Below are 43,970 nucleotides of genomic sequence, written 5' to 3' on the forward strand. Positions count from 1 at the left end.
TATTATTTATATAAAATAATAAGAAAAACGTATAAATTAGTGGTTATCGGTCGAGGGGCGTTGAAGCGATGCGGGAGCGCTTTGCGGGAGAGGTCAGGGCGGTGCGGAAGGATTCATTTGTTCCGGGAGGAACGCGCTTTTCAATCTGTATATAGTCCGACCAAAAATGACGCCGGCTGAATGAAAAAGGCTCTGCCGATCAAAACCGGACAGAGCCTTTTCATGCTTCTAAGCTTCCGATGAAGCTCAGGCCGCTGAAGATGAGAGCGGGCAGATGCTTAGTCGACCTGCGCCTCAACGCCCCCGAAGGCGGCTTCGAGCACATGGGTGCCGAAGGTCGGGAACTTTTCGCGCACGGCTGCCGTGAATTGAAGCGCCGTGTCGGCGTTCTTCGTCATGGCGATGAGGGTCGAGCCCGAGCCGCTGATGAAGAAGCACGCGGCCCCCGACCTGAGGGCGAGTTCGCGCACAGCGTCGTAGTCGGGAATGAGCTTTCTGCGGCAGGGTTCGTGAAGCCGGTCCTCGCAGGCGATGCGGATGAGGGACTCATCGCCGGACGCGAGCGCGGAAACAAGCGCCACGCAGTGCGAGGTCGTGAAGACGCTGTCCTTTACCGAAATTTCCTTCGGCATGGCCTTCCGGGCCTCAGACGTCTTCACCTCGTAGTCGGGGACCACGACGGCAAACTTCCAGTCGGGGTGAATCGCGAGGGGCACCGTATGAAAGCGCCCGTCGGCCGCAAAGGACGCCGTGAGACCTCCCAATACGCAGGGGGCGGCGTTGTCGGGGTGGCCCTCGAACTCCGCGCAGATTTCGAAAAGCTCATCCTTCGAGAAGCGCCCGCCGAGAAATGCGTTTGCGGCGGCGGCGCCCGCAGCGATGCAGGTGCTCGAGCTTCCGAGCCCGCGTGCTACGGGTACGTTCGCATTAATCGTGAGCCTAACGGTCGGGGCGGGTTCGCCGGCGGCCTTATAGACCGCGCGGAAGCCCTGCAGCACGAGATTGTCCTCGTTCTGAAATTCCTCGGGGCACCCCTCAACGATGAGTTCGCCCGAGGGTTCGAACGTGAAGACCGAATAAAGAGAAAGGGCGAGTCCGAGGCAGTCGAAGCCCGGGCCGAGGTTTGAAGTGGACGCAGGCGCGCGTACGGTGACGAACATGGAAATTGAACTCCCGGAAAAACGTGAACGATCAGAAGATGCGCCTGGCGGCATTGACGACGTACTGCGGGACGTCGGCAATTTCCGTGCAGTCGTCCCAGAGCACGGGCTTCGTGCGGAGTTCCGCAAGGGCCTTCGGGGGCTCGACTCCCGTGTTGTCGCAAAGGGCATCCATGTAGGCGAAGGCGTCCGCCCCCGGGATTTCGCCCCAGATGGCTTCATAGACGTCGCGGCAGAATTTGTAGGGACTTGCGGTCGAGAGCACCACCATCGGCACCTTCGGGTCATAGTGACTTTCCGCAGCCCGCCAGGCCACCGCCGTATGCGGGTCGATGAGCCGGCCTTCCTCTTCCCACGCGCGGCGGATCGCATCCTTCGTTTCCTGGTCGTTCGAGAAGCCCGCGAGGAACGTTTCCTGAAGCTTCGCGAGGAGTTCCGCATCGACGCGGTAGACGCCTTCGGTCTGAAGGGCCTTCATGCGCTCGAGGGTCCTTTCTGCATTCCCGCCGTCGATCCAGTAAAGCGCGCGCTCGAGGTTGCTCGAAACGAGAATGTCCATCGAGGGAGAAATCGTCTTCACGAGGTCGCGCCGGCGGTCGTAGACGCCCGTCGTGAGGAACTCCGTGAGGACGTTGTTCGCGTTGCTTGCGACAACGAGGTGCCTTACGGGGAGCCCCATGCGCTTTGCGCAGTAGCCGGCGAGCACGTCGCCGAAGTTGCCCGTCGGCACGGTAAAGTCGATGGGGTCGCCGGCCTTGAGAACTCCCGCTTCCATCAGCTGCTTATACGCATCGAAGTAGTAGACGATCTGGGGAACGAGGCGCCCGACGTTGATCGAATTGGCGCTCGAGAGCGAAACGCCAAGTTCCGCAAGCTCCGCCACTGCATCGGAAGAGAAGAGCTTCTTGACGGCGGTCTGCGCGTCGTCGAAATTCCCCTCCACGGCGCAGACGGCGACGTTCTTTCCTTCCTGGGTCGACATCTGGAGCTCCTGAATGGCCGAGACCCCGCCTTCGGGATAGAAGACCGAGATGCCGATTCCGGGAACGTCCTTAAAGCCCGCGAGCGCGGCTTTCCCGGTGTCGCCAGAGGTTGCCGTCGCGATCATGATTTTCTTTCCCGTGCCGGCCAGGGCCTTGCTCATGAGCTGCGGGAGCATCGAGAGCGCAACGTCCTTGAAGGCGGACGTGGGGCCGTGGTAGAGCTCAAGGAGGTGCATTTCTCCGAGCTTCGTCACGGGCGTCACTTCCGGGGCCGAGAACGTGTGCCCGTAGGCGGCATGGATGGCGCTCTCGAGCTCTTCCTCCGTGTAGTCGTCAAGAAGGAGCGAAAAAACGCGCTTCGCGGTATCCATGTAGGAGCCCTTGAGCGAAGCCGGATCAATCTGCGCGCGGTCTAGGTCGTCCGTCACGAAGAGGCCGCCGTCGCGGGCAAGTCCCTGAAGCACGGCCTCCCGGCTCGACATGACTTCATTCTTGTTGCGGGTGCTGTGGTAAAGCATGAGTGCGGTCTCCGGGGAAAGGAAATAGAAAAGAAGGTACCTAAATATAGTTGTCCGTGAACGCTTCGTCGGTGAGTGCAGGCAAGTCGCGAAAACTTTTTCGCTTCATCCCCGTTTGCTCAGTTCGACTAAGCGGTTGTCCCGACGGGCATCAGACAAAATTAAGCGCCCATCTCCTGTAGGATGAAGGGTAGTTCCTCCGGAAACACTGCGCCCTAGGGGCGGCGGAGGAATCAACCGAAGCGGCGCGCAGACTTCCTGCGCGCTCGAACCCAATCATCAATCAGACATCTTGAGGGAGTCAGGCTCATGCTGAAAATCGGCCTTCTCGGCTACGGCACCGTCGGGAGAAGCCTTGCAAAGCTTCTCGCCGAGCGCGACGCCGGAATTGAGCTCGTGCACATTCTGCGCCGCCCGGGGAAAGCGGGCGGTCCCCTCATGACAGACCGCATTGAGGACATCCTCGACGACCCGGCAATCGACGTCGTCGTGGACGTGCTTTCGGGGACGGAGCCTTCGGGCGAATACATGCGCCGGGCAATGGAAGCGGGAAAGGGCGTCGTCACGGCCAACAAGGCCGCGCTTGCGCTTCACTATGAGGAACTCACCGCGCTCGCCCGCGAAAGAAACGTTCCCTTCCTTTTCGAAGCCTCCGTCGGGGGCGGCATTCCCTGGATCGAGAATCTGAAGAAAGCCGTGCGCGTCGACCGGATCGAGCGCATGTCGGGAATTCTCAACGGGACCGGAAACTACATTATCGACCGCATGGAGCGCTTCGGGATGGAGTTTGATCAGGCGCTCGCGGAAGCCCAGGCAAAGGGCTACGCCGAAGCCGATCCGACCGCCGACATCGGCGGATACGACGTCGCCAACAAGGCGATCATTTCGGCGAGCGTCGCGATGGGGGCTCCCGTTCATGCCGCGTTCCCCGTTCTCGGGATCGGCAGGATTTCAAAGGCCTTTCTCGACGACCTTCGCCGCTCCGGGAAGACGCTCCGCCACATGATGCTCTTCAGGAGAAACGCGAAGCACTACGCCTTGGGCGTCGTGCCCGTGGTTCTCCCCTTAGGCTCCATCGAAGCCAACGTGCGCGACAACTTCAACTGCGCGACGCTCGCGGGCGACATCGTGGGCGAACTCAAATTCTACGGACAGGGCGCGGGCGGCAGGCCCACTGCGGATGCCGTGCTCCAGGACCTCACCTCCATCCGAACACGGATGGTCGAAGAGGTTCGCGAGTCGCTTCCCATCAGCTACGACGCCTCGCTCTTAAGAGGCAGAGGCGTCACGCCCGAAGGGGTCTTCCGCGACATGACGCTCGCGGAGCTTGCGGACCTCGCCCGGGAGAAGAACGTCTTCCTGGCGTTTGAACCCGAGGACTGAGACCCTGAATTCCCCGGCACCAGCCAAACCCATTTCTGAACAAAACCACTCCCCAAAAGAGAGGAGCGACCAACATGCTCAAAATTACGAAATTCGGCGGCAGCAGCTGCGCCTCGGCAGAACAGTTCCGCAAGGTAAAGGCCATTATTGAGGCGGATCCCTCGCGCCGCTTCGTCGTCATATCGGCGGCGGGCAGAAAGAACCCGAAGGACAACAAGATCACCGATCTTCTCTACCTCTGCCGCGCGCACGTCGACTATCACGTCGACTACCGCCCGATCTTCGAGATCATCCGCGGCAGGTTCCTTGAAATCAAGCACGAGCTCGGGCTCAATACGCCGATCGAGGATGAACTCGACGCCTTCGCCGAAAAGGTGCCTGATCTTTCGGTGGACGAACTCGTCTCCCGCGGCGAATACTTCACCTCGAAGCTCATGGCCGACTTCCTCGGCTTCCCCTTCGTCGACGCGGTCGACGTCGTCGCGATGGAATTCGACGGCACCTTCAATTTCGAGAAGACCACCGAAAACCTCAAGAAGGTTCTCGAAAAGAACGACCGCTTCGTGATGCCGGGCTTCTACGGCCGCACGCCCGACGGCGCCGTGAAGGTGATGACCCGCGGGGGCTCCGATATTTCCGGTTCGATCCTTGCGCGCTGCCTCAAAGCCGACCTCTACGAAAACTGGACCGACGTCTCGGGCTTCCTCATGGCGGATCCCCGCATCGTGAAGGATCCGAAGAACATCGAGCGAATTACGTATGCGGAACTGCGCGAGCTCTCCTACATGGGCGCGAGCGTTCTGCACGAAGACGCGATCTTCCCGATCCGCGAATACAACATTCCGATTCACGTCCTCAACACCAACCGTCCGCAGGATCCGGGCACGCTTGTTCTCGACAAGATCGACGACGAGGTGGACGGCCCCCTCATCACCGGCATTGCCGGCAAGAAAGGCTTCCTTTCGATCGAAGTCGTGAAGCGCAACATGTCGAACATGGTGGGCATCGTCTCGGGCGCACTCGACGTTCTCAGAAAGTACGAGGTCTCGATCGAGCATCTGCCCTCGGGCATCGACAGCTTCAACATCGTGCTCTCGAAGAAGGACGTTGAGCACAACCTCTACGAAATCCTCGCCGACATCAAGGAGCGCATCGCTCCGGATTCGATCCGCGTGACCGAGCCCCTCGCGCTCATCGCCATCGTGGGCCGCAACATGAACGCCCGCGCGGGGTCTTCGGGCAAGCTCTTCACGGCGCTCGGCAACGCCGGCGTCAACATCCGCATGATCTCCCAGGGCTCGAGCGAAATCGACATCATCGTGGGCGTTGCCAATGCGGACTTCGACAAGGCCGTGCGCGCGCTCTACCAGAGCTTTGCGCGCTGAAAGAGAAACGCAATTCAACCCGTCATTTTGAAGAATCGGAGACAAATCATGAAGGCTCTTAAGGTTGGCATACTCGGCGCCACGGGCGCTGTCGGCGAACAGATGCGCATCGTCCTCGCCGAACGGAAGTTCCCCATTGCGGAGCTCCGTCTTTTCGGGAGCTCCCGTTCTGCGGGCACCGAAGTCGAATTCGACGGAAAGATGGTGAAGGTTGAGGAGGCGACTCCGGAAGCCTTCGAAGGCCTCGACCTCCTTCTCGGCGCCGCCGACAACGACGTCGCGAAGAAGTTCCTTCCCGACGCCGCAAAGAAGGGCATCGTCGTCGTCGACAACTCGAGCGCCTTCCGCCTTGATCCGGAAGTGCCCCTCGTGATTCCGGAAGTGAACCCCGAGGACGTGAAGTGGTCGAAGGGCCTCATTGCGAACCCGAACTGCGCCACGATCATTGCGCTCACGGCCGTCGCTGCGCTTCACAGGAAGGCGCGTCTGCGCCGCATGGTCGCCTCGACCTATCAGGCCGTTTCGGGCGCGGGCAGGGGCGGCATGGAGGATCTCGAGGAAGAGGTGAAGACGGGCCGTCCGGTGCTTCGCACCTTCCCCTATCCGATTGCCTACAACCTCATTCCGCAGATCGGCGGCTTCAACGACCTCGGCTACACCTCCGAGGAGATGAAGCTTCAGAACGAAGGCAGGAAGATGCTTCACGACGACAACTTCCTCGTCTCCTGCACCTGCGTGCGCGTGCCGATCATGCGCTCCCACTCCGAAGCCCTCACGCTTGAATTCGAGAAGGAAATTTCGCCCGAGGAAGCCCGCGAAATCCTTCAGAACGCTCCGGGCGTGAAGCTCTGGGATGATCCGGCCGAGAAGCACTATCCGATGCCGATGCTCACGAGCGACCAGGATCTCGTCTACGTGGGCCGCATCCGCCGCGACCTTGCGGCGACGAAGGAGGCCTACAACCGTTCGCTCTCGCTCTTCTGCTGCGCCGACCAGATCCGCAAGGGCGCCGCCACGAACGCCATTCAGATTGCTGAGATCGTGTTCGGCATCAACGCCTGACTGATGCGCTTAAGGCTCTGACTTCAGAGTCCGTCCGCCTGAGAGAAGCTTATCCGCGCGCCCGCGCGATGATTTCTCTCAGGCGTTTTTGTTTTTGGGGCTTGAGGCGCCGCTGCAGAGCGCGTAAGACGTCGCGGCGGGCTTCTCATTCGTCCGGGTCGTCGGTCCTTTAGCCGGAGTGCCTCTTAAACCGCACGCCGATCTTCCTGTCGAGCCAGGCAAGTTCTGCATTGGCATCCTCCCATTCCTGACGGAAGGCCGGGTCCTTGAGGGATTCGTCCAGCATGTCGCGCCAGGTTGTCGGACTTTTCTGAGGAAATCGACGGGTTGATGGCGGTGTGCCGGGATTTCCTGCAATGCGCTCAAGCTCCCGGTCAGGCGTTTCCCTGATTTCAATGGTCTGCACAACTTTTGGCATTCTGCATCTCTCTTAAACACCCGGCGCGACTGTCTCTCTGCCGAAGGATTCCGTTTGTTGCATTTGAGCGATCAGCCGCTTCCGGAGAGCCTCACGCATTACTGCTCCCGCTCCGGCGCGGCGATGAGCCGCCGACTGGAAGCGCCTCCTGCGCGTTTGCAGTCTTTCGGGAAGGAGGAGAGGAATACACGTTTTCCCTCTACTCTACTAGAATGCCCATTTCCCAAGTTGTTTCCCCGGTCTCCCTTCTCGGGCGGCCAGACTCTAGAGAATGCCCGAAATAAAGTCCGTGCCTCAGGAGGAAGCCGATATTCGTCTCCCGGAAGGCATTGAAAAAATAGAACGCTTTGCCGTAGAAGTTCCGCAGCTGACGCTCCCTTCGGGCACAGCCGGAAAGGCGCCGCTCCCGGAAGGACTTTTTCCGATGAGCGTCGGGTGCGCGCTCGCTTTTTCGAGCGAACGCACGGACGGCACGCTTCTTTTTTACGGACTCACCGACCGCGGTCCCACGCTTCCCGCGCCTTCCGTGCGGGACGACGCCGGGAACGTGCGCCCGGGGCGCTACTTTCTCTCGCCCATGTTCCAGCCGCGCATCGTGCGCATTGAGGTGACGCCGGGAAAGGCCCGGTCGTTTTCGCCCGTTGCGCTCGCCAACGCTGAAGCGAAGCCCTTCTCTGGACTTCCCGCGCGGGACGAGGGCGCTGGGAAGCCCTTCGTCATCCTGTCGCTCGCGAACGAAGCGCTCTCCGGAGGCCTGAGGCCCATTGATCCGGAAGGCCTCGCGATCGATCCGGACGTCGCCTTCTGGGTGGTCGACCGCTACGGGCCCGCGCTCAGACAGTTTTCCCGCCAGGGAGTGGAACGCGAGGTGCTTTTCCCCGGAGCCGGCCTTCCCGGCTTTCTCGCAGGCCGCCCGGGGTCCCTGAGGTCGCTCGCTCGGCTCGCGGACGGGCGGCTCGTCACCTTCGACCGAAACGCCCTCGGACTCACGCGCTTTCTGACCGTGATTGCCGTGGACCCGAAGACCAAAACGTCCGCTGCCTACCTCTGGCCCGTTGAGCCCGGAGTCTGGAAGCGCGGCACGCGTCCCTTCATCGGCGACGCGGCGGCGCTCGGAGACGGGCGCTTCCTCGTGATCGAGCAGGGGACGGCAAGGGACGGCTCGCGCCGCATTCAGCTCGTCTTGGCGGACCTCGCGGGCGCTGCGGATGTTTCCGGCGCTCCGGTAGAGGAATTGCGGCGTGCAAAGAGAACGCGTCCCGGTGTCGTGAAGCGCCGCACGGTTCTCAATCTCGCAGACATCGGGTGGACGGCGAAGCTTGCCAAGGGGCTGGCGCTTCTTCCCGATGAGAAAACGCTCGCTATTTTGTCGGACAACCGCTACGGCGCGGAAATCCGGGTGGAGAATCCGGATGCGCCGCTTTCCGAGCCCGAAGACTACGTGCTCGAGAAGGACGGGGAACTCACGCTTGCGGGAACCCGCACGAACGCAAAATTCATTGTGAGCCGCCGCTCGCCTCAGGAAAGTCGGACGGATCTCTTCCTGGTCACGTTCGGGAAGCCCGTGTCAGATCTGTGACCTTTTTTCTTCGCGACACCGGCCGCCTTTAAGACCTGCAGAGCCCGAGCCGGAGGCGATGACGGCCACGGTTTCAATCTATTTTTTGAGGACCGGAGCTGCGCTGGACGGGGTCATGCCGCGCCCTGCAGTATTCCGCAGGAAGCAGAAACAAGAATTTGGCCTCACCATCGTGATGTAAATCTATATAAAATTGGAGCAACAGTTCCCGAAGGCCTCTGTTCGAGCAATCGAACATGCAAAAAAAGAGGGCCGCTTCGCCGGTAATGCTTGCGTTACCGGCTTTTCCTTATCTGGGTTCCGTGAAATACGAAAGTTAATCCTTTGGCGATTGAGGCAGGGCGTAAATAAGCCTTTTCTCCCATCCCGCACGGTGCTTAGGCAAGACGGCGGTGGGGAATCCGAGGAAAAGGCTTTAATTTTCCCTGTCACGCTTATAAGATGCTTCCCGAAATTATCGGGATTGCTTCTTTTCCTTTCGTCAGGTCTCAGGCCTCAGGCGCGCTATGGAATCCGTTCTCATCAAGGTTGCCGCATTTCTCGTCATCATCTTCGGCGGCTATGCATTAAAGCGCATCGGCTTCTTCCGGGCCGACGACTTCCGGCTGATTTCGACCGTGGTCCTCAAGATCACGCTGCCCTGCGCCGTCATTTCGAATTTCGGCCGCATCGAAGTGGAGGCGGCGCTTTATTCGCTCGTTCTCCTCGGCGTGATCCTCAACCTCGTCACGATCGGCGCGGGCTTTCTCGCGAGCCGCAGAAACGGCCCAGACGAGCAGGCCTTCAGCATGATCAACTATTCGGGGTACAACATCGGCTGCTTTACGCTCCCCTACATTCAGACCTTCCTCGGGCCAGTGGGCGTGGTGGCGACCTGCCTCTTCGACGCCGGGAACTCCCTCATGTGCACGGGCGCAACCTACTCGATGGCGGCGGCCGTCAAGGGGAAGGACGAAGGGGGCGGCGTCATGCTTTTCTTAAAGCGCATGTTCTCCTCGATCGCGATGGATACCTACATCCTGATGGTGGTGCTCTCCGTCATCGGCTTCTCGATGCCCAAAGCCGTTCTCACCTTCACCGACATTGTGGGCGCGGCCAATCCCTTCCTTGCGATGCTCATGATCGGGGTGGGGTTCGAGCTTCAGCTCGAGCGGAGGACCCTCGTCACGATCGGGCGCGTGCTTCTGAGCCGCTACCTCATTGCGGCGGTGCTCGCGTATCTTCTCTACACCTTTGCGCCCTTTGACGCCGAGGTGAGAAAGGTCCTCGCCGTCATCGCCTTTGCGCCGCTCTCCGCCGTCTGCGCGATCTTTACGGCGCAGTGCTTCGACGATCCTGCGCGCGTGGCGCTCTCCTGCACCATCAATTCGCTCTCGATCGTCTGCTCGATCGTCTTCATGACGGCGCTGATGCTCGCGCTCTGAGCGAAATCTGATTCCCTTCCGCCGGGAAGAAAACCTTTGCGGAGCCCGTTTTGAGAAGCGGGCTCCCGGCGCTTGTCCGCAATTCCTTTGCCGGATATTCCCTGGGCGCCCTAAAAACGCTCGCACGGCGCTAAATCCCAATACAATCTGCGCGGTCGTTTTCTTCTTTTTTTGAGAATTCCCGGGGCTTCTGAAAACGCCTCCGGGCAATGCACGCATTAGTACCTTTCTTGAGAAAGGTGCGTCCGACTGTTCATTTCATCAAGATTCAACTATGCCGGAACCCACTCAGACTGCCGATGCGCTCGCGAATCAACCGCTTGAAGCCGATGACTTCGGGACTTCAGGGGTTGCTTCCGCCGCCGACGCCATTGCCGATACCTCGCACTGGTTCGTGGATTTTTTTGAGCGCCTTTTTGCCCATCTCACCTGGGAAAATGTTTTAGCCCAGATCTTAGTAGTTATTCTCGCGTTCGTTCTCGGCAATTTTCTCTCGAAGCGCTTCCGCATCCTCGCAGAACGCTGGCGTCCGGGTCCGGAAGAAAAGGGGATCCTCGTCAATCTGAAGCACCTCGGGATCGGGCTCCTTGAAAACGTGGCCTTCGGCTTCATCGCGGGCTCGGTGATCGCGCTCTCTGCCTACATCATGGTGGCCGCTGCCGGCTATCCGCCCAATTCGCTCGTCGTCTGCCGGATCTTCTACAACCTCTTCTATGCGTATTCGCTCCTTTCGATCGTGATCTGCTTCCTGCAGGCAACGGTCGGAAAGCACATCATCACGCCGAGCCTCAGAAAGTCCGTTTCGACGATTTTCTGGTGCCTCGCGGTGCTGCAGTTCTTCGGCGTTCTGGGCGAGCTTGTGAATATCCTCGACGGGACCAAGATTCCGATCGGGAAGGGCGACATGACGCTCTGGAAGCTTCTGATCGCAGCCTTCTCGGTGCTCCTCACGCTCGGCGTTGCGAACTGGCTCTCTTCCATCGTCGCGCAGTTCATTGAGGGAGCCGAGAGCCTCTCGGCCAACCAGAAGGTGGTCCTCACCCGCGTCTTCAGCGTGCTCCTCATGGTTCTCGCGGTCATCATCGGTCTCGGAACCGTCGGCATCGACCTCACGATTCTCTCCGTCTTCGGCGGCGCTCTCGGCGTGGGCCTCGGCTTCGGACTTCAGAAAATCGCCTCCAACTACATCTCGGGGTTCATCATTCTCCTCGACAAGTCGATCAAGATCGGCGATCTCGTGCAGGTGGGCGCCTTCCGCGGCAAGGTGACGGAAATCAATACGCGCTTCACCGTCGTGAGGAGCGCCGACGGGATTGAAAACATCGTCCCGAACGAAACCTTCGTCACGACCGCGGTGCAGAACCTCTCCTATACGGACGGCGCCGTCATTCAGTACGTCGATATTTCCGTCGCCTACGGCGCCAATGTCGAAAGAGCGCTTCAGATCATGCTCGAGGAAGCTTCGAGAGAGCGTCCCCGCATTGTGAAGGGCAGAAAAGGCTGGGCTTATGTCGACAGCTACGCCGATTCCGGAATTAATCTCAAGCTCGGCTTCTGGCTCGCGGATCCGGTAAACGGATCAAGCGCAATTAAGACGGAAATCGGTCTCGCGGTTTACCGGCGATTCCAGGAAGAAAATATCGAGATTCCTTATAACCGTCTCGAAATTGTGCTTCGGGATGCGCTTGTTCCGATTCGGGTGGAGGAAACGGCTGCAGGCAAATCAGCCGTCAGCGCGGATCAGAAATAAAGCGGAATGATTTTTCAGTTTTCAACGGGCGCTCATGCGCCCGTTATGATGCTTATAAACGACAGAGCCGGAGGAGCGGGATCCAAAAGAAAGGATTCAAATGCTCGCAATCCAAAAGAAAAGAGCCATGATTCGAATATCTGAATCATGGCTCTTTGCCTGAGAAAGACCTGATTATCAGATCAGGAAGTCGTCCTTCTTCGCGCCCTGTTCAATGGCCTGGCTCATCCAGACCGGGGTGCGGCCGCGGCCGGACCAGGTTTCGCCCGTTTCCGGATTGCGGTACTTCGGGGCAACCGGGTTGACCGGACGGATCACGCCGCCCTTCTTCGCGGGCTGGTCGGGGAAGCGGAGCTCGGTCGACTTGATCTTCAGCTGATCAATCAGCGACTGAATGTTTTCAACGGCTTCATCGTGAAGACGGGCTTCACGATCGCGGATCTGCTGACGAAGACCGTCGAGGTCGCTGATTTCTTTTTCAAACTGGGCGAAATCCATGGGAAATTCTCTAAAAATAATTGATCATCAGATCTTCTGAAAAGATCGATGAAGAAGGGGTGATGACGGGTTCAGGCAATCATTTAATCACGCAAAGCTGATTATTTTCGCCGGCGGATGAATCCTGAATAACTTCATTATATGTTTTGAAATCTAATCTGTAAAGGATTCGATCTTTAATTATCTGATGATGCGGAGCTGTGGAAATAGAAATCGGGGGAGGAGAGGAAAATAAAAGATAAAAGACCGGGGGAGAAATTCAAACAAATTTTCAGGCCGAAGAGGAGTGGCTGCGGCTTTTTTCTCGGATGCCGTGATGTTTGGAGGCGTTATTTTGTCTTTCGAATCATTTGAAAAAATCGGTAAATCCGAAAAAAGAATGCGGATTTTGGGAGGTGCGCTTCTCCGGATTCAGGAAGCAAGCCGGGCAAAAGGAAGAACGAGCCGATCGCTTGAATATTGCCGGAGAGGCGCAGAACGCCTCGGGTTCGGGCGGTTGCGGGCCGCAGCGAATGCGGGCGCTGCCAGGCGGGTGACGCAGCCGTCGCGCGCGCTTTCGTCCGATGTGCCGGTCATGTGATTAGGGAAAAGTCGGAGAAAATCGCAAAAATCCCGGAAAAGCAAAGATGAAGCTTCGCATTAGGGAGGAACTTGATGATTCAATCGCCTGTTATCTAGGACTTTCTCCCTATACTTTCAAGATTCTTTCAAAGCATAATCTCAGTCACTACCCGCGCTTTCGTCAGGATCTTCAAGGCAGACCACAGGTCCTCCGGAGGCGTTTCCTTTTCTTTCAGATACAACAACTAAAACAGGACAATCAGAGACATGGACAACAACAGCACACGCTACATCGCCATCGGCTCGATGCTGTTTGCACTCTTTTTCGGCGCCGGCAACCTCATTTTCCCGGCAGCCATGGGGCAGACGGCAGGCGCAAATGTTTACTGGGCGCTTCTCGGCTTCTGCATTACGGGCGTGGGTCTTCCGCTTCTCGGCATTGTCGCTGTCGGCTATTCGGGCTGCCACGATCTGCGCGAAGTGGCGAGCCGCGTGCATCCGCTCTACGGGCTTTTCTACACGGTGATCTGCTACATGGCGATCGGCCCCTGCTTCGCCATTCCCCGTACGGGCACGGTCTCCTTTGAAATCGCCGTCCGCCCCTTCCTCGGGGCTGAACCCTCGTCCTTTGCGCTTCCCGTCTTCCTCGCGATCTTCCTCGGGATTGCCTTCTGGCTCTCGTCGTCGCCCTCGAAGCTCGTCGACCGCATCGGCAAGTTCCTGACGCCCGCGCTTCTCGTGACACTCGCCGTCCTCATCGTCATGTCCTTCGTTTCGCCGATGGGCGACTTCCAGGCGGCGACCGGCGCCTACAAGGATCCGCTTGGCGCGGCTGTTCAGGGCGTTCTTGACGGCTACAACACGCTCGACGCCATTGCGTCGCTCGTCTTCGCCACGCTCGTGATCGGCTCGGTTCGCGAAATCGGCTTCAAGGATCCGAAGGCCGTGAGCGCGCAGGTCTGCAAGTCGGGCCTTCTCGCCGGCATCCTGCTCGCGATCGTCTACATCTTCATCGCGAAGATCGGCGCGGAGAGCGTTTCCGCGATCGGCATGCAGGAAACGGGCGCTCCGGTGCTCGCTGAAAGCGCGAAGATCTTCTTCGGCAATGGCGGCGCCATGCTCCTCGCCGTGATCGTGCTCCTTGCCTGCCTCACGACGGCGGTGGGTCTGCTCACCTGCTGCGCGGCCTTCTTCCTTGAACTCACGGGCAAGCTCACCTACGTCACCTGGGTCGGCCTCTTCACGATCATCTCGTACCTCATCGGCCTCTTCGGACTCAAGACGATCATCGTCTCGACCATCCCGGTGCTGATGTTCATCTATCCGCCCTGCGTGGCGCTCATCGTCCTCATCTTCCTTCACAAGTTCTTCGGCGGCCGCCAGTGCGTCTACGCCTGGACGATGGGCTTCACCCTCGTGATGGCGTTCGTGAACGGCCTTGAAACCGCCGGCGTCAAGATGGATGCGCTCGAAGCAGTGCTCCGCGCCTGGGTTCCCTTCCACGCTCAGGGCCTCGGCTGGATTCCCTTCGCCGTCGTTGGCTTCGTGATCGGCCTCATCTGGAAGGCTGTCCGTCCCGTGAAGGCCTGATGCGGATAATCCGTCTCAATCCTTAATTCCCCAGGGCGCCACATCATCCTCAAACGTGATCCGGCGCCCTTATTTTCTCTAAACCTATCTCAAATACCACCCGTTTTCGTACGCTTATAAGGAGAAGAAAAAATGTCCTCAGCCGCCTCTCAAAGCCGCCTTCTGAAAACCCGTTCCCGCCTCGCGATTCTTTTTTCCGCGGCGCTTCTGGGCTTCGGCTTCAATGCGGGCTTTTCGGGCGCTGCTGAGGCCGCGGAAGCTCCCGTCAACATCGGCGTCGTGCAGATCGTCGACCATGAAGCGCTCAACGACACCGTGAAGGGCATCGTCGACGGCATGGCCGAACGCGGCTGGAAGGACGGAGAAAAAGCGCGCTTCGATCTTCAGAACGCGCACGGCGACCAGTCGACCCTGAAGAACATCGGCGACCGCTTCGTGTCTGAAGGTTCGTCCCTCATCTTTGCCGTGGCGACCCCCGCCGTGCAGAGCATGGCGAGAACGACCAAAAAGATCCCGATCGTGGGTGCGGCGGTGACGAGCTATTCGGCCGCGAAGGTCGTGAAGTCCGACGACCGTCCGGGCGGGAACGTCACGGGCGTCTCCAATATCGGACCGGTTGCCGCGCAGCTCGATCTCCTCCTCAAGCTCACGGGTGGAAAGAAGCGCGTGGGTTCGATCTACAACGCGGGCGAAATCAATTCCGTCGTGCAGATGGATCTCCTTCGCGCGGCTGCTAAGGAGCGCGGCGTGGAGCTGATTGAAGCGACCGTGTCGGGCGTGGTCGACATCCAGCAGGCCGTCCAGACGATGAAGAACAAGGTCGACGGCTTCGTCTTCCCGACCGACAACGTCGTGGTTTCCGGCATGGCCGTGATTCTGAAGACCACGGTTCCCGCGAAGCTTCCGACCGTTGCGGGGGACCTGGGGAGCGTCGCAGCGGGCTGCACCGCGGCCATGACCGTCGACTACTACAAGCTTGGACGCCAGGCGGCCGACATGGGCGCGGACATTCTTGAAGGAAAGAGAAAGCCCGCCGAAATGAGAATTGAAACTCAGGACGTGAAGCAGCCGACCATCAATCTCAGGGCTGCGAAGGCGATCGGACTTGCCGTGCCTGAAGACCTTCTTGCCGGTGCGATCCTTTACGAAGGCAAATAATCTTTTTCGAAAAGAGAAGAATTCAAAGCGGAGCTTCCTGAGAGATGACTCCGCTTTGTTTTTAGAATGGCCGGGCAAACTTCTTTCTTTGAGCGGAGGATATTGCTGGTGAGGAACGGCCTTGCGCTCGCGGCAATGGCGGCGACGCTTGCCGCAGGCGCCTTTTCGATCGACTGGATCATTTTTGACCGCGTCGACTACCTCGCCGACGTCCGGGTCGTTGATCCCGTTCGCTATTCGGGCGAGCTCATCGACGAAGGACGCTACGCCGACGCCGAGGAATACGCCGCCTTCTGGCTTTCGCTCCCGGGCGTCGCAGCGGACGACCGGCAAGCCCGGCAGGTGGAGGCGAATCGGCTCCTTGCCCACGAGAAGCGCTCCGAGCTTTCCTATCAGGCGGCCGAAGTTGCAAAAGGCTTCCTTCTGGGCGAAAGCGAGGAGGACTACGGCCGGGCGGCGGGCGTCGCTGCGGACTTCACGCTCTACGGCGACTTCCGGGATCTGGTCCGCGAGGCCTCGCACTGGCTCTCGAACGAAGAGGTCGACGTCCTCATTGCCGCGCTCGCGGGTGCCGGGATCGGAATCACGGCGCTTTCCTTCGGACCGCAGGCGGGGGCTTCCGGCACCGTCAAGGCGGGCCTCTCAGCACTGAAAGCCGCGAAGCGCTCGAAGCGGGTGCCCGTGAAGCTCTTCGAAGAAGCCGGCGCGGTGCTTGCGGACGCCGCAAAAAGCGCGTCGAGGGCAGGAAAGAAAGCCGGAACAAAAGCCGGTACGAAAGTCGGGACGAAGGAAGCGTCCGAGGCCGCGTTCAAAACGCTCGCCAGACTCGCGCCTCTCGTCGACCTTGCCCGCTTTGCCGAAAAAGAGGGCGCCCGGGCGGGTCTTGAGGTGCTTGCACGAAGCGAGCATCTCACGGACATTCCGCGGGTGATCAGGGCAGCGGAACCGTTCGGCGAAAACGCGGCGGCTGCCTTGAGAACGCTGGGGCCCGATTTCGTGCGGGTGTCGGAGAAGCGCGGAGCCGCGGAAGTGAAGGCGGTTGCGCGCTATGGGCCCGATGCGGTGACGAAGCTCGAGCGCGTGCCGGCGAAGACGTTCCTGAGGGACATGCGGCATCTGAAGGCCATCGCAACGGAGAGCATTTATCGGGTGATCCGGTTGTGTCTCAGAACCGTCGAAATTCTCTTTTCCGTCATCACGGGCCTCATTTCAGTCGCGGGCTTTCTCTCGAGCGCGGTTTCCTGGATCAGGCGTTTCGGGAAAAGAGGAGAGGCACAGAGCGCCTGAAGCTCAGGAGCCTGAGCGCTCATCTCTATATAGAGCAGCGCCGGCCTCTCCCGGGGGAAGAAGCCGGCGCATCGAAGAACTGCTGAAAAGAAATTACAGATCTTCAATTACGAGGTAGACGGCCTTTAGAGGGCCGTGGACGCCCACCACCTTGACGAGCTCAATGTCTGCCGTGGAGCTCGGACCCCCGACGAGGTTGATGCAGGAAGGCATGGGAATGCCCGCTCGAAAACGCTCATGGAGCTTCTTCGAGAGCAGCCCGAGGCGCGGGAGAATCGCGCTCTTCTTAACGACGAAGATCGTGTTCTGCGGAAGAAGACTCACGGAACGCCCGTTCTCAACGGAAGAGAAGAGCACCATCGTGCCCGATTCGGCGAGCGCATTCTCCGCCCACACAACGCCCGTGCGGGAGGTGGAGGCGCGCTCGGAATTCTTTCTCCCTTCGACGCTTCCCCATTCCCAGGCGTTGGGGCCGATCGCGTCTGTCGTGACGCCGAGGTCCTTCAAGTCCTTTTCGGCAGAAAGGAGCACTTCGCCGTCGCCGAGTTCAGCGGCAATGTCCTTCACGGCTTTGGCAAGCCCGGCCGCGGTCGTGAGGCGGCAGTCGGCAAGGTTCACCGAACCCGAGATCTCAAAGAACATCTTGAGGAGTGCATCGGGCGAAAGGTCGGCAAAGCGCGTGAGCGCGTAATCATTCACGGGCTTCGCAGCGGGGAGCGGCTCCGTTCTCACGGGGCGGCCGAGTTTGGCGGCAAGAGCGCCCAGGAAGGCTTCGCGGTTCTTGATCATTTGTTGTCTCCTTATTTCTGATTCTTCTTGTTTCCGAGGCTCTTTTCGTGTTCGGCGAACCAGGTGCGGAAGCTTTCGCCGTCGCCTTCCGGAAGGTCGCGCGCATTGGTCCAGGCCTTGATGACCTTGGGCTCAATCGGCGCGCGCCCGTTATGAATGCCGAGCTTCATCGCCGGAGCGCCCGCCTTCATCGTGAGGTTCCAGAGCCAGGGCGAGCCGTTGGCGACGCCGAAGCCCTTCATGGCGAGCTTTTCGCCGGTCGGCCGGATGCCCATTTCCACTTCCGCAATGCGGTGGCGGCGGATGAGGCCGGAGAGCGGGATCTTCACCGGGCAGACCGAGTCGCAGGCGGTGCAGAGCGTGCAGACCTGCGGGAGATCGCGGAACTTTTCATAGCCGCCGATGAGGGGCGTGAGAACGGCCCCGAGGGGACCCGGATAGATCGAGCCGTAGCCGTGACCGCCCACCTCGCGGTAGCAGGGGCAGGTATTCATGCAGGCGCCGCAGCGGATGCACTGGAGAATGGGACTGAACTGCGAGGCGAGAATGTCCGAGCGCCCGTTATCGATGATGACGAGGTGGAATTCCTCGGGGCCGTCCAATTCTCCGGAGCGCTTCGGGGGCGTGAGCCACGTGTTGTAGCCCGTGAGCCGCTGACCCACCGCGCTTCGCGCGAGCATGGTGATGAGGACGTCGACCTCGGCAAATGAGGGCGCGAGGCGCTCCATGCCCATCACGGCGATGTGGGTTTTGGGGAGCGTCGTGCAGAGGCGGGCGTTGCCTTCGTTCGAAACCAACGCCATGGAGCCCGATTCGGCAACGGCGAAGTTGCAGCCCGAGATGCCCACGTCGGCCGCAAAGAATTCGGGGCGAAGGGTCTTTCTCACGAAAAGCGTCATGTCTTCCGGCGTGTCGGAGCCCGTGTAGCCCATGGTCTTACGGAGCGTTTCCTGAATCTGACGGCGGTCGCGGTGAATGGCCGGAACCACGACGTGCGAGGGCGGGTCCTTCGCGAGCTGAAGGAGGAACTCGCCGAGGTCGGTTTCCAGAACCGAGACGCCGGCGCCCTCGAGGACGTGGTTGAGGCCGATTTCCTCGGTCACCATGGACTTCGACTTCACGACCTTCTTCGCGTTCTTCGACTTGATGACGGAGAGAATGTAGTCGGTCGCTTCTTCCTTCGTGCGCGCGAAGAAGACGTTTCCGCCCCTCTTGTCGATTTCTTCAGAGAGCTTGTAGAGGTAGGCGTCGAGGTTTTCGAGAACGTCCTGGCGGATCTGTTCCGCACGCGCTCTCCAGCCTTCCCAGTCGCCGAGGTCGTTGACCATCTTCTGGCGGTTCCTGCCGATCAGGTCCTGGGCCTTGGCGACGGCCGCGCGCATGATCTGGTCGTGCGTCTGGCGGTCGAGCCGTTCGTGAAGGGGGAGGCGGTTCGTGACGACGCAGTCGTCGGGGTTCGCAACGTTGACGACGAGGGGGCGCTTGTCAACTTCGTGGTGAGTTTCAGTGGAATTCATTTTGGGACTCATTTGGGGAAAGCAGGGGGATCAGCGGGACATGAGCACTTCAGCGATGTGCATGACGCGGATGGGGAGCTTCTCGCGCGCAATGCGGCCGCCGATGTTGAGGAGGCAGCTCGAATCCGCTCCGATCACGTAGTCCGGGTACTGGGTCTGCATGTGCTCGACCTTTTCCGAGACGAGTGCACCCGAGATCTCGGACATCTTGACGGCGAAGGTGCCGCCGAAGCCGCAGCAGATTTCCTGGCCGGGGAAGGGAAGAAGCTCGAGGTCCTTCACGTTCTTGAGGAGCTTCAGAGGCTCCTCGCGGATGCCGAGCTTTCTGAAGAGCGAGCAGGACGGGTGGTAGACGGCGCGCCCGGGGAGCCGGGCGCCGACATCGGTGATGCCGAGTTCATTCACGATGAAGCCCGTGAGGTCGTGAATGCGGGCGGCAACTTTTTCCGCGCGCTCGGCCCATTCGGGCTCCTCGGGGAGGAATTCGCGGAAATACTTGGCGTAGGTCTTCACCGTGTAGGTGCAGGAGCCGGCCGGAGAGACGATGGGGTAGTCGTTCTCTTCAAAGGTCACGATGTTGTTCTTCATGCCGGGGATCGCCTCGCGAATCCAGCCGCTGTTGATAGCGGGCTGGCCGCAGCAGCTCTGGCGCTTCGGGAAGACGATTTCGCAGCCGAGCTTCTCAAGAAGGAGAACCGAAGCGGCGGCAGCGCGGGACTTCACCGCGTCTCCGATGCAGGTGCAGAAGAAATTGACTTTCATTTTTGGGATCCTTGGGGAATTTGAATGGGGAAAGAAGGAATTCAGAAGGCAAAGAGACCGGTAATGGCGGCGAGAATCACTGCGCCTGCGACGGCATAGCGGAGCGTTCCGGAAAGCATCTTTGAGGAGCTCTGGGCAAGCACCGCCGAGGCGGATGCGGCAATCGCGATGCTCTGCGGCGCGACCATCTTTCCGACGGTGGCGCCCGCGGCATTGGCGGCGGCAAACCAGACAGAGCTCATGCCGGCTTCGTGCGCGGCGAGAAGCTGGAGCTTCCCGAAGAGGACGTTCGAATTGACGACGCTCCCCGTTACGAAGGTGCCGAGCATCCCGAAGAGGGGCGAAATCCAGGCGAAGCGGTCGCCGGCGGCTTTAATCAATGGCTCCGCGGTTTTCTCAATGAGGCCGCTCACGTCCATGACGGTTGCCATGGCGACGATTCCGCAGATGGCGACCCCGGCAGGCGCGAGCTGCTTCGCGGTGCGCGCGAACGCTTCACCCATGATGCCGGGACCCGCGCCCTGAATGAGGCCGCCCAGAATCGTGGAGATCAGGATGAGGACGCCCGGCGTCGCAATCCAGTCGATCTTCGCCGTGAGCACGCGCCCGTCATCGAGCACGAAGCGGATGGGCGTCGCGACGGCGGCAAGTTCGCCCGAAATCTTCGGGAAAAGCGGGCTCGCGGCGAGGATGAGGACGAACATCACAAGGTAGATGCTTCCTGCACGCAGGAACCCGAGCTCATGCGTCGCCTCCTTTTCCTTCCCGAACCGGCGGTGTTCGCCGGGGGTCTTGTGCTCGAAGATGCGGAGCCAGAGAAGAAGATAGACGAGGCTCGTGAGGCTCCCCGCGAAGGCGACGAGCTGCGGCCCGAGAAGGCGCGCCGTCAGGTACTGCGGGATGGTGGTCGTGATGCCGATGCCGATGAGGAGCGAGAGGATGCCCTTCACCGCGCCGAGGCCGCCTCCGACGATCGAGACCATCGCGACGGGAAGCAGGAAATTGAAGACCGCGAGCTGAAGAATCACCGTCGAGGAGAGGTCCGTGACGGAGAGGCTCGTGAGGTCCGCGAGCATGATCATCGGGATCCCGGCCGCGCCGAAGGCGGTCGTGACCGTGTCGGCGATGAGCGTCGCCACGGCCGCGCGCATGGGCTCGAACCCGAGCGCGAGGAGAATCCCCATGGGGATAGCAACAGAAACGCTGAAGCCCGCCGCGCCTTCGAGGAAGCCCCCGAAGCACCAGGAGATGAGAAGAATCTGGATGCGGCGGTCGTCGGTAACCGCCGAGAGGCTCTTCTCGATCACGCTGATGGCGCCGGTGCGCAGCATCACGTTGTAGGCGAAGATCGCCGCGAAGATGACGAGGACGATGGGCCAGAAGCCCTTGATGACGCCGTAGGAGACGCTTCTTTCAAGCGTTCCTGCGGGAGTGCCGAGGTACCACCCCGCGATCCCAAGAACGATCACGAGCGTGATCAGGATCGAAAGGTAGATGGGCACTTTGTACCTGAGGATCAGGAGGGTCATTACCGCGAGCGGAAAGAGACCCGCAAAAACCGGGAGTATCGACTCCATGATTTCTCCGAAAATGCTTTAAACGTTGCGGCGCATGCAGGATGCTTGCGCGTTTGATTTCCGGACAGTCTATGAAGTGCCGTTTACAGATTGAATCCGTCAATGGAATGGATTTTCAGAAGAATTGGTATTAACCCGTATTGTCATTATTACTACTTGTTTACTAGATAGATACGTAGTTCTTGAAGATCAAAATATCCTTTTATTCTTTAAATAGATTATTAATAATGCCCGGCGTTTAAATCTTTAGGTATGAAGCAGAATGCAGAATAGTGCGTGGAACGGCGCGCTTTTGCGTTTATTTGGGAGCGCGCCGCGCCGAATCAAAATTTTCCCCTGCGAGGATCCCGAACCGGCGCTTTCATCAGCAGACCGGTTCGTGCCGCCTCAAGGCTTGTCTTCTTCTGCGGCTTCCAGGGTCGGAGGTGAGGAAAGCGCCCTGAAGCGAGTCTTTTTGCTCGTTTATGAACGCGGCTTTGGCAGGAATAGTCGGAAACTACTCAACCTGCCAGCCACATAGTCGGCAGCTGGCAGGTAACCTGTTATTTTGCCCAAAAATACGCAGTTACCTGCCACCTACCTGCTATCTGTCTGGCAGGTACCTGGTACCCAAAGAATGTCCCGCAGCCATAACCGGCGACACATCACTCTTTTTCTGCGTCCGCGCTTGCCAGATCAGAGGTCGTCGGCAGGAACCTTCGCCGCTTTTGAGTCGGGTGTCCGACGCGGGTTGGAAGCGCACCACTCGTGATTCAGGATGTAGCAGGAGCCGCATCTTTATCTGCGAGTCATAATATTAAAGATATGAGTTTAAAATTTTAATAATTGAACAGCATTCAACACTATAATTAAAGAAATGAATCAAATTCTTTAAGTTGCGCCAGGCTTATTAAAATTTCTTAAAGGTTGAGTTACTGTGATCAGCAACAATCCGAGATCCGGATTTATTCGGCAGAACCTTGCCGGAGCCCAGAGTTACGGTTCGTTCGTGCCGGCTTCACTCCCGCCGAAGCCTTCCATAGAACCGGATGAAGAACTGAACGGACTGCTTCTTGAGGCGAAAACAAAACTCGCGTATCTCAAGGGAGCTGCGCGGCATATTCCTAATATGCAGATGTTCCTTGCCATGTACGTGCGCAAGGAGGCGCTCTTTTCTTCTCAGATCGAAGGCACGCAGGCTACGCTCGACGATATCCTCGACCCCATGGTTGACCATACCTGCAATCGCGACATTCTCGATGCCGTCGACAATGTGCAGGCCGTCCTCTTTGCCGTAAGGCAGCTTCAGGACGTCCATGGGCTTCCCTTAAGTCTCCGTCTGCTCCGGGAATCGCATAAGGTTCTTCTCGGGCATTCGAGAGGCAAGGACAAATCTCCCGGAGAATTCCGGCATTCCCAGAACTGGATCGGACCGACAGGATGTTCCCTGCGAGAGGCTTCCTATGTGCCTCCTAATCCGGAAGACATGATGGAGGCGCTCAATGCCCTCGAGTTGTACCTGCACGCCCCGGATGATTTGGATCCGCTCATTCGCGCCTCACTCATACATTATCAGTTTGAGACGATTCATCCTTTTCTCGACGGCAACGGCCGCGTCGGGCGCCTTCTTATCCTCCTCTTTCTCATGGATCAGCAGGTCATCGATGCACCTTACGTATACATTTCGTATTTCCTTAAAATACACCGCACTCAGTATTACGAGCACCTGACATCAGTTCGCGAGAATGGTACGTACGAGGCCTGGGTGAAATTTTTCCTTCGGGCAGCCGGAGAGGCGGCTCAGGATGCGATAGAAAGCATTGAGAAGCTCTCGGCACTCGCCGCGGCTTCCCGCGAACGAATCCTGTCGGGTGTCCGCGGAACCAGCGCACGCGCCAAGCTGGAAGCGTTCCTGAGCTACCTTGAGGGAGCTCCGATCATTGAGATCAAGCGAACCGCTTCGGATCTGGGCTGGAGCTTCCCGACAACCTCCAAATACGTAAAGCTCTTCTGCGAAGCCGGCATCCTGAAGGAAGTGTCAGGGCGGTCGAGAGGACGGGTGTTTGCCTTTGAAGACTATCTTGCTGTGCTGAGGAAGGACATGGAGCCGCTGTGAGGTAAGTGGCCAACCTTAAACCGATCGATTCGGATCGCTGGGAAATTGAGACCGGAGTTCAGCGCTTTCCTCAACGCGGGCGGCGCTTCCTGATCAGTTTCTACCGTAATCGGGCGAGCTGAGGATTCATCGATAATAAGATTGTCTGGAACGGGAAAGTTTTCCGATCCGGGTGCTTTTGTGTTTTCGTGGAAAACGAACATGACGCAGTAGAAACGATAAGATTGAGTTCAGAGCAAATTAGTCAGAAATCGCCAGGTCCGATATGAAGCAGTTGCCGTTAAGTGTTTCCGATTTTTCCTATCTTCGTAATCCGGCGAAGGACTACCTTTACGTGGACAAGACCGATCTGCTTCAGTCGATGATTGCGAGGTCGAAACTCGTCTTCCTTGCGCGTCCCCGGCGCTTCGGCAAATCGCTGCTGGTTTCGACGCTCTCGGAACTTTTTGCGAACGGCCTGGAGAAGTTTTCGGGACTCAAGATTGAGAAAACCTGGGACGACCGCACGTACAAGGTCATGAAGCTCGATTTTTCGCGCCTCATGGGCAATGACAGTATTGAAGGATTCCTTCAGGCTTTGGACGACCGTCTGGTGCTCAATATTGCTGAGGCGGGCTTTGATGTGCCTGAAACAGTGCGTCTGGATCCCGTGCTGCGCTGGGAGAAGTTTCTTGCTTCCCTCAAGGAGGATTCCCTTGTCCTGCTTGTTGATGAATACGATGCGCCGCTGACGGAAAAACTTCATCACCCGGATCTGTTTGAGAAAATACGGAATGTAATTTCGAATTTTTTCGGCGCTTTGAAAACGTACTCCGGACGCTTCCGTTTTGTCTTCATTACCGGGATCATGCGGTTCCAGCAGGCTGCTTTGTTCTCGAACTTCAATGACATTCGCGACATCTCTTTCATGGCGCTCTATGGCGGATTGCTGGGCTTCACCGAAGCAGAAATAAAAGGTTCATTCGGTCCCTGGATTGAACATGCCGCTGCCGTAAGAGGTGAAGCCTATGAAAGTGTTCTGAAGCGATTGAAGGTTCAATATGATGGCTTTTGCTTTGACTCAAGCGGTAAAACGCATGTCTATGCACCTTGGTCAGTGCTGAATTTCCTCTCATATCCGGAAGAGGGCTACGACAACTACTGGTTTCAATCCGGAAGCGGTACCTCGGCACTTCTGCGCAACTATTTCCGGACGCATCAGCTTTTTGATCCCGCTAAGTTCGATCGGCCGATCTATACCACGATTGCGTCATTGAGATCATCGAGTCATGTCGCGACTTTGGATGACACACAGATTCTGGCGCATACCGGCTACCTGACGATCAAGGATGCCTCGCCGGACGGGATGATAGCCCTGGGCTTCCCCAACGAAGAGGTGAGGCAGTCGCTCGGAATGCTCCTCAAGACGACGTTCTGGCCTTCCGACTTTGAACGTAATGAGTTGACCTCAGCTTTCTGCAGCGCGCTTGTCGAAAAAGATCCTCAAAAGGTTCTTTCGGTGCTTAATTCCATTGTGCATCATCTCGACTATCAGAACTTCACGCTTACAACGGAAAGCGCCGTACGGCAGCTGCTGCAGATTTTCTGTCTGGGCGGCGGTCTGAAGACCCGGATCGAAACGCACTCGCCGCGTGGGCGGAGCGATCTCGAGATCTCTCTTCGTCAGCTTGATGTAGTTTTCGAAGTCAAGCACGTCAGGAATGCCGCAGAGGGCGAAAAGGCGCTCGAGCGGGCTTTGACCCAGATTCAGGAGCGCGATTACGGCAATAACATTCCGGGCCGTGATTTGGTCCGTTTCGGCATCGTGTTTGCAGAAGATGCGCGGCGTTTCTGCAGGATCGGAATGGCTTGAGGAAGAGCGCGCAGAAAGCTTTGAAAAACTTCGTCCGGAGTAGGAACGCTTCCGCTCCGGACGCGTTTGGGCAGCCTCCTTACTCAAGCGGCAGCAGCTTCGTATAAATCTCGACTCCGCGCTCTAGCACGCGTTCGTCAAAGTTGAAACGGTCGGAATGAAGCGGAATTCCCGTGCCCGTGCCGAGGAGCATGAAGAGTCCCGGGAGCGTCTTCTGGTAGAAGGCGAAGTCTTCAGCAATGAGAAGGGGCTTGGGGAGCTTCTGGAGTTCCGGGATGCGCTTTTCGGCATCTTCGAAAAGATTTCGATCGTTGATGACGGGCGGATAGCCGTCGGATTTCGTGATGCGGATCCCGACGGAAAGATCCTTGCTGATGCGGTCGGCGATTTCGTGGAGATGGTCCCAGGCGTAATTGAAGGCTTCGCTGCTGAAGACGCGGAGCGACCCTTCGAGGTGCCCGGCTGCGGCAATGGCGTTTCTCACGGTGCCGGCAGTGACGCGGCCGAATTTGAGCGTGGACGCCGGGTCGACTTCGGATTTGAGGCGCGAGAGCATCTGGTCGGCTTCAACGACAAAGCGCGCCATGGCGAGAAGCGCATCCGCGCCGTCCTCGGACTTTGCAATGTGCGTGCTTTTCCCCGTAAAGTCGACCGTGATTTCGTTTGACTGCGCGAGAAGCGGACCGGGAAGGGACGCCACGACGCCCATCGGGAGATCGGGCCAGAGGTGGAACCCGTAGATCGCCGTCGCGTTCTTATCCTTAAAGACCCCCGATTCGCAGATGAGGCGCGCGCCGCCGGTGGTCTCTTCTGCCGGCTGGAAGACGATGAGAACGTTCTTCGTGAGCTTTGATTTGAGCCCTGCCACAACCTCGGCGAGCCCGAGCGCCATCGCCATGTGGCCGTCGTGGCCGCAGGCATGCATTTTCCCGGGATGCGTGGACTTGAAGTCCGAATCCACGGCTTCGCAGATGGGGAGCGCATCCATGTCGGAGCGGAAGGCCACGGTCTCGGGCTTCCCGCAGTCGAAATAGGCGCAGACCGCATGGCCTTCGGGCGAGAAGACCTCGCAGGGAAGGTTCGCGAGCACGCTGCGGATGTAGGCAGTCGTTTCGGGAAGATCGAGGTCGAGTTCGGGGATGCGGTGAAGATCGCGGCGGTAGCGGGTAAGACGCTCGAGCATGGCTGAAAAGGGCAGAGGGAGAGTAGGAGAATACGGATCCGGCCCGGGGAAAGCTTCTCCGGGCCGGAAATGACGGCATTCAATCGGGGGTGAATGCGTATCAGAGGGTGCGGAGTGCGTCTTCAAGCACGGTCTTCTGGGTCGTGCGCTCATCCTTCTTCGTCTTGATGATGCGCGCGGGAACGCCCGCGACAACGGCGCCCGCCGGAACGTCATTGATGACGACGGAACCGGCGGCGACGACCGCGCCTTCGCCCACGTGGATGCCTTCGATCACGACGGCGTTCGCGCCCACGAAGCAGTTGTCTTCAATAATGACGGGCTTAGCGGAAGCGGGCTCGACCACGCCCGCGAGCACGGCGCCAGCGCCGATGTGGCAGTGCTTGCCCACCGTCGCGCGGCCGCCCATGACGACGCCCATGTCGATCATGGTGCCTTCGCCGATCACGGCGCCGATATTGATGATGGCGCCCATCATGACGACCGCGCCGTCGCCGATCGTGACCTGGTCGCGGATCACCGCGCCCGGCTCGATGCGGGCGTTGATGTTCTTGAGGTCAAGAAGGGGAATGGCCGAATTGCGGCAGTCGTTTTCAATGACCATGTCGTCGATCTTGTCCTTGTTCGCTTCAAGGATGGGACCGAGAACCTTCCAGTCGCCGAAGACCACCTTGTCGCCCGCGCCGAAGACCTGGGCCGTGCCGTAGTCGATCGGAGCCTTTTCGCGGATCGTGATCTTCACGGGGGTCTTCTTCTCAGCCGTGGCGATGTAGTGAATGATTTCCTGGGCGTTCATCATTTGGGTAAATTTCCTCTTGGAATCGGGTTGCGTAAAAGTTTGATTTTGTCCTGGGACTGTGAGCGTTCGGTATTTCTCTCAGGAGAAAAGCAGGTCATCCATGGTGTACCAGCCGGGCGCCCGGTCCTTCAGCCGCTCGCCCGCCTTGATGGCGCCGAGCGCGAAGATGCGGCGGGATTCCGCACGGTGGGTGAGGGAGAGCTCCTCGTCGGGTCCGAAGAAGGAAACCGTATGGACGCCGGCAACGGTGCCGCCTCTTACGGCATGGACGCCGATTTCGTTCCCCTCGCGCTTCATCATGCCCTCGCGGCCGTAGACCGTGCGGCGCTTGCCTTCCGGGTCGATGGCCCGGAGGAGGAGCTTCGCCGTTCCGCTCGGGGCATCGGCCTTCATGCGGTGATGGGTTTCGACGATTTCGATGTCGAAGTCGTCCCCGAGGAGCTTCGCGGCTTCAGCCGAGAGGTGCTTGAGGACCGCTACGCCCACCGAATAGTTGGCTGAAAGAATCACGGGAGCGCACTCTGCGAGGGAGCGGATTTCGGCGGCCTCTTCAGCGCTGTAGCCGGTAGTGCCGCAGACGAGCGCTGCGCCCGTCCTGCGGATGTAGGCCGCGACCTGAGGGAGCGCCGCGGGGGAGGAGAAGTCAATGAGCGCGTCGACCCGGCCGAGGTTCGCGAGTTCATCAATATTCCCGGCGAGGTAGGCGCCTGCGACTTCAATACCGCGCTCTTCGGCGCAGGAGGCGATCATTTTTCCCATTCGGCCCATGCCGACGAGCGCGATTTTCATGGTGAATCCTTTTTCCTGGATGTGTGTGTCCAAATCTGAAGCTCAGATGAGGCCCGCAGCCGCCATCGAGCGGCGCAGCGTCTCGCGGTGGGCTTCCGTCATCGGGCAGAGGGGGAGGCGGTAGCCGCCGACGTGCTTGCCCATCAGATTGAGGGCTTCCTTCACGGGGATGGGGTTGACTTCGATGAAGAGGTCGTTCGTGACTTCGAGGAGCTTCAGCTGCAGGTCGCGCGATTCCTTCACGCGCCCTTCGAGGAAGTCCATCACCATGCGGTGGGTTTCTCTCGGAGCGACGTTCGCGAGCACCGAAATGACGCCCGAGGCGCCGAGCGCGAGCATCGGAACGATCATGTCGTCGTTGCCCGAATACATGACGAAGTCGTCGGAGAGGTAGCGGGCAATCTTCGCGGCATAGGAAATGTTGCCGCTCGCTTCCTTGATGCCGATGATGTTGGGGTGCTTCGAGAGGCGCGCCACGTTGGCTTCCGAAATCGAGCAGCCCGTGCGGCCCGGGACGTTGTAGAGAATGCAGGGAATCTTCACCGCATCGGCGACCGTCGCGAAGTGGCGGTAGATGCCTTCCTCGTTCGCCTTGTTGTAGTAGGGCGTGATGATGAGGAGGCCGTCGGCTCCGAGGCGCTCGAAGGCGAGCGACTTCTCAAGCATCGTGCGGGTGTCGTTAGAGCCCGAGCCGCAGATCACCGGAATGCGGCCCGCGACGCGCTTCACCGTGTACTCGCAGACGGCGTTGTCCTCTTCGTGCGACATGGTGGAGGATTCGCCGGTCGTGCCGAGGATGACGAGCGCATCGGTTTCGTTTTCGAGGTGAAAGTCGATGAGTTCGCCCAACTTTTCAAAGTTGACGGAACCGTCGTCATTGAAGGGTGTGACGAGAGCAACGAGGGAGCCGCGTACGGGGATTCTGGACATGATGGATTTCGCTCTGAAGGGTTGAGGGTCTGGTCCGGTACGACCGTGAGGGAGCTATTGTGCCTGAAAGGGCGGAAGCGACCCGGGGAGAGCGGCGCTGGGAATGAAAACTCGGGCTCCCCCGCGGCGCATAAAAGAAAAGCGCCAGCAAGGTTGCAAGAGCCTTTCTGGCGCAAAGCGGCAAAGCAGGCAGAGCGCTTAATGCCGCAGATTGACCGGAAAGATAGCGCAACTGCCGGGATGCTTCATTCGTCTCTTAATGAAGCCGATTCCCACCGATTGGCAGACAGTCCCGCAGGTATCTCCTGCGGACCCACCTGCGGTCCCTGCCGGGAAAAGCCGCAGATTCGGCGGTTTTGCCTCGCTTCGGGATCTCTGCCTGCCGGCTCCTCCGAAGCTTCTCGCAACCGCACCTCTATCGTTCGTATCTCTAACCTTATCAGATGAAGCCGCCCGGGATAGCGGCCTGAGAGTAAAGAGAAGTGCTTATATCGGTCGATCCGGATTAAGCGACTGCTTCCCCGGGCGTCGCCCGAAAGCGGCGCTCAACGCGAGAGAAGCGCTGCGGGCGGCTCTTTCCCGAACCACTTCTGATAGATCTTCGAGAATTCGCCCGACGCCTTGATGGCGCTGAGGCCCGAGTTGATGCGCTTCAGGAGCTCGGTATTGCCCTTTTTGACCGCAATGCCGAGATTCTCTTCTGTGAGCGCAACGGGGAGCGAGAGGACGCGGCCCTTCCCCGCAACGGCTGCGTAGTAGTCGTTCGTCGGGATGTCGTTGATGACGGCGTCGACGCCCTTGTTTCTCAATTCAAGGAAGCATTCGTTCAATTGGTTGAAGACCCGGACGCGGGCGTTCGGGATCTTTCTCGCGGCTTCTTCGCCCGTGGAGCCGATGGAGACGGCGAGGAGCTTTCCTTCAAGGTCCCTGGCCGTGCGGATCGTCGTGTTGTCGATGTTGACCACCACGCCCAGGCCCGCAATGTAGTAGCGGTCCGAGAAGTCGACGCTCTTCGCGCGCTCCGGCGTAATCGTGATGTCGTTGATCGCGATGTCGATGTTTCCGGTCTTCAAAGCCGGAATGAGGCCGTCAAACGCAATGTTGCGCACTTCGACATTGAAGCCTTCAGCTTTCCCGATCGCGCGGATCACGTCGACGTCGAAGCCCACATACTGGCCCGTCGCGGAATCGCGGGAGCCGAAGGGCGGATAGGCCGCATCCATGCCGGCAACGAGAAGAGGCTTTGAATCGGCCGCTGCCGTGAGCGGAGAGAAGGCGGCAAGGCCCGCGGCGGCGGAGCCAAGGGCGAAAAGCTTGAGGAGCGTGCGTTTCTGCATCGTAGAGGTCCGGAAGAATAGAAGTGTTCCTCGAAACATACCGCAGCCGGCATGCTCATGCGAACGCTTCCCGAGAGGTATTACGCTCCGGATCAAGAAAGCGTCCGGAAGCGGAGGCTTCGGCCCGTGAACTTCGTCCTTCTGGAAAAGAACTATTCGTCTTCACGGGCGAGATCCACCCACTCGTCGGGCGGCGCTGCCTTCTCGAGCTCTGGGAGCGTGAGGCGCACCACGGTCTCTGCCGTTCCGCCCGCGGGATAGAGTTCGGGGAGCGACCTGAGGGACTCGTCGAAATAGATCGGAACGCCCGTCTTTGCGCCGATCGGCGTCATGCTGCCCGGACCGTGTCCGGTCATTTCGAGGAGCTTTTCCGAAGGAATGAATTTCATGCTTTCCTGGAAGCGCATGCGGAATTTCCTGCCGTCAACCCGGGCGTTCCCCGCGAGCACGATGAGCGCCGGCCCGGTATGGAGCTTTACAGCCATGGTTTTGGCGATGAGCCTCGGCTCGCATCCGAGAAGCCGCGCGGCGTCGGCGACGGTCGGAGTGGCGTCCTTTTCAAAGAAGACGATCCGGTCGAGGAGCCCGATCGGTTCGAGCGCTTTCTGAACGGAGGCGAGCGTCATGATGATGGTCTTCAGAAATGATGGAGGACATCGGAAAAAGCCGGCGGTAAAAGCCGGAAGCGGCAGCAGCTTGTCTGTCGACCCAGCCAGGCTGCGTCAGGATACGAGCACATGGTATTCCTTCTGAAGCCGCTGATTCTGCTCGCCCTCGATCTGCCGGCGGCGTTCAATGTACCAGTCGACGAAGGTGCGCACGCGCTTCAAGCCCGCGGCTTCCGTCGTGGTGCCGATGTAGTTTTCAAGGTTCGGGACGTGCCAGCCGTCCAATACCGGCACCAGGTCGCCCTTCACGATGTCTGCAAAGCAGTGGTGCGCCGGGAGGTCGAGAATGATGCCTGCCCCTGCAATGGCGGCAGCCTTGGCCGAAAGGATGTTGTTGAAGCGGATTTCGGACTTGAAGCGGTAGGAGACCTCGTCGCGGCCGAGCTGGAGAATCGCCGGGTGTTCGCGGCAGTCGCCCGTGAAGAGGATGCCCGAGTGCGAGGAGAGGTCCGCGGGTTTTCTGGGGAAGCCCCGTTCGCTGAGATATTCGGGCGAGGCGCAGGCGACGAAGAGAGAGCGCGACACCCAGTGTTCTACAAGCCACTTCTTTCTCACGGGCCCGTAGTAGAGCATCACGTCGCAGTCGCCCTTCATGTAGCCCGCGGACGCGTCGTCCACGGTTACGTCGAAAGATACCTCGGGGCAGAACTTCTGAAAGTCGACGAGCATCGGGACGATCTCGTGCTGCATGAAGCCCGGCATGCAGCCGAGCCGGATGCTCCCCGAGAGCGAATCCTGATTGCGGGCCAATTTCCCTAGACGGTCCTCAAACTGCTTGAGAAGGGGCTCAAGCGACGCCTGGGCTTCAAGTGCAAACTGCGTGGGCGTGATGCGGCGGCCTGATCGAGAGAGAAGGGGCCTTCCGACTTCCTCCTCGAGCCCGGCAATGATGCGCGAGAGCTGCGCCCGGTCCATGCCGTTTCTGATCGCTACGCGGGAAATCGCGCCCTCGCGGAGCACTTCAAAGAGAAGCTTCCAGACTTCAAGATCAAACCGGTGCTGCGGCATTGGAACAATCCCTGATAGAGATGAATACGAACGAATATTCGTGAGCAATTCGTCACGGAAAAGAATGCCTGAATTGTAAAGGAAGAATGCCGCTTCCCACATGCATCAGGAAAAACCGAATGCCGCTGCGAGCGGGGCAGGAGTCTTTTCAAATCGTGATGATTTCATCATGCATGAGCGTGTTGAATTAGTTGCTCAATCAATGTCGGTTGGGGCATATAGTAGAGGTATGAAAAGAGATCCTCGCGCGATCTTTGAGCGGCGGATCGGTCAGGTTTACTTTGAATGCTCCCGATGCATGCAGAGCGCATCTTGATTCGGTTTTACGCCCTTCAGGCATCGCGCCGGGGTCCTCCATTTCCCAGACCCCGCTCAACGGCGTCAAATTAAAAGGAGCAAAAAGGATGTCCTGCCTTTGCAAGTATCACGACGAACTCATCAGCACCCGTCGTCACCTTCACACCATGCCTGAAGAGGGCTGGAGCGAATTCACGACGACGGCATACATCGTCGAGAAGCTGCGCAAGCTCGGCTATGAAGTTCTGATGGGCAAGAAGGTAATCAACCCCGACAACTGCCTCGGCCGCAGCCAGAAGGTGGTGGAAGCGGGCCTCGCCTACGCCCGCAAGAACGGCGTTTCCGAAGAGCTGCTGAAGGAAATGGACGGCCTCACGGGCTGCGTCGGCGTGATGGATACGGGCCGCCCCGGTCCCACGCTCGCGATCCGCTTCGACATCGACTGCGTGCCGGTGACCGAATCGACGGATGCCGACCATATCCCCGCGAAGGAAGGCTTCTGCTCGACCCGTCCGGGCCTCATGCATGCCTGCGGCCACGACGCCCATACCTCCACGGGCCTTGCCGTCGCGCACTGGTTTGCCGACCACAAGGACGAGATGAAGGGCAAGCTCAAGATTCTCTTCCAGCCGGCTGAAGAAGGCGTGCGCGGCGCTGCCGGCATGGCCGCCTCCGGCATCGTCGACGATGCGGACTATTTCCTGGGCGCTCACATCGCCATGATGTGCAAGACGGGCGAACTCTCCGTCAAGCCCTACGGCTTCCTCTGCACGACGAAGCTCGACGTCACCTACACGGGCCGTCCGGCTCACGCGGGCGTCGAACCCAATGCCGGCCGCAACGCCATGGCCGCCGCCTGCAACGCGTTCGTGCAGCTTCTCGGCATTGCCCGCCACGGCTCCGGCATGACCCGCATCAACGTGGGCCAGCTCATCGCCGGCGAAGGCCGCAACGTGATTCCGTCCCATGCCCTCATGAAGATGGAAGTCCGCGGCGAAACGGGCGACATCAATCAGTACATGTACGACGCGGCCGTTGCCATCATCAAGGGCTGCGCGATCAGCCAGGGCTGCGAATACAAGATTGAGAAGATGGGCGAAGCCGTCGACCTCACGAACGACGAAGAGCTCGTCGACGTCCTCACGAAGGCGGGCGAAGCCGTTGAAGGCATGACCGTCCGCAAGGACCCGATGAACTTCGGCGGTTCCGAAGACGCCACCATCCTCGCGCGCCGCGTTCAGGCGCACGGCGGCAAGGCTGCGCTCTTCGTGATCGGTGCGAACCGTCCGTCCGGCCACCACACCTCGAAGTTCGACATTGACGAAAAGGCGCTGGATCAGGGCCTCGCCGTCTGGACGAACGCTGTGAAGGAAATCCTCGGCTGATAGCACCCAGAGGGGAAGCTTCTCTCCTCCCGGGGAGAAGCTCCTCAAAAGGGAAAGCGGCGCGAAGCTCCGGCATCAACGGAGTTCCGCGCCGTTTTGCGTTCGGGGACTTGAGGTTCACCAAGCCTCAGGCGGACGGCAGCGCCTCCGCAAAGGGACCGGTCGAAAAGTCCTTGGCCATGCTTCTCGCCATTGCCACGAGCCGCATGAGGGCGGGCGAGGCCGTGGAGAGCGACGGGAGTGCAATGCCGAGCGTCACGCGCTCCTGGGGCGAGAAGGGCTTCAGAACCACATTGCCCTTGAGGTTGATGCTCTGGAGGCGGTTGTTGACTGAAACGCCGAGCCCCGCATTCACCATCGCGTAGGCGGAATAGGGGTCGTTGGTGATGAGGTGCGTTTTGGGAGCCGTTCTGTGACGCGTGAAGAAGTCGTCGATGTCGGTGTTGTGATGCACGCGCGGATAGATGAAGGGCTCTTTCGTGATGTCTTCGGCCGTCACCGTATCGCGGCTTGCAAGAGGATGTCCCGGCGGAAGCCAGGCGACGAATTCCGTTTCCATCAGCGGGAAGAAGTCCCCGTCATAGGAATGCTGCGAGAGAAAAGCGCAGTCGAGGGTGCCGTCCTTCAAGCGCGTGACAAGTTCCTGGTCGGTGCCTTCAACGGTGGAGAGCGTAATCGCCGGATAGGCGTCGGAGAAGTGCTTGAGAAGCGGCGGGAGCCACGTGGTCGAGATGCTGAAGTAGCTCCCGATCGTGAGTTCGCCCATGACGAGGCCCTTCACGGCAGCAATTTCCTCATGAACGCGCTTTTCTGCTAGAAGAAGCTCTCTCAGGCGCGCAATAACGGGCTCCGCTCCCTTGGCGGGGACGACGCCTCTGCGGCCGCGAAGAAGAAGCGTTGTTTTGAGCTCATCCTCTAACGACGTGATCTGGCGGTTGAGGCCCGACTGCGTCATGCCGAGCTTTTCTGCCGCAAGCGAAAAACTTCCTGCCTCTATGGCAGTGATGAGGTAGGAAACCTTTTCGAGACTCATGACAGACAAACTCCGCGGTAAATTTGCGCCGGAACAAAAAAGCACATCGATTGTACGCATTTCCAATTCGAATGGCGATGACCGTTTTCAAGCCGGGATCCCGCATAATTTCTAGGGAAGAGCAGATTTTTGCCAGTACTCAGAGAAGAGCCTCGGGAGGAGCGGAAATGTCGGCAGCGCCATCAGAAGAATTCCCTGCAGCGCCGAGAGATTGGTCGAGGACCGAAGTCAAGGACGGCGTCTGCACGATCATCCTCGTCCTCACGAAAGTCGAGCAGCTTTTTGATACCGATGTGCCGGTTCCGAGCGAATACGTGGCGCTCGACAGCGACGTGCTTGATTTCTTCACGAGCACGATCAAAAAGCACCAGAAAGCGTGCCGTGAATTCCGGCTCATCGTCCGGCTTCCCGAAGAGGCGCTCCGAGAAGTCGAGCCCTACATGCGTACGAGCGTTGATCTGACGCTCAAGGGCTATTTCCTCGCGCGGGAGAAAAGAATCGCGGAGCGCCTTCATGAGCATTTCCAGGATGCCTGGAAGATGTTCGGGTTCGGCTTTGCCTTCATGCTTGCCTGCACGCTGCTGAGAACCTATCTCGCGCCCGAAGAAGTTCATTCGCTCATGAGTTCCTTCCGTGAGGGCCTTCTCGTGATCGGCTGGGTGGCGCTCTGGAAGCCTGTTGAGGAGCTCCTCTTCAACTGGTGGCCCCTGAAGCGCGAACTTGTCTCCTGGCACAAGCTCTCAAAAATGGAGATGAAGGTCGAGACCTTCTGAACGACATAATCTGACGCTTCATTCTCTACGATAACCATAGAAGGAAGCCGGACGGTTTTCCCGCTGCGCATCGGCGCTTCGGAAGTTCGGCTTCGAAAAATGTTTTGAGAGAAGGACATGAAGGATCAGATCACTTCCAAGAGCTCTGTCTCTGAAATCACTTTCGGCGAGGCGCTCGCTGCGGCAGCAAAACATCTCCCGGGGAAGAGTAGCGTCGGAGAGCTCCTCACGCTGGATATCGCGCTCAGAGCGGCGGCAGATCTTGCTGAACACAATCACCCGGAAGACGATCAGCTTCTTTCGCTTCTCTGGCTCTTCCCCAACGAGATTGCGGGCTCCCGTACGCCCGGCAGCATGAAGGCGCTGATCTCCGGCGTCAGGAAAGTGTGGGCCGGGATCCTTTCGGCAATTCCCGGGACGCATCAGGCTCCAGAGCCGTTCAGCACCGGAGACGAGCCCTCCGTCGCGCGCGTCATCGCGGCGACCTATCTGCGGATGGTGATTCAATCCGGCAGGGCGGAAGCGCTCAGATTGTCGGTGAAGCCGGCTCCCGGCAAAGAAGTCTTCTACGAAAGACTGCTTGCGATCGCCGGAGCGTTGAAAGAGCATTCTCCGGATCTTTCGGGCGAGCTCCTGCTTGAGGCGGTGAAGCGCGCCATTCGGGATGAAGGGTTGAAGCAAAAGCTTCTCCCGGAGGAAGTCCGCGACGCGATCTGGACTTTTTCGCTCCGGCCTCAGGTTCCGAGAGCGGAGGGCGATGCGGCCGTCAGAAGTCTTCGTTGCTTTTTGAGCGGTTTCTGGCTCTCCACCGCAGTGTCCGCGACGGATGGCAGGGTTGAGGCGCTTTATCTCCTTGCAGAAGAAGGCAGGGGAGAAGCCGGGAAAGGCGCTGGGGAAGAGGGCGCGGCGATCGAGCGCCTCGCGGCTTCCATTGCCGTGCGCTTCTCAAAAGTCTTCAGCGTCGCCAAAACGCAAAAGAAGGAAGACGGGATCGAACTCAGTTTCCATCGTGCAGGCATCTCGGGCTGGCACATGGGGCTTCGCCTCAAAGGCCGTCATGACCAGCTGCTTCGAAGCCGGGAAGCGGATCCCTTGACCGAGTTTGTCCGCATGGAGCCGAGCTGCGACCTGAAGGCGCAGCTCGGGCAGATCGGAAGGCTCGCTTCTATTTGATCGGCGCATCTTAAGAGTAAACAAGAAATTCTGAATCTCCATTTCATGAAGATGTCAACCAGAGTCCGCGCAAACTAACTTTGCTCGATCTGCATGCCGGCATTCCCTGGAATAGGTATGACGGCTTGAGGGAGAAGCGGTAGGCTTAACCGGACCACAATCTTCTTCCATTGGAAGACTTTTTCGGATGGGTTCGGAACCATCCGGCAAAAAGGAGATGAAAATGCACTTCAAAAAGATGACGGCGCTTTTCGCCGCTGCAGCGGCTTTCACGATGGCAAGCGCCGCCTTTGCAGCCGACTACACGGTGAAGCCCCTTGTCACGGACCTCAAGGCAGCGCCCGAGCGCGTGCTCCTGGTCGGCAATTCCTTCATGTACTACAACTGCGGTGTTAACGGATACCTCTCCGGTTTTGCCAAAGCGAAGAACGCGAAGCTCTCAGCAACGATGGCGACGATCGGGGGAGCTGGTCTCGACTGGCATGACGTGAAGAGCTATCTGCGTCCCAATGGCTTGAGCAGCTATTCCACGCTTAACGACGGCAGCAACCGCCTGGTCTTCCATAAGTACAAGGACGGGAAAGTCTTTGATGCGGTGGTTCTTCAGGACAACAGCCAGGGCCCGGTGCATCCGGAACTCAAGAAGTTCTTCGAAAAGTATGCCGCCATCCATTCGAAGGACATCCGCGCGACCGGTGCTGAGCCGCTCTTCATGATGACCTGGGCCTACAAGGACAAGCCCGAAATGACGAAGGCGCTCGCCGACGCGACGACGAAGGTGGCCAATGCCAATCACGCCATGGTGGTCCCGGTGGGCCTCGCCTTTGCAAGAGCGCTTCGCGAACGCCCGGACCTCGGCATGACGGTCGCGGATAATCGCCATCCGACTGCTGCGGGGAGCTACCTTGAGGGCGCAGTGCTCTTTGCCACGCTCACAAAGTCCTCTCCCGAAGGCGCGAAATTCAATGGCGGGTGCGAGAAGCCGCTCTCCGACAAGGACGCCGCATTCCTGCAGCGCGTTGCCTGGGAGACCGTGACGGAATTCTTCGGCTGGAAGAAATAACGGGTTTTCTCTGTCAATTCTCTGAAGCTCCCCAAAGGCTTCGGAAGTGACGAGGGTCCGTTCGGAAAAAACAGGGCGGGAAGATCGTTTGCCGGTCTTCCCGCCCTGTTGCATGGACTTGAGGAACCGTAGGATCAATCGAAGCCGCAGCTCATGATCTCGACGAGGTTCCCGTCGGGATCGCGGACGTAGAAGCTTTCCATCGGGCCGTTTGCGCCTGTGCGTTCGCCGATGTCGCATTCAATCTCCTAGCCGGCACGGGCAATCTCATTTCTCGCAATCTCAAGAGCCATACTTGCCGGAAATTCGTTTTCTCTCAGCCTGAGACAGATGTCGAGCGATCCGGACGTCGGGACGCCGGCGGCAGGCAGGAATTCGCCCGGGCGGCAATGAATCTTGATGGCGGAGTCGCCGAGATGGATGGTCCAGCGGCCGTTACTCTCGGAGCACGGGATGCCGAGAAGGTCCCGGTAGAAAGCGAGACACTTGTCGAGATTTCGGGTCGTGAGGACGACGTGGTCGATGCATTGAAACTTCATGGGTGCTTATACCTTCGATTATGTCGAATAAACCATATTCTTCAGTAGAGATGCGGCATCTTAACCCGAGTCGTACCGATCTTCGCATTTGCCGATGCCGGAACTGAAGTTCGGCACATAAAAAATGGGGGCGTCCCGATTGGGAACACCCCCGAAGGTTCAGCTGATTTCGTCAGCTTTCTTTAGGCTCTGATCACATGATCAGAAGGCATAGCGAACGCTTGCCTTGAGCGCATGATTTCCGCGGTCTTCCGCACCGAAGCCGAAACGGTAGTCGAGGCCCAGGGACAAATTGCCGCTCACGGCGGAAACGCCGAACTGAGCGCGGCCGAGCGCATCGTCGATCATGTTCGAAGCGACATTCACGCCTGCAATGGTCGCATCAACTTCCTTGTCGCCGAGCTGCGGGACGACCGAGAGATCGAACCTCGGCGCAACAGTCCAGCCTTCAGCGCTGAAGTTCGTGCTGACGGCAAAGCCGACCGGCGATTCAACGAGATTCACGTCGTTCGTGTCGCGATCCTCAAGATCATCCGAGGAGATCCGCGAATAGCGAAGGCCGATGTAGGGGACTACCTGAATGCCGGCATCGTATGCGAGGTAATCCGCCCGAACGCCGAAGGTATAAGCAGAAGCATCAACCTTCTCATGAGCGTAAGCGCCCTTGAGATCATTCGTAGAGGCAAGATAGCCGGCATCCGCCTTGAGGCTCAGCTTCCCAAAATCATGGGCGGCGTAGGCGGCAAGGCCCCAGAAGTCGGCGTCATTCTTCTGCGAGAAGACCGAGTCCTCAGCTTCCGCATCCGCAGTTCCGACCGTAAGGGCCGCACCGAAACGGGTGCCGCTCGCGGCGGCATAATCGCCGCCGAGGACGCCCCCGTAGATGTCGGCGCTGTAACCGGAGCTGCCGTAGAGCGTGTCAGCCTTCGTGCGGGAAGCATAGACATCTGCCCAGACGCTGAAGCCCTCGCGCGGTGCTTTTTCAAGCATGCGGCGGGCAAGCGAATCCGTGAATTCCGCCTGCGCATCATAAAGAACGTTGTAGATGCCGGACGTGACGGCCGCATTCGCGAATTCCTGAACGGCATCCTCACCTGCAGCAGTCAGATGGTAGCCGTCGCCATCAACCGTGGAGAGGCGGTCATCTGAGCCGATCCGATCAAGGAAGCCCGCCGTAAAGGCGCTCATGCCCTGCTCATAGAGCCCCGAAATGATCCTGCTCCCGGTGCTCGCGGGATCCGCGAGCGCGAGGGCGTTCGCAGTAACCGTTCCCTTACCGGAGTCGACCGTGAAGGTCACGAACTTGTTCTTCGTGAAGAAGCTGTCGGCGTCCGCGGTGAGCTCGCCCGTGGCGATCTGATAGGACGCGCCGGTTTTCTGCACGTTCGTGAGGTAAACGAAGGCATTTTCGTCAACCGTTACGGCCGAGGCATCGAAAACGGCACTCTGACCGATCGCAGCGGTATCGATGATTGTGAGCGAATTGGCCGCAAGGGTGACGGTGCCTGCAGCGAGCTGGCTGAAGTCGAAGCCCTTTTGAGTCGTCTGAGCGCCGTCGACGGCAATGGCACCCGTTACCTTGACGGGGCTCGCAACATGAAGAACCGCAGTGATGCCGTCCTTGCCGTAGGCTTTGCCGGTTTCAGCCGCGTAGGCGACCGCCGCACTCTTCTCGGCTCCGATAACTGCCATGGAGTTCTGACCGACGAGGAGCTTTGCACCGAGCGTATTCTTCTCAAGATTTTTGACGACGAGCACTGATCCGGAGCCGTACTCCGCATCATCGAGCCATGCAGGGTCGAGGAAGATCGTGCCGCCCGTCATGCCGAGCGTCGCAACTTCAAGAAGGCCCGCAGCGCCGGCGACATCCGCGCCGACCCGCACATTGCCCGTGCCGACGAGTTCATCCGCTTCGAAGGTGGCTGCCGCCTGATCGGCAATCACAAGGTCGCCGTTGAGCGTGACCTTTTCTGCGCTGAGCGCCCCCTGGGCGACAGACGCAGTGCCTGACTTCTCAACACTGATGTCTCCGGCAGTGAAGCTGCCTTTCTGGAGAAGAAGTTCGCCGCCCGCTTCAACCGTAGTGTCGGCATTGAGGCGTCCGTGCGCATCGTCGGCGCTGCCGAGCGCAAGCGTGGCGTCCTTTTGAATCACAACGGACTTGATGTTCTCGCCCTCGATCAGATCGATGTCGGCTCCGGCAGCGGTATCGCCCGCAAACGTGAGCTTCACGCTGGTGCTTTCCGTGCCGTTGCCGGTGAGAACGACTTTTTCAGCTTCAGTGGAGATGCCCTTCACGATGGCATCCTTATCCGTCTTGCCCGACTGAATGATCGCCGTATTGGTGCCGGGGTTGTCCACCTTGGCTTCGACGATCTGGCCGGTAACCGCGAGGTTCCCGTCAACGACGTCGTCGATGTCAATCTTGTCGTCATTGTCGAGGACGAGTGTTGATCCGACGAGGGAGAGTTTTGTACTGAAGGTATCTGCGCCAGAATTCAGAACCTTCTGCCAGGCATTGAGCTGAGAGACCGTATAGGTTTCAAGTGACGGATCCGTAAGCTCGACCACGCCGCCCGCGAAGGTGAAGCCGCTCTTCAAAGCCGTCATGTCGGTCGTCGTGAAGATTGTTCCTGTCTGGGTGCGGAGCGTGCCGTTATCGAGTTTGAAATCGGATCCGGTGCCGACAACGGACACCGATTTGATGTCCGCCGTGCCGGAGATGGTGGCTTTGGTGCTGTTTGTGAGCGTCAGGGAGTCAATGCGGGCAAGTGCGCCCTTACTGACGACGAGAGATGCCTTCGTATCCTTGATGCCCTTGTGAAGAGCATCTGAAGCGCCATCCTTCGTCTGCGCGTCAAATGCGGCGGCAAGTGAAGTCAGGGTCAGGGAATCCGCGGCGAGCGTGCCTCCGGATACCGTGATGGCGTTGCCCGCAGTCCAGGCGGATGCCACCTGCATGGTGCCGGCGGTCACGGCCGTTGTGCCGAAATACTTGTTGAGCGAGGAGTTGATGAGAAGCGTGCCGTCTCCCGCTTTCGTGAGCGTGGAAACGCCGTCCTGGGTATTGAAGCTCGCAGTAGAGGGCAGGTCGCTCGCAATCGAGTCGGCATTCGCGTCGCTGCTGCCAGCGGCTCCGAGCGTGAGCGTCTTTCCGGCGCTCACATCAAATTCGGCCGTGGACCCGCGCTGCAGCATCAGGAAGCCGCCCGCAGCCATCGGGCTCACATAGCCGTAATTCTGGAAAAGCGGATCTTCCGCCTGAGCAGACTTGATGGTGTTTCCCGTGTAGGCCATGTCCTGTGTGGCGACAATCCTGACGGAAGCAGCCATTCCCTTCTTCTCGGCGGAGACAACCGAACCGGTGCTGTAGTCCGCCGCGATCGCGCCTCCGGTCGCTGCGGCCTTGCCGTTCGTGCCGGAGTAGTCCACGACGTTATTCGTGAAGAGAACGTCGGTAAATGTAGCCTCAACGCCCTTGACGGTGATGGCCGCGCCGCCAAGCGATTGCTGCGTCAGCTTGGAGAGATCGCCCGTAGCTACAACGCTGTTGCCTTCGTAAGCGCCGCCTGTCTGGGTGAAGGTCTTATTCAGTCCCCAGCCCTGGACGTAAACCGCGCCGCCGCCTTCAGCATAGCCGGCAGAAGTTTTGACGGAATTTCCGCGGAAAACTGTGTTCTCAATCACCGTGTCCGAGCCTCGGATGAAGAGCGCGCCGCCCGCATAGTCTGTCGTCGACTCTGCAGCGTTTTCGCTGAAGACGGAATCTCTGATGGTGACCGTCTCTTTATTGGAAAGCTCCCAATCTCGATTGTTGACTTCGATTGCGCCGCCGCGCTGGGTTGCCGTGTTCTTCTCAAACGTGGAATCAGTCACAACCAGCGAGCTGCCGTTCTGGCCGGCTCCGCCGTCAAGGAATACGCCCGCGCCTCGGACGCTCTTCTGATTGGAAATGCTGACGCCCTGAAGCTCAACCGTGCCGCCCTGAAGATTCGCAGTAGGGAAGGCAATCAGAGACTGATTTTCTGCCGTCTGAGTGTCGAAAGTTTGCCCGGAGAAAGTGACAAGCGCGTTGGAGGCGAGCGTGACCTTGCTGAGGTCGAAATCCTTGCCCGTGATCAGCACCTGTCCGCCGTTGCCGCCGAAAACAATGCTTCCGCTGTCATTAACAACGTCGTCGTTGCTTCCCCCCGCAGATCCGTCATATTGAGCCGCTTCCTTCACCGTCGTGAAGCTGAAGTTCTCAAGCGCGAGAACGCCGCCATCGACTGTTACCGTATTGGCAATGGCCCAGTCGGAAGTCACCTGGAAGGTGCCGGCGTTAACATTGACAGTGCCGAAATAGTCGCTCATGCGGCCGTGCATGAGGAGCGTGCCTGCGCCGACTTTGTTGATGACGTTGTTGGCGTGCCCGGCAGTTTTTAAGTAGACCGAACTCGCGATGCTGTCCATGTTCTTATCGGTCTTCCAGGCGTCGCGAGTACCGATGGTATAGGTCACGCCCTCAGCGATGTCAAAATTGGCCGTGACATCGCGGTCCATGAAAAGGAAGCCGCCGGCCGTGGGAATTTTGGTTGTGTAGCCGTCCGTGAAGGGATGGCTGAGGCCGCTTTTAACCGTATTGCCGCTGCTGACGAGCCCATTTTCTGTTGCAGAGAAAGTCAGCGTCGCTTTGTAGTTATAGGTGCTTCTAGTGGAGTCGACAAAGATTGCGCCGCCAGCCGCAGAACCGCCGCCGTACGCGGAAGAATTACTGGTGTTTTTGTCTGCGCTGGAAGCATGAGCCGTATTGCCGGTAAAAACGGTATTCCTAAATGTCGTTTCGCCGCCCTTGATCATCAAGGCTCCGCCGTATGCGCTGGCTCTGTCCGCTTGATTTGAGGTCGTCAATACGAGGTTATCGGCGAAGGTGACGCTAGTAAAGTTGTGGCGCGTGTTTTCATGTTCTGTCTTGCCGTTGGAAGAAAGATAAAACGCGCCGCCCTGTGCATCAAACTGATATTGATTTTCCGCGCGAAGCTGATTGCCGCTGAATATCTGGTTGGTTGAGTAGATATGTTTGTTTTCATAGAGGTAGTTGCCGCCGTAGAGGTTGCTTCCACCGGTTGCTACCTGAAGGACTACATTCTGATGCCCTTCAAGAACGACGGTTTCAAGATCGGCCGCCGCCGCTTGCGCTGCAGAGACGCCGCCGATCGTAGCGAGAACGGCGCCGGCGAGCACAACGTTCATTTTCGGTTCAGAGGCAGATTCAACCGTTTTACATCCACCGCCTTTTTGTATGGAACTGCTCAGTTCATTTACAACCATCAGCGCGTTTCGCGCTTTGCTGAAGATAACCCGGTAGGCGGAGTTCATCTTAGTTCATCTCCTCAAAATGAGAATGAATATCAAAGATGGTAATTTTATCATATTTCTTTAAAATCTAGGGGAGTGGGTTATCCCTAATATTTGGGTAAACGAAGATGGCGGGTACTGAAGTCCAATAGTTTATATATTTAAAAAATATGAAAAAATTAAATTATTTGTTTCATCATTTGTATTGAGTACATCAACAAATCCTGAGGAATGAGATTGCGTCGTTTTTAAACGTAAGGATCCCATCCGTACGAAAACGCAAAAAATTTGGGCGCTCGGTAGAGCGC

33 protein-coding genes, 1 pseudogene and 1 riboswitch are annotated in these 43,970 nt (G+C 58.7%); of the genes and pseudogenes, 15 read left to right on the plus strand and 19 right to left on the minus strand.

All coding sequences use genetic code 11. The features are described from left to right. Positions 1 to 278: 278 nt before the first annotated feature. On the minus strand, positions 279 to 1,160 hold the full coding sequence (gene thrB, locus Q0106_RS02310) for a homoserine kinase (RefSeq protein WP_297608340.1): 882 nt from the start codon (positions 1,158 to 1,160) through the stop codon (positions 279 to 281). A gap of 31 nt (positions 1,161 to 1,191) precedes the next feature. Then, positions 1,192 to 2,661 (minus strand): threonine synthase, encoded by a 1,470-nt coding sequence (gene thrC, locus Q0106_RS02315; RefSeq protein WP_297608343.1) that lies wholly within the window; start codon positions 2,659 to 2,661, stop codon positions 1,192 to 1,194. A gap of 309 nt (positions 2,662 to 2,970) precedes the next feature. Here thrC and Q0106_RS02320 point away from each other — a divergent pair, with 309 nt between their 5' ends. The 3 genes from Q0106_RS02320 (at position 2,971) to Q0106_RS02330 (ending at position 6,491) form a co-directional block, all read left to right on the plus strand. Beyond that, the gene (locus Q0106_RS02320) at positions 2,971 to 4,044 is read left to right on the plus strand and encodes a homoserine dehydrogenase (protein WP_297608347.1); all 1,074 of its coding nucleotides are present in this window, start codon (positions 2,971 to 2,973) and stop codon (positions 4,042 to 4,044) included. Between the two features lie 74 nt (positions 4,045 to 4,118). Further along, entirely contained in the window at positions 4,119 to 5,429 is a 1,311-nt protein-coding gene (locus Q0106_RS02325) for an aspartate kinase (RefSeq protein WP_297608350.1), read from the plus strand. 48 nt (positions 5,430 to 5,477) lie between these two features. After that, positions 5,478 to 6,491, plus strand: a complete 1,014-nt coding sequence (locus Q0106_RS02330) for an aspartate-semialdehyde dehydrogenase (protein WP_297608353.1) — start codon at positions 5,478 to 5,480, stop codon at positions 6,489 to 6,491. A gap of 169 nt (positions 6,492 to 6,660) precedes the next feature. Here the strand turns inward: Q0106_RS02330 and Q0106_RS02335 are convergent, their stop codons facing one another. Next, on the minus strand, positions 6,661 to 6,909 hold the full coding sequence (locus Q0106_RS02335) for a hypothetical protein (protein WP_297608356.1): 249 nt from the start codon (positions 6,907 to 6,909) through the stop codon (positions 6,661 to 6,663). 271 nt (positions 6,910 to 7,180) lie between these two features. On the opposite strand from Q0106_RS02335, the gene Q0106_RS02340 reads away from it, so the two are divergent. The 3 genes from Q0106_RS02340 to Q0106_RS02350 all read left to right on the plus strand — a co-directional run bounded on the left by Q0106_RS02340 (position 7,181) and on the right by Q0106_RS02350 (position 11,662). Continuing rightward, complete coding sequence (locus tag Q0106_RS02340) at positions 7,181 to 8,488, plus strand: esterase-like activity of phytase family protein (protein ID WP_297608359.1); 1,308 nt, start codon at positions 7,181 to 7,183, stop codon at positions 8,486 to 8,488. 506 nt (positions 8,489 to 8,994) lie between these two features. Continuing rightward, entirely contained in the window at positions 8,995 to 9,912 is a 918-nt protein-coding gene (locus Q0106_RS02345) for an AEC family transporter (protein ID WP_297608362.1), read from the plus strand. A gap of 274 nt (positions 9,913 to 10,186) precedes the next feature. Further along, positions 10,187 to 11,662 (plus strand): mechanosensitive ion channel domain-containing protein, encoded by a 1,476-nt coding sequence (locus tag Q0106_RS02350; protein WP_297608364.1) that lies wholly within the window; start codon positions 10,187 to 10,189, stop codon positions 11,660 to 11,662. Between the two features lie 177 nt (positions 11,663 to 11,839). On the opposite strand, the gene Q0106_RS02355 is transcribed toward Q0106_RS02350, so the two are convergent. Then, positions 11,840 to 12,160 (minus strand): H-NS histone family protein, encoded by a 321-nt coding sequence (locus Q0106_RS02355; protein WP_297608367.1) that lies wholly within the window; start codon positions 12,158 to 12,160, stop codon positions 11,840 to 11,842. Positions 12,161 to 12,988: 828 nt separating this feature from the next. Between Q0106_RS02355 and brnQ the strand changes: the two genes are divergently transcribed. The 3 genes from brnQ to Q0106_RS02370 all read left to right on the plus strand — a co-directional run bounded on the left by brnQ (position 12,989) and on the right by Q0106_RS02370 (position 16,756). Continuing rightward, entirely contained in the window at positions 12,989 to 14,311 is a 1,323-nt protein-coding gene (gene brnQ, locus Q0106_RS02360) for a branched-chain amino acid transport system II carrier protein (RefSeq protein WP_297608369.1), read from the plus strand. A 132-nt stretch (positions 14,312 to 14,443) separates the two neighbouring features. Continuing rightward, complete coding sequence (locus Q0106_RS02365) at positions 14,444 to 15,469, plus strand: ABC transporter substrate-binding protein (RefSeq protein ID WP_297608371.1); 1,026 nt, start codon at positions 14,444 to 14,446, stop codon at positions 15,467 to 15,469. Positions 15,470 to 15,577: 108 nt separating this feature from the next. Next, entirely contained in the window at positions 15,578 to 16,756 is a 1,179-nt protein-coding gene (locus tag Q0106_RS02370; protein WP_297608373.1) for a hypothetical protein, read from the plus strand. A 93-nt stretch (positions 16,757 to 16,849) separates the two neighbouring features. On the opposite strand, the gene Q0106_RS02375 is transcribed toward Q0106_RS02370, so the two are convergent. Genes Q0106_RS02375 through Q0106_RS02390 form a run of 4 tightly spaced genes read right to left on the minus strand, consistent with a single transcriptional unit; the run spans position 16,850 to position 21,401 of the window. Next, positions 16,850 to 17,545 (minus strand): lactate utilization protein C, encoded by a 696-nt coding sequence (locus Q0106_RS02375; RefSeq protein WP_297608375.1) that lies wholly within the window; start codon positions 17,543 to 17,545, stop codon positions 16,850 to 16,852. 11 nt (positions 17,546 to 17,556) lie between these two features. Continuing rightward, the gene (locus Q0106_RS02380; RefSeq protein ID WP_297608378.1) at positions 17,557 to 19,062 is read right to left on the minus strand and encodes a LutB/LldF family L-lactate oxidation iron-sulfur protein; all 1,506 of its coding nucleotides are present in this window, start codon (positions 19,060 to 19,062) and stop codon (positions 17,557 to 17,559) included. A 30-nt stretch (positions 19,063 to 19,092) separates the two neighbouring features. Then, the gene (locus Q0106_RS02385) at positions 19,093 to 19,824 is read right to left on the minus strand and encodes a (Fe-S)-binding protein (RefSeq protein ID WP_297608380.1); all 732 of its coding nucleotides are present in this window, start codon (positions 19,822 to 19,824) and stop codon (positions 19,093 to 19,095) included. Between the two features lie 41 nt (positions 19,825 to 19,865). Beyond that, positions 19,866 to 21,401, minus strand: a complete 1,536-nt coding sequence (locus Q0106_RS02390; protein ID WP_297608383.1) for an L-lactate permease — start codon at positions 21,399 to 21,401, stop codon at positions 19,866 to 19,868. 916 nt (positions 21,402 to 22,317) lie between these two features. Between Q0106_RS02390 and Q0106_RS02395 the strand changes: the two genes are divergently transcribed. Both Q0106_RS02395 and Q0106_RS02400 read left to right on the plus strand, forming a co-directional pair. Beyond that, positions 22,318 to 23,496 (plus strand): Fic family protein, encoded by a 1,179-nt coding sequence (locus Q0106_RS02395; RefSeq protein WP_297608386.1) that lies wholly within the window; start codon positions 22,318 to 22,320, stop codon positions 23,494 to 23,496. A 265-nt stretch (positions 23,497 to 23,761) separates the two neighbouring features. Further along, positions 23,762 to 25,348: an AAA family ATPase gene (locus tag Q0106_RS02400; protein WP_297608389.1), complete on the plus strand. Its 1,587-nt coding sequence runs from the start codon at positions 23,762 to 23,764 to the stop codon at positions 25,346 to 25,348. Positions 25,349 to 25,427: 79 nt separating this feature from the next. Here Q0106_RS02400 and Q0106_RS02405 read toward each other — a convergent pair whose 3' ends face one another. From Q0106_RS02405 to Q0106_RS02435, 7 genes are all read right to left on the minus strand, one after another. Further along, positions 25,428 to 26,531 (minus strand): amidohydrolase, encoded by a 1,104-nt coding sequence (locus Q0106_RS02405; RefSeq protein ID WP_297608392.1) that lies wholly within the window; start codon positions 26,529 to 26,531, stop codon positions 25,428 to 25,430. Positions 26,532 to 26,631: 100 nt separating this feature from the next. After that, positions 26,632 to 27,330, minus strand: a complete 699-nt coding sequence (gene dapD / locus Q0106_RS02410; protein ID WP_297608395.1) for a 2,3,4,5-tetrahydropyridine-2,6-dicarboxylate N-acetyltransferase — start codon at positions 27,328 to 27,330, stop codon at positions 26,632 to 26,634. A 78-nt stretch (positions 27,331 to 27,408) separates the two neighbouring features. Then, the gene (gene dapB / locus Q0106_RS02415) at positions 27,409 to 28,119 is read right to left on the minus strand and encodes a 4-hydroxy-tetrahydrodipicolinate reductase (protein ID WP_297608398.1); all 711 of its coding nucleotides are present in this window, start codon (positions 28,117 to 28,119) and stop codon (positions 27,409 to 27,411) included. 42 nt (positions 28,120 to 28,161) lie between these two features. Beyond that, the gene (gene dapA / locus Q0106_RS02420; protein WP_297608401.1) at positions 28,162 to 29,049 is read right to left on the minus strand and encodes a 4-hydroxy-tetrahydrodipicolinate synthase; all 888 of its coding nucleotides are present in this window, start codon (positions 29,047 to 29,049) and stop codon (positions 28,162 to 28,164) included. 216 nt (positions 29,050 to 29,265) lie between these two features. Then, positions 29,266 to 29,475: riboswitch (Lysine riboswitch) on the minus strand. A 119-nt stretch (positions 29,476 to 29,594) separates the two neighbouring features. After that, entirely contained in the window at positions 29,595 to 30,386 is a 792-nt protein-coding gene (locus Q0106_RS02425; protein ID WP_297608404.1) for a basic amino acid ABC transporter substrate-binding protein, read from the minus strand. A 152-nt stretch (positions 30,387 to 30,538) separates the two neighbouring features. Further along, complete coding sequence (locus tag Q0106_RS02430; RefSeq protein ID WP_297608407.1) at positions 30,539 to 31,012, minus strand: YbaK/EbsC family protein; 474 nt, start codon at positions 31,010 to 31,012, stop codon at positions 30,539 to 30,541. 96 nt (positions 31,013 to 31,108) lie between these two features. After that, on the minus strand, positions 31,109 to 32,062 hold the full coding sequence (locus Q0106_RS02435; RefSeq protein ID WP_297608410.1) for a LysR family transcriptional regulator: 954 nt from the start codon (positions 32,060 to 32,062) through the stop codon (positions 31,109 to 31,111). Between the two features lie 404 nt (positions 32,063 to 32,466). On the opposite strand from Q0106_RS02435, the gene Q0106_RS02440 reads away from it, so the two are divergent. Further along, positions 32,467 to 33,744, plus strand: a complete 1,278-nt coding sequence (locus Q0106_RS02440) for an amidohydrolase (RefSeq protein WP_152158668.1) — start codon at positions 32,467 to 32,469, stop codon at positions 33,742 to 33,744. 127 nt (positions 33,745 to 33,871) lie between these two features. On the opposite strand, the gene Q0106_RS02445 is transcribed toward Q0106_RS02440, so the two are convergent. Then, the gene (locus Q0106_RS02445; protein ID WP_297608413.1) at positions 33,872 to 34,777 is read right to left on the minus strand and encodes a LysR family transcriptional regulator; all 906 of its coding nucleotides are present in this window, start codon (positions 34,775 to 34,777) and stop codon (positions 33,872 to 33,874) included. Between the two features lie 167 nt (positions 34,778 to 34,944). Here Q0106_RS02445 and Q0106_RS02450 point away from each other — a divergent pair, with 167 nt between their 5' ends. The 3 genes from Q0106_RS02450 to Q0106_RS02460 all read left to right on the plus strand — a co-directional run bounded on the left by Q0106_RS02450 (position 34,945) and on the right by Q0106_RS02460 (position 37,786). Beyond that, positions 34,945 to 35,550 (plus strand): hypothetical protein, encoded by a 606-nt coding sequence (locus Q0106_RS02450; RefSeq protein ID WP_297608415.1) that lies wholly within the window; start codon positions 34,945 to 34,947, stop codon positions 35,548 to 35,550. Between the two features lie 117 nt (positions 35,551 to 35,667). After that, on the plus strand, positions 35,668 to 36,723 hold the full coding sequence (locus Q0106_RS02455) for a hypothetical protein (RefSeq protein WP_297608418.1): 1,056 nt from the start codon (positions 35,668 to 35,670) through the stop codon (positions 36,721 to 36,723). A gap of 223 nt (positions 36,724 to 36,946) precedes the next feature. Continuing rightward, positions 36,947 to 37,786, plus strand: coding sequence for a DUF4886 domain-containing protein (locus Q0106_RS02460; protein ID WP_297608421.1), 840 nt, complete (start codon positions 36,947 to 36,949; stop codon positions 37,784 to 37,786). Between the two features lie 248 nt (positions 37,787 to 38,034). Here the strand turns inward: Q0106_RS02460 and Q0106_RS02465 are convergent, their stop codons facing one another. The 3 genes and pseudogenes from Q0106_RS02465 to Q0106_RS11855 form a co-directional block, all read right to left on the minus strand. Next, the gene (locus Q0106_RS02465) at positions 38,035 to 38,325 is read right to left on the minus strand and encodes a VOC family protein (RefSeq protein ID WP_297608424.1); all 291 of its coding nucleotides are present in this window, start codon (positions 38,323 to 38,325) and stop codon (positions 38,035 to 38,037) included. A 201-nt stretch (positions 38,326 to 38,526) separates the two neighbouring features. Then, the gene (locus Q0106_RS02470) at positions 38,527 to 43,557 is read right to left on the minus strand and encodes an autotransporter domain-containing protein (protein WP_297608426.1); all 5,031 of its coding nucleotides are present in this window, start codon (positions 43,555 to 43,557) and stop codon (positions 38,527 to 38,529) included. Between the two features lie 27 nt (positions 43,558 to 43,584). Continuing rightward, positions 43,585 to 43,683: pseudogene (locus Q0106_RS11855) on the minus strand (ESPR-type extended signal peptide-containing protein); the annotation flags it as partial. Positions 43,684 to 43,970 lie beyond the last annotated feature (287 nt).

The sequence above is a fragment of the uncultured Sutterella sp. genome (assembly GCF_937923675.1).
Classification (GTDB): Bacteria; Pseudomonadota; Gammaproteobacteria; order Burkholderiales; family Burkholderiaceae_F; genus Sutterella.

Bases quoted from the DNA above. Each gene is read 5' to 3' on its own strand.
- thrB (WP_297608340.1), bottom strand. From the start codon at position 1,160: ATGTTCGTCACCGTACGCGCGCCTGCGTCCACTTCAAACCTCGGCCCG.
- thrC (WP_297608343.1), bottom strand. From the start codon at position 2,661: ATGCTTTACCACAGCACCCGCAACAAGAATGAAGTCATGTCGAGCCGG.
- Q0106_RS02320 (WP_297608347.1), top strand. From the start codon at position 2,971: ATGCTGAAAATCGGCCTTCTCGGCTACGGCACCGTCGGGAGAAGCCTT.
- Q0106_RS02325 (WP_297608350.1), top strand. From the start codon at position 4,119: ATGCTCAAAATTACGAAATTCGGCGGCAGCAGCTGCGCCTCGGCAGAA.
- Q0106_RS02330 (WP_297608353.1), top strand. From the start codon at position 5,478: ATGAAGGCTCTTAAGGTTGGCATACTCGGCGCCACGGGCGCTGTCGGC.
- Q0106_RS02335 (WP_297608356.1), bottom strand. From the start codon at position 6,909: ATGCCAAAAGTTGTGCAGACCATTGAAATCAGGGAAACGCCTGACCGG.
- Q0106_RS02340 (WP_297608359.1), top strand. From the start codon at position 7,181: ATGCCCGAAATAAAGTCCGTGCCTCAGGAGGAAGCCGATATTCGTCTC.
- Q0106_RS02345 (WP_297608362.1), top strand. From the start codon at position 8,995: ATGGAATCCGTTCTCATCAAGGTTGCCGCATTTCTCGTCATCATCTTC.
- Q0106_RS02350 (WP_297608364.1), top strand. From the start codon at position 10,187: ATGCCGGAACCCACTCAGACTGCCGATGCGCTCGCGAATCAACCGCTT.
- Q0106_RS02355 (WP_297608367.1), bottom strand. From the start codon at position 12,160: ATGGATTTCGCCCAGTTTGAAAAAGAAATCAGCGACCTCGACGGTCTT.
- brnQ (WP_297608369.1), top strand. From the start codon at position 12,989: ATGGACAACAACAGCACACGCTACATCGCCATCGGCTCGATGCTGTTT.
- Q0106_RS02365 (WP_297608371.1), top strand. From the start codon at position 14,444: ATGTCCTCAGCCGCCTCTCAAAGCCGCCTTCTGAAAACCCGTTCCCGC.
- Q0106_RS02375 (WP_297608375.1), bottom strand. From the start codon at position 17,545: ATGATCAAGAACCGCGAAGCCTTCCTGGGCGCTCTTGCCGCCAAACTC.
- Q0106_RS02380 (WP_297608378.1), bottom strand. From the start codon at position 19,062: ATGAATTCCACTGAAACTCACCACGAAGTTGACAAGCGCCCCCTCGTC.
- Q0106_RS02385 (WP_297608380.1), bottom strand. From the start codon at position 19,824: ATGAAAGTCAATTTCTTCTGCACCTGCATCGGAGACGCGGTGAAGTCC.
- Q0106_RS02390 (WP_297608383.1), bottom strand. From the start codon at position 21,401: ATGGAGTCGATACTCCCGGTTTTTGCGGGTCTCTTTCCGCTCGCGGTA.
- Q0106_RS02400 (WP_297608389.1), top strand. From the start codon at position 23,762: ATGAAGCAGTTGCCGTTAAGTGTTTCCGATTTTTCCTATCTTCGTAAT.
- Q0106_RS02405 (WP_297608392.1), bottom strand. From the start codon at position 26,531: ATGCTCGAGCGTCTTACCCGCTACCGCCGCGATCTTCACCGCATCCCC.
- dapD (WP_297608395.1), bottom strand. From the start codon at position 27,330: ATGATGAACGCCCAGGAAATCATTCACTACATCGCCACGGCTGAGAAG.
- dapB (WP_297608398.1), bottom strand. From the start codon at position 28,119: ATGAAAATCGCGCTCGTCGGCATGGGCCGAATGGGAAAAATGATCGCC.
- dapA (WP_297608401.1), bottom strand. From the start codon at position 29,049: ATGTCCAGAATCCCCGTACGCGGCTCCCTCGTTGCTCTCGTCACACCC.
- Q0106_RS02425 (WP_297608404.1), bottom strand. From the start codon at position 30,386: ATGCAGAAACGCACGCTCCTCAAGCTTTTCGCCCTTGGCTCCGCCGCC.
- Q0106_RS02430 (WP_297608407.1), bottom strand. From the start codon at position 31,012: ATGACGCTCGCCTCCGTTCAGAAAGCGCTCGAACCGATCGGGCTCCTC.
- Q0106_RS02435 (WP_297608410.1), bottom strand. From the start codon at position 32,062: ATGCCGCAGCACCGGTTTGATCTTGAAGTCTGGAAGCTTCTCTTTGAA.
- Q0106_RS02440 (WP_152158668.1), top strand. From the start codon at position 32,467: ATGTCCTGCCTTTGCAAGTATCACGACGAACTCATCAGCACCCGTCGT.
- Q0106_RS02445 (WP_297608413.1), bottom strand. From the start codon at position 34,777: ATGAGTCTCGAAAAGGTTTCCTACCTCATCACTGCCATAGAGGCAGGA.
- Q0106_RS02450 (WP_297608415.1), top strand. From the start codon at position 34,945: ATGTCGGCAGCGCCATCAGAAGAATTCCCTGCAGCGCCGAGAGATTGG.
- Q0106_RS02455 (WP_297608418.1), top strand. From the start codon at position 35,668: ATGAAGGATCAGATCACTTCCAAGAGCTCTGTCTCTGAAATCACTTTC.
- Q0106_RS02460 (WP_297608421.1), top strand. From the start codon at position 36,947: ATGCACTTCAAAAAGATGACGGCGCTTTTCGCCGCTGCAGCGGCTTTC.
- Q0106_RS02465 (WP_297608424.1), bottom strand. From the start codon at position 38,325: ATGAAGTTTCAATGCATCGACCACGTCGTCCTCACGACCCGAAATCTC.
- Q0106_RS02470 (WP_297608426.1), bottom strand. From the start codon at position 43,557: ATGAACGTTGTGCTCGCCGGCGCCGTTCTCGCTACGATCGGCGGCGTC.